Genomic DNA, 57,671 nt, shown 5'->3' with positions numbered 1-57,671 from the left:
TTCCGGCGGAGATGACAAGACGCTGCGCTTGTGGAATGTCAGCTCCGGCCAACCTTCCGGTGAAGTGTTGAAGGGGCACACGGAAGCGGTATATAGCGTCGCCTATAGCCCGAATGGCCTGCGTATCGTTTCAGGCAGCAGCGACGCCACCCTGCGTCTATGGGATGCCAGGACAGGAAAACCTATCGGCGACCCACTCAAGCGACATCGCAAGGCCATTCTCGGGGTCGCCTTCAGCCCGGATGGGCGCTACATCGTTTCAGGGAGTGGCGACTACACGGTTCGCCTGTGGGAAACCGAAACCCAGAAGCCGGCCGGCGACAGCCTGCGTGGACATACGGATGAAATCACCGGCGTTCTCTTCAGCCGCGATGGAGAACGGGTGGTCTCGGGCAGTTACGACAAGACCCTGCGCTTGTGGACGGTTGCCGCCGATGATCCGACGAGTGTCGTACTCAACGGCTCCGACAAGGCGCTCAAGAGCGTTGCCTTCAGTCCCGATGGCACTCGGCTCGTTTGGGCGGGGGAGGACCAGGACGTCCACGTCCTGGATTTGACGACCGGAAAGACCACTGGCAAGCCATTTTCCGGACATCGGGAGGCTGTCTACAGCGTGGCGGTCAGCCCGGATAGCAAGCGCATCGCCTCGGGCAGCAGCGACATGAGTGTGCGCTTGTGGGATGCTGCCACCGGCGCGCTCCTTGTTCCCCCGCTGCAGGGACACCTTGGCACCGTCTACGGTGTGGCTTTTAGTCCAGATGGCGCGCGCCTCGTATCCGGCAGCGCGGATGGCACGCTGCGCCAATGGAATGCCGGCAGCGGCGCCCCGATCGGCAGTCCAATGAGCGGAGAGGGCGGAAGCGTCAGCAGTGTCGCTTTTAGCCGGGATGGGCGACGTATCGTTTCGGCCAGCGAGGATGGCAAGTTGCGCCTGTGGGATACGGCCACCGGGAAGCCGATTGGCAAACCGCTCGTTGGGCACCTAAAAGCGGTCAACAGCGTCGCCTTCAGTCGGGACGGGCGGCTTATCGTTTCAGCCAGCGACGATATGAGCCTGCGCCTCTGGGATGCGAACAGCGGTGCGCCGATCGGCAAGCCGCTGACCGGGCACACTCATTACGTCAACAGCGTCGCCTTCAGTCCGGATGGCCGATACGTCGTTTCGGGAAGCAAGGACCAGACATTGCGCCTGTGGGATGTCCGGACCGGCACGCCGGTCGGTGCCCCGCTGGAGGGGCACAGTGATGTCATTTTTGGTGTGACCTTCAGCCCGGATGGCCGACAGGTGGCTTCGGTCAGTGGCGATTCGAGCCTGCGTCGCTGGCCAGTACTCGAGTCATGGGCTGAACGCCTGTGCGCCAAACTCGGCCGCAACATGAGCGATAGCGAATGGCAGCGTCTGGTGTCACCGGATATCCCGTATGCCAGGCAGTGTCCCGGACTGCCCAAGCCTGGTGATTGATTTGCCGTTAACTGTCCTGTTTTTTGCGTAAGGAGCCGATATGCAGAAGGTTTTTCCTCAATTGCTGGTTTGGTCGGCGCTGCTCGTCGCCACCAGCCCCGTCGGTGCCGCTGCCGACGACTGGGTCGCTCAGATCAAGGTTACGCAGGGCGATGTCGTTATTTATCGCGATAACCGAAGCCTCCCCGGGGAACTCGGCAAGCGCCTGAAGGAAAACGATATTATCGTTACCAGCGCTGACAGCGCCGTGGGCATGACCTTCAACGATAACTCCATGCTTGCGCTGGGCGCCAACAGTGAGGTCGTTCTTCGTCGCTATTCCTACGACCCGACCACCTACATCGGTGCCTTCGATGCCGTCGTCAATCGCGGCACCGTCTCGGTGACGACCGGCAATATCGTCAGCCAGTCCGCCGAGGCCATGCATTTGACGACGCCTGATGCCGAATTGCGGCCCGGCAAGCCTGGCAGCTTTGCCATCAGCGTGGACGGGAGATAAGCATGAAACTGCTCACCTTGCTTTTCAGTACTCTGTTCCTTGCCGCTTGCGCACAAGAGCGCTACGTCTTGCTGCCCGATGCGTCCGGGCAAAGCGGCAGGCTGCTGGTTAAGCCCAGGCAATCGCCGCCGCTCACCCTTGATCAACCCAATGCCTTGTCGACCTCCGGTTTCTGGGGGATTGGCCAGCGGCGGGCAGAGGCCGACGAGGTTAAGGCCATTTGGGGCGGCTCCCTGGCGGCGACTCCCCAGCCCCCAAAGAAATTCATGCTGTATTTCCTCGAAGGGACCAGCGAGTTGACCGCGGATTCGAAAAAAGAACTGGACGGTGTTTTCGACGAAATCAAGAAACGCAAGGTGACTGATATCGTGGTCATCGGTCATACCGACACGGTCGGTTCGCAGGAGTCCAATGATCGTCTGGCCGAGGCCAGAGCCAAGGCCATGCAGGCGGAACTGGAGCACCTCGGTGTCGATGCCGGGTCGATCAAGGTCAGTGGCCGTGGCGAACGCGAGCCCCTGGTCAAAACAGCCGATGAAGTCGCCGAGCCGCTCAATCGGCGTGTCGAGATTCAGGTGCGTTGATCGGTGCGCACCTGCAGACTCACCGCCGGATAGCCTCCGGCGGTAGTGCTGCGGTCAGCCGGAAAAGCCGGCTTATTTGACGATCTGGTTCAGCTCGCCCTTGGCGTAACGTTCGGCCATCTTGTCGAGGCCGATCGCCTTGATCTTGCTGGCGTTGCCGGCGGTACCGAAGGCTTCAAAGCGGGCCAGGCAGATTTTCTTGGCAGCTTCGCGGGCCGGCTTCAGGTAGTCGCGCGGGTCGAACTTGTCCGGATGCTCGGCCAGGTAACGGCGGATGGCGCCGGTCATGGCCAGGCGGATGTCGGTATCGATATTGACCTTGCGCACGCCGTGCTTGATGCCCTTGACGATTTCCTCGACCGGCACGCCGTAGGTTTCCTTCATGTCGCCGCCGAATTCGCGGATTTCAGCCAGCAGTTCCTGCGGCACGGAAGACGAACCGTGCATGACCAGGTGGGTGTTCGGGATACGGGCGTGGATTTCGGCGATGCGGTCGATGGCGAGGATGTCGCCGGTCGGCTTCTTGGTGAACTTGTAGGCGCCGTGGCTGGTACCGATGGCGATGGCCAGCGCGTCGCAGTTGGTCTGCTTGACGAAGTCGGCGGCCTGCTCGACGTCGGTCAGCAGGTCTTCGCGGGTCATGTGGCCTTCGGCGCCGTGGCCGTCTTCCTTGTCGGCCTTCATGGTTTCCAGCGAGCCGAGCACACCCAGTTCGCCCTCGACGGACACGCCGATGGCGTGGGCGAATTCGGTCACCTTGCGGGTCACTTCAACGTTGTATTCATAACTGGCGACGCTCTTGCCGTCGGCCAGCAGCGAACCGTCCATCATCACAGACGAGAAACCGGAACGGATGGCGCCCATGCAGACGGATGGGCTCTGGCCGTGGTCCTGGTGCATGACGATGGGAATGTTGGGGTAGGCTTCGAGCGCGGCCAGGATCTGGTGGCGCAGGAAGGGCTCGCCGGCGTATTTGCGGGCGCCAGCCGAAGCTTGCATGATGACCGGGGCGTCGACCTGGGCGGCCGCTTCCATGATGGCCCAGACCTGTTCCATGTTGTTGACGTTGAAAGCGGGCAGACCGTAGCCGTTTTCGGCGGCGTGGTCGAGCAGTTGGCGCATGGATACGAGCGGCATGGTGACTCCTGTTCGTTAACGTGTTTAGCTGATTTTTATATTTTACTCGCCTAGTCGAGTTGGTGCTCGCCCACCCGGACGATCTTAAGGGTATTGGTGCCGCCGGTGGTGCCGATTGGTTCACCGATGGTCAGGGCGATCAGGTCGCCCTTTTCTACGACACCGCGATCGATCAACAGTTGCTCGGCTTCAGCCAACAGGCGGTCGCGGTCGGTGTGCTGCTGCTTCATCGGCAGCGGGCAGACGCCGCGAAAGAGCACCATGCGGCCGACCGATTCGGCATCCGGGGTCAGTGCGTAGATGGGCACGCCGGAGTTCATCCGGCTCATCCACAAGGCCGTCGAGCCGGACTGGGTCAGTGCAGCGATGGCCTTCACCTTGAGGTGATGCGCCGTCCAGATGGCGGCCATGGCGATCGACTGGTCGATGCGGGTGAAGATGCGGTCGAGGAATTCGCGGTCGAGCGTGACTTCGGCCGAGCGTTCGGCTTCAACGCAGATGCGGGCCATCGATTCGACGGTTTCGACCGGATACTTGCCGCTCGCCGTTTCGGCCGACAGCATCACGGCGTCGGTGCCGTCGAGCACGGCATTGGCGACGTCGGAGACTTCGGCGCGGGTTGGCACCGGCGAGGTAATCATCGACTCCATCATCTGGGTGGCGGTGATGGTCAGCTTGTTCCTGTCCCGCGCCATGCGGATCATCTTCTTTTGCAGCGCCGGCACCGAGGCGTCACCGACTTCGACGGCGAGGTCGCCGCGGGCGACCATGATGCCGTCGGAGGCATCGAGGATTTCAGCCAGATTGGTGATCGCTTCGACGCGCTCGATCTTGGCGATCAGCACGGCGGTGCTGCCGGCAGCGCGCAGCAACTGGCGCGCCATATACATGTCGGCGGCGCTCTTCGGGAAGGAGACAGCGACGAAATCGACGCCGATGTCGGCGGCCGTCTTGATGTCGTCCATGTCCTTGCCGGTCAGTGCCGGTGCAGTCAGGCCGCCACCCTGGCGGTTGATGCCCTTGTTGTTCGACAGGTCGCCGCCGACGATGATGCGGGTGTAAATCTCATGACCGCGAACGCCGGTCACTTCGAGTTTCAGGCGGCCGTCGTCGAGCAGCAGAATGTCGCCATTGACCACATCCTTCGGCAGATCCTTGTAATCAAGGCCGACACGCTCCTGATTGCCGAGCGGGCACTGGGCATCGAGAATGAATTTTTCACCGGGAACGAGGGTGATCTTGCCTGCCTCGAACTTGCCGACGCGAATCTTCGGACCTTGCAGGTCACCCAGGATGCCGATAGTGCGACCGTGTCTGGCTGCTGCCGCACGGATGCCCTCGGCGCGCGCCCGGTGATCGTCGGCCGTGCCGTGCGAGAAATTCATGCGCACCACATCGATGCCCGCCAGCACCATGCGGTCGAGAACTTCCGGCGTTGAAGAGGCGGGGCCCAGCGTGGCAACGATCTTGGTATGGCGCAACATGTCTTCTCTATCCCTGATTGTTATTTGGTTTTTTTGGTTGTTTTTCAAGTCGACAGTTGGACTCTCACTGTCGACCTGAATTCCCAGCTTGTTATGCGGCGCGTTCTTCGAGGATGGCGATGGCCGGCAGGGTCTTGCCTTCGAGGAACTCCAGGAAGGCGCCGCCGCCCGTCGAGATATAGCCAACATCGTCGGCGATATGGAACTTGGCGATGGCAGCCAGCGTGTCACCGCCGCCGGCAATCGAGAAAGCCTCGGAGTGGGCGATGGCGGAGGCCATCATCTTGGTGCCGCCGGCAAATTGCGGCAATTCGAAAACGCCGACCGGGCCGTTCCAGACGATGGTGCCGGCATTGGCGATGATTTCGGCAAACTTGGCGGCGGTCTTCGGACCGACGTCGAGGATGCGGTCGTTGGCGTGTACGTCATCGACCGAAATCTTGTTGGCGCGGGCCAGGGCCGAGACTTCGTCGGCGACGACGACGTCGGTTGGCAGGGGGACTTCGGCGCCGCGTTCCTTCATGATGTCCATGATGGTGTGGGCTTCCTTGACCAGATCCGGCTCGGCCAGCGAGTGGCCAATCCGCTTGCCGTCGGCAAGCAGGAAAGTGTTGGCGATGCCGCCACCGACGATCAACTGGTCGACCTTGCTGGCCAGCGACTTGAGGATGGTCAGCTTGGACGACACCTTGGAGCCGCCGACGATGGCGACCAACGGACGTTTAGGCTCATGCAGTGCCTTGGACAGCGCATCGATTTCAGCGCCCATCAGCATGCCGGCACAGGCGACCGGGGCGTACTTGGCGATGCCGTGGGTGGTGGCTTCGGCACGGTGGGCGGTACCGAAGGCGTCATTGACGTAGATGTCGCACAGCTTGGCCATCTTCTGGGCCAGTTCGTCATTGTTCTTCTTCTCGCCCTTGTTGACGCGGCAGTTTTCGAGCAGGACGACTTCGCCCGGCTTGACTTCAAAGCCGCCATCGACCCAGTCGGTGATCAGGCGGACGGAGGTATGCAGCATCTGGCCGAGACGCACGGCGACCGGCATCAGGCTGTCTTCGTGATTCAGTTCGCCTTCGGTCGGCCGGCCGAGGTGGGAGGTGACCATGACGGCGGCGCCTTTTTCCAGGCAGTACTTGATCGACGGCAGCGAGGCGCGGATGCGGGTGTCCTCGGTGATGTTGCCGGCTTCGTCCTGCGGCACATTGAGGTCGGCGCGGATGAAAACACGCTTGCCGGAAACATCGAGGTCGGTCAGCTTGATAACGTTCATGTCTATCTCCTTGGTTTTGATTAAGTGCGATTCTGTGGCTACCGCGTTGGCCAAAGCCGCGACCAATGGTCGGCGACCTCGAGCATGCGGTTGGCGAAGCCCCATTCGTTGTCGAACCAGACGAACAGGTTGACCAGGTGCGTGCCGCTGGTCCGCGTCTGGCTGCCATCGACGATGGCCGAATGCGGGTCGTGATTGAAATCGATCGAGGCGTGGGCGGCCTCGGAATAGGCGACCAGTTTCTTCAGCGGGCCATGGGCAGCGTTGGCCAGCAGGGTATTGATACTGTGCGCCGACATCGGGCGCTGGGTATTGATCGTCAGGTCGATGGCCGAGACATTGGTCGTCGGCACGCGGATCGCCTTGGCCTGGACGCGGCCGGCCAGTTGCGGCAACAGGCGTTCGACGCCACGGGCCAGGCCGGTCGATACCGGGATGATCGACTGCATGGCGGAACGGGTGCGCCGCAGGTCATCGTGATGATAGCCGTCGATCAGCGGCTGGTCGTTCATGACCGAATGCAGCGTGGTCAGCATGGCCTGTTCGATGCCGATCTCGCGATCGATCAGGTCGAGCAGCGGCACGATGGCATTGGTCGTGCAGGAGGCGGCCGAAACCAGCCGCTCCTTGCCGGTCAGCGACTGCTGGTTGATGCCGGTGACAATGGTGGCATCGACATCGTCAGCGCTGAGACCCGGGTGGGACAGCAGCAGACGCGGGCAACCAGCATCGAGAAAACGGGTCAGTTCCGGGCGCCGGCCGTAGATGCCTGAGCACTCGACGACCAGATCGATGTTGCTCCAGTCCACTTCTTCCGGGGTCCGGGCGTGACTGACGCGAATGGGCTGGTCATCAATCAGCAGTTTGTCGCCGGTGATCTCGACATTGCCGGGAAAGCGGCCGTGCGTCGAATCGAAGCGGGTCAGGTAGGCCATGCTCTCCAGGTTGGCCGGCTCATTGATGGCGACGACCTGAAGCTTATGTGCGACCGAGGACTCCAGTAGTGCACGCAGGAAACAGCGACCGATACGGCCATAACCGTTGATGGCAAGACGCAGTGGGGCAGTATTGGGCACGTTGAAGGGCAAAGCTTTCCGCTAGGGTGAAACAAAAGGGGCCTTGCGGCCCCTTTTCATACCAGGCCAATTACTTGGCGGCCATCCAGGCGCGGGCAGCGTCCAGCATGCGGCAGGAGTAACCCCACTCGTTGTCATACCAAGCCAGGACCTTGACCAGCGTGCTGCCGTCTTCACCCTGGATGACGCGCGTCTGCGTCGCATCGAAGGTGGAAGAAACGGTGGTGTGGTTGAAGTCGGACGAGACCAGCGGCTCGTTGTTGACGTCCATCACACCCTTCAGCGGGCCGTTGGCGGCAGCGGTCATCAGGGCGTTGATTTCGTCCTTGGTGGTGGCGCGGCCGGCGGTGAAGGTCAGGTCGACCAGCGAGACGTTGATGGTCGGCACGCGCAGGGCGAAACCATCGACCTTGCCGACCAGTTGCGGCAATACCAGGCCGACGGCCTTGGCAGCACCGGTCTTGGTCGGGATGATGTTGGCCGCAGCGGCACGGGCGCGGCGCAGATCCTTGTGGCGAACGTCGACGGTGACCTGGTCGTTGGTGTAGGCGTGGATGGTGGTCATCAGGCCTTGCTTGATGCCGATGCTGTCGGACAGGATCTTGGCGACCGGTGCCAGGCAGTTGGTCGTGCACGAAGCGTTGGAAACGACGGTCATGCCGGACTTCAGGATGCCTTCGTTCACGCCATAGACGATGGTGGCATCGACGTCGTCGCCGCCCGGGGCGGAGATCAGTACGCGCTTGGCGCCCTGTTCGAGCAGCGGCAGGGCCTTGGCCTTGGAGGTGTAGGCGCCGGTGCATTCGAGAACGATATCAACGCCGTGGTCGGCCCAGTTGATGTCCTTCGGGTTCTTGGTCGAGTAGAAGGCGATCTTCTTGCCGTCGATGATGATGCAGTTTTCACCTTCGGTTTCGACGCTGGTACGGAAACGGCCGTGCGTGGTGTCGTACTTCAGCAGATGAGCGTTGGTCGCCAGATCGCCGGCGGCATTGATGGCGACGACGTCGAATTCATTCTGCAGACCCTGCTCGTAAATGGCGCGCAGCGTGCAGCGACCGATACGACCGAAACCGTTGATTGCAACCTTGATAGCCATGAACTTCTCCTCTTTAGATAATCAGGACAACAGTGCCTTGGCCGTCTTGACGACGTTGGCGACGGTGAAACCGAACAGGTCGAACAGCTGGCCGGCCGGTGCGGACTCGCCGAAGCGGTCGATACCGATCACGGCGCCATGCAGGCCGACGTACTTGCGCCAGAAGTCCGGGTGAGCGGCTTCGATGGCGATGCGTTTTTTGCAGGCGCCGAGCACCGAGGCTTTGTATTCGGCGCTCTGGCGGTCGAAAACATTGGAGCAGGGCATCGAGACGACGCGGGTCTTGATCCCTTCGCCGGCCAGTGCAGCCTGGGCGTCGAGCGCCAGCTTGATTTCGGAGCCGGTGGCAATGAAGGTGATCTGCGCTTCGCCATCCGCTTCGGCCAGTACATAGCCGCCCTTGGCGATGTCGGCATCGGCCGCCTGCTGGGTGACGGTCGGCAGGTTCTGGCGCGACAGGGCGAGGATGCTCGGGCCATCCTTGCGCTCGACCGCTGCGGTCCAGGCAATGGCCGTTTCGGTCGCGTCGGCCGGGCGCCAGACGTCGAGGTTCGGGATGATGCGCATCGACGGGATATGCTCGACCGGCTGGTGCGTCGGGCCATCTTCGCCGAGACCGATGGAGTCATGGGTATAGACCATGATCTGGCGCTGCTTCATCAACGCCGCCATACGGATGGCGTTGCGGGCGTAGTCGGAGAAGACCAGGAAAGTCGCGGTGTAGGGCACCAGGCCACCATGCAGCGCGATGCCGTTGGCGATGGCGGTCATGCCGAATTCGCGCACACCGTAGTAGCAATAGTTGCCGCCCTCGGTGCGGGTGACGCCCTTGCTGCCCTTGACGAAGGTCAGGTTGGAGCCGGCCAGGTCGGCTGAGCCGCCGAAGATTTCCGGCACGGCCGGGACCAGTGCGGCAATGGCGTTCTGCGAAGCCTTTCGGGTGGCGATGTTCTCGGCCTTGTCGCGGCAGGTGGCGATGTAGGCGGCCTTGGTCGCTGCCCAGTTGGTTGGCAGTTCGTTCTTGATGACGCGGCGCTCGAATTCGGCGGCTTCGGCCGGGAAGGCGGTGCGGTAGGCAGCGAAACGGGTGCTCCAGTTTTCCTCAAAAACAGCACCGGCCGGCTTGCGATTCCAGGCGGCGTAAATGTCGGCCGGGATTTCGAAGGCCGGGTGGTTCCAGCCGATGTAAGCGCGGGCGGCAGCGATTTCGTCCTTGCCGAGCGGGGCGCCGTGGCAGTCGTGCGATCCCTGCTTGTTCGGCGAGCCGGCGCCGATGGTCGTCTTGCAGCAGATCAGGCTGGGCTTGTCGGTGACTGCCTTGGCGGCGAGCAGGGCGCGTTCTATGGCGTCGGAATCATGGCCGTCGACGTGGGCGACGACATGCCAGCCGTAGGCTTCAAAGCGCTTCGGGGTGTCGTCGGTGAACCAGCCTTCGACGTGACCGTCGATCGAGATGCCGTTATCGTCCCAGAAGGCGATCAGCTTGCCGAGGCCGAGCGTGCCGGCCAGCGAGCAGGCTTCATGCGACACGCCTTCCATCAGGCAGCCGTCGCCCAGGAAGACATAGGTGTGGTGATTGACGATTTCGTGGCCGGGTTTGTTGAACTCGGCGGCCAGCACCTTTTCAGCCAGCGCGAAGCCGACGGCGTTGGTGATGCCCTGGCCGAGCGGGCCGGTGGTCGTTTCAATGCCCGGCGTGTAGCCGTATTCCGGATGGCCCGGGGTCTTGGCGTGCAACTGGCGGAAATTCTTCAGGTCATCGATCGACAGATCGTAGCCGGTCAGGTGCAGCAGCGCGTAGAGCAGCATCGAGCCGTGGCCGTTCGACAGCACAAAGCGGTCGCGGTCGGCCCAGTGCGGGTTGGCCGGGTTGTGACGCAGGTGGCGGCGCCAGAGGACTTCGGCGATTTCAGCCATGCCCATTGGGGCGCCGGGATGCCCGGAGTTGGCCTGCTGGACTGCATCCATGGCGAGGGCGCGGATGGCGCCGGTCAGGGGAGAAAACTTGGGGAGGTTGCTGACGCTCATGATCCGGAAATCCAGCCTGCTGAAAAGACTAAATTATCCGGGAAATGCCCCTTCTTGGGTAGGGCAATATGGCAAAACGGCAGGCCAAGTTGGCCTGCCGTTCTTGTGTTTTGCCATGCTTACTGAATTTTTGGGTCGTAATTGATCATCATCAGGATGCCTTGTCCGCCGCCCCAGCTGCCGCCGGTATAGGCAACGCTGCCCTGGCCGGCATAGACCGCTTCGTAGCGATGGCTGTCGCCACCGAAATAGAAGGGAATCCAGGCCTTGGCCGTGACGTAGGCGCGAATGTTCGACGTGACACCGAGGATGCGCTCGACTTCAGATTGATGCATGCCAATCTGCAGTTTTGCCCACTTGCTGCCCGGTGGAATGGTGCCGTAAACCTCGCCGTCGAAAGTGCCATCCTTCGATTTCATCGCGCAAGGGTTGCAGGCCTTGCCGGCCGTGCCGCCGGTGACGGCCGTGGCCGCCGCTTCCGGCTTGGCAGGTTCGGATGTCTTGGCTGTGCTGGCCGATTTTGGCTTGGCCGGTTCGCAATCGGCGGGTGGTGTGTCAGTCTTTTTCGCGGTCTTGGACTTGGTGCTGGTTTTCTTCTTCGTTGTTGGTTCCGGCGGACACTCCGGCTTGGCCGGTGTGGCGGCAGGCTGGGTTGCGCTGGCGGAGGCCGGCGCCGGGGCCGCTGCCGTGTCTTCCGGCTTGGAGTCGTTGCTCTTGCAACCGGCGAGAATGGTGCCGGCCGCGAGAAGCAGTGCGAAGCTGAGTTTTTTCATCACGTTGTCCTATGACATTGTTCGATGGGTAACTGTAGCAGGTCAGGCGCTGTGATAGCCAGTGACGCGCTCAACTTCGTTTTTCGAGCCGAGGATGACCGGCACCCGCTGGTGCAACTTTTCCGGCTGGATGTCGAGGATGCGCTGGCGGCCGGTGGTTGCGGCGCCGCCAGCCTGCTCGATCAGCATGGCCATCGGGTTGGCTTCGTACATCAGGCGCAGCTTGCCGCCCTGGCCCTTGATCTTGCTGTCCATCGGGTACATGAAAATGCCGCCGCGGGTCATGATGCGATGCACGTCGGCGACCATTGAAGCGACCCAGCGCATGTTGTAATCCTTGCCGAGCGGCCCTTCCTTGCCGACCTGCATTTCCGCGACGTAGCGCTGGACCGGGGCTTCCCAGAAGCGCTGGTTGGACATGTTGATGGCGAATTCCTTGGTGTCGGCCGGAATCTGCACATTTTCCAGGGTCAGGATGAACTGGCCCTGCTCGCGGTCGAGGGTAAAGACCGCGACGCCGTCACCAACCGTCAACACCAGCAGCGTCGTCGGGCCGTAAACGGCATAGCCGGCGGCCACCTGTGCAGTGCCCGGTTGCAGGAAGGCTTGTTCCGCAGCCTCCGGGGTGCTCAGGTCGGCGCCTTCGGGGCATTTGAGCACCGAGAAAATGGTGCCGATCGAGACATTGACGTCGATGTTCGAGGAGCCGTCGAGCGGGTCGAAGGTCAGCAGGTATTCGCCCTTCGGGAAGCGGTGCGGCACCAGGTGCGGCAGGTCCATTTCCTCGGAGGCCATGGCGGCGAGGTGACCGCCCCATTCGTTGGCGTCGAGCAGGATGTCGTTGGATAGCACGTCGAGCTTCTTCTGCGCTTCGCCCTGCACGTTGTCGCTGCCGGCTTCGCCGAGCACGCCGCCCAGCCCACCTTTGCCGATGGCAATGGAAATGGCCTGGCAGGCGCGGGAAACGACTTCAATCAGCAGCTTGAGGTCGCCAGTGATGACGCCCTTGTTGCGTTGTTCTTCGGTGAGATAGCGAGCCAGCGTGCGCTGCTGTGTCATGGGGACTCCTGCATCAATGACAAAAGCAGGATTTTACTCTGCTGTGTCCCGGGCGTGCAGGAAGGCGAATGCCGCGGCGCCGGTCAGCGGCTTGCTGAACAGGAAGCCCTGGACTTCATCGCAGCCGTTGGCGCGCAGCAGTTCGTGCTGGTCTTCGGTTTCGACCCCTTCGGCAATGACGTTCAGGCCGAGGGAGTGGGCCAGTGCGATGGTGCCGAAAGCGATGGCACGGTCGTTCAGGTCATGCTCGATATCGGCGACGAAGGAACGGTCGATTTTCAGATGGTCGATCGGGAAGAGTTTCAGGTAGGCCAACGAGGAATAGCCGGTGCCGAAATCGTCGATGGCCAGTGTGACGCCCATGCGGCCCAGTCGCTCCAGAATGTGGATGGCTTCCTGCGGATTCTCCATCACCGAGCTTTCGGTAATTTCGAGTTCCAGCAGTTCGGCCGGCAAGCCGGAGGTCGTCAGGGCGTTGGCGACGGTTTCGCAAAAATCGCGGCGGCGTAGCTGGCGGGCCGAGACATTGACGGCAATCCGCAGTGGCTTCAGGCCGGCGTTGATCCAGCGGGCCATCTCGTGGCAGGCGGTGGCCAGGACCCAGTCGCCGATTTCGACGATCATGCCGGTTTCCTCGGCCACCGGAATGAAACGGGCCGGGGAAATCATGCCGTCGGTCGGGTGGTGCCAGCGGAGCAGCGCCTCGACACCGGTCGGGGTGGTGTCCTCGGCACGGAACTGGGGCTGGAAGACTAGGCTCAATTCGTTGCGGGCGATGGCATGGCGCAGCTTGCGCTCGATGTTCAGGCGCTCGGCCGCCGTGCGGTTCATGTCCGCAGCGAAGAACTGGTAGTTGTTACGGCCGGCTGCCTTGGCATGGTACATCGCGGTGTCGGCGTTCTTGAGAACGATATCGCCATCGGGACCGTCGTCCGGAAAGATGCTGATACCGATCGACGGGCTGGTGTGCAATTCGTGGCCTTCGGCTTCGATGGCCGTGGAGAGCGCCGAGATGATCTTGCCGGAGACAATGGCCGCGTCGGCCGGGGAGCTGATGCTGGGTAGGATGATGACGAACTCGTCCCCCCCCAGGCGGGCAACAAAATCAGTTTCCCGGAGCAGGTTCGACAGGCGGCAGGCGACTTCGCGCAACATCTCGTCACCGACCTGGTGCCCCAGGGTGTCGTTGATGATCTTGAAACGGTCGAGGTCAATGAACATGACCGCCACCGTCCAGCCGTGTCGGCGCGCCTCCGGCAATAGCTGGGCAAGGCGCATCAGCAGCGCGAGGCGGTTCGGCAGCCCGGTCAGCGCATCATGCTGGGCGATATGCCGCATGCGGTCTTCCGCCTGCTTGCGCTCGGTAATGTCGGCCAGAATCCAGACGTAATGGGCGGGCAGGCCGCTTTGCGGGTCGTCGACGCGGTTGATTCGTGCGCCGGCAGGGAAGTTGCTGCCGTTTTTCTGGGTGACTTCGAGTTCGCTGCTCCATGAGCCGCGCATGGAGATCTGTTCCTGGAAGTCTTTCTGCGAGATGCCTTCGTCCAGACTGATCAGGCCGAACACGGTCTGGCCGATCAGTTCAAACGGCTCATAGCCCGTCATCTCGGTCGTGGCCGGGTTGATCGACAGGATACGGTGTTGGTCGTCGGTGAAGATGATGCCGGCCGGCGTATGGCTGTAGACTTTTTGTGCCAGTTGCTCGCGTTCGGCGCTGGCGCGCCGTTCGGATATGTCGGTGTAAACAGTGACAAATCCCCCTTCGGCCAGCGGAACGCCGCGGACTTCGAGGGTCTTTCCGTTTGGTCGGGTGCGTTCAAAATAGTGATGGCTCGGGTTCTTGGCTCGCTCCATCAGGGTGGCCACGATCTTTTCCGGATCACCGGGGCCGTATTCCCCACGCATGGCGTTGAAGCGGAACAGGGTCTCCATCGAAACGCCCGGCTTCGCGAGTTCGGCCGGGACATCCAGCAGGCGCGGAAATGCGGTATTGAACAGCACGAGATTGCCAGCGCTATCAAACAGGCTGACCGCACTGGGAATGCTTTCGATCACTGTCTGCAATTGATTGTGCTGCGTCCGGAGTGCTGTTTCAGCGGCTTTTCGGTCGGTAATGTCGGTGTAGGTTGTAATGAAGCCGACCAGTTGTTGGTCAATGAATAGCGGTTCACCCTGAACCAGGTGAGTGTTTCCGTTTGGTCGAGTCCGCTCGAAGCTGTGTGCTTCAAATTTGTTGGCCAGCGCCGTGATGCGCTCGACGTGGGCCTCGGGCTCGCCCGGGCCATATTCGCCCCGTTGAGCCGGTACCCGGACCAGTTCTGAAAAGTGAACGCCTTCGTAAACGATTTCCGGCGGCAGGTTCAATACATTGATGAAACCCTGGTTCCAGACACGCAGGCGTAACTGCTCGTCAAAGACGCTGATGCCTTGCGGCATGTTCGAGACGACTGCCTGCAAATAGGCTAGCTGGCGGCCGATATCGCCAGAGGGTAGCGCGGATGCGTCTGCTGATGTCAATGGGATGGTAAATCAATCGTGCGATGTTTAATGATAGCTCAGGGAGCGCCTATCGCTTGGGTGGTTTTTTCCAGTTCTGGTGATTGTTTGTTATAAATCCCACTTTATTGAGCAGCCGATTGAGGCGGTTTGCTGGCTTGGTCCCCGCCCGCTGCGGGCAATGTCGCTCATGGCCTCAAACAGTTCCCGGCGGGCATCGGCTGGCGCGGCGGCGCGCCCGGAGGCGTCGAGCCGGCCACGGTACTGCAGTTCGAGTTGGCTGTTGTAGCCGAAGAAATCGGGCGTACAGACGGCGCCATAGGCGCGGGCTACCGACTGGGTTTCGTCGTAGAGGTAGGGAAACGGAAACGCCAGTTCCTCGGCCCAGCGTTTCATGTTTTCCGGTGCGTCATCCGGGTAGGCGGTGACGTCGTTGCTCATGATCGCGACGCAGCCGATGCCGTGGCTGGCAAGTTCCCGGCAGTCTCGGATCAGGCGGTCGATGATTGCCTTGACGTAGGGACAGTGGTTGCAGATGAACATGACCAGCAAACCCTTTGGGCCCCGGCAGTTGGCTAGCGTGTGGCGTCGGCCATCGGTACCGGGCAGGTCGAAATCGACGGCCGGTTGACCGAAATCGCACACAGGAGGGTTCAAAGCGACCATGTTTCTCCACTCCAAAAGGCATTTCGCCCATAATAGCACTGATGAATTCACCCCGTTTTTACTGCCGAGAAGCCCTTTCGCCGGGGGCGCATATTGAACTTCCCGAGCCGGTGGCTCGTCATGCGGTGCGCGTATTGCGCCTGCCACCCGGGGCGCCGATGGTGCTCTTCGACGGACGTGGCGGCGAGTATCCGGCACATATCGAACGTATCGAGCGTGATCGGGTGTTTGCAGTGCTCGGTGCCTGGTGCGAAATAGAGTGCGAATCCCGCTTGGCGATCACGCTGGTGCAGGCCTTGCAGGCTGGCGACAAGATGGATTTCACCATTCAGAAGGCCGTCGAGCTGGGCGTGCGCGACATTGTGCCGGTCGAAAGTCGGCGCAGTGTCATCCGTCTGGCCGGGGAGCGGGCCGCCAAGCGGGTGGCTCATTGGCAGGGCGTTGCCGCTTCGGCCTGCGAGCAGTGCGGGCGCAATCAGGTGCCGCTGGTGGCGCCCCTGGAAAAACTGGAACACTGGCTGGCCAGACCAAGCCATGGTGAGTTGCGCCTGATGCTGGCGCCGGACGCCGAGGATACCTTGGCCTCAATCCGGCCGGTTGGTCAGGTTCAGTTGCTGATCGGGGCCGAAGGGGGGCTCGATCCGCAGGAGGTGATGGCGGCCAGGCAGGCAGGATTTCAGGCGGTCCGCCTGGGGCCGCGTGTCTTGCGCACGGAAACGGCGGGTCTGGCAGCGCTGGCGGCGCTGCAGGCCTTATGGGGCGATTTCAGGGAGGGTTAGGCGATGTTTGAATCTGCAGAACTGGGCCACAAGGTCGACAAGGCAACCTTTAAGCGCGAAGTACCGAAACTGCGCGCCGAGTTGCTCGATGTGCAGTACGACATGCTGGAAAAGAAGGAATTTCCGGTCGTCATCCTGATCAGCGGCGTCGACGGTAGCGGCAAGGGCGAGACGATCAACCTGCTCTACTCGTGGATGGACCCGCGCCATATTTCGACGCTGGCCTTTGCGACGCCGAGCGACGAAGAGGCATCGCGACCCTACATGTGGCGCTACTGGCGCGCCTTGCCACCCAAGGGCAAGGTCGGCATTTTCGCCGGTTCCTGGTATTCGCAGCCGATCACCGATCGCATCAACGGCGACATGCGGCGTTCCGACCTTGATGAGCGTCTCGACGACATCAACCGCTTCGAGACCATGCTGGTCAACGAAGGGGCGCTGGTCCTGAAGTTCTGGTTCCACCTGTCGAAGGAGGGGCAGAAGACCCGCCTCAAGGCGCTGGAGAAAGATCCGCGCACGGCCTGGCGGGTGACCAGGGAAAGCTACGATCGCCTGAAGACCTATGGCCGCCTGCAACAGGTGGCCGGCCACGTGCTGCGCGTGACCAACACGGCGCATGCGCCGTGGATCATCGTCGAAGGCACCGACGACGAATACCGTTCGCTGACTGTCGGTCGCATCGTGCTCGACGCGATGAAACGCCGCCTGAGCCAGGAAGGCCTGCAGCGTGTGCCGGTGGCGCCGCCGATCGTTCATCCGATCGACGAGAAAAATGTGTTGAGCGAACTGGACCTGACCCAGACGCTGACCAAGAAGGATTACGAGTCACAGCTGGCCAAATATCAGGCGCGGTTGTCGGAGCTGGTGCGTGATCCGCGTTTTGTCGGCAAGCGTTCGCTGGTGCTGGTCTTCGAAGGTTCGGATGCGGCCGGCAAGGGGGGCAGCATTCGTCGGGTCGCCGCCTCGATGGACGCCCGGCAGTACCAGATCATCCCGATTGCCGCACCGACCGAAGAGGAACGGGCGCAGCCATACCTGTGGCGCTTCTGGCGGCATCTGCCGCGGACCGGCCGGGCAGCGATCTTCGACCGTTCGTGGTACGGCCGCGTGCTTGTTGAGCGGGTCGAAGGCTTCTGCGCCGAGGCTGACTGGCTGCGCGCCTATGCCGAGATCAACGATTTCGAGCACCAGTTATCCGACTCCGGCGCCATTGTCGTCAAGTTCTGGCTGCAGATCAGCGCCGATGAGCAATTGCGCCGTTTCAAGGAGCGTCAGGATACCGAGTTCAAGCGCTTCAAGATTACCGACGAAGACTGGCGCAACCGTGAAAAATGGGATGACTATGTGTCGGCGGTCTGTGACATGGTCGATCGCACCTCGACCGGTCTGGCGCCGTGGACGCTGGTTGAGGCCAACGACAAGAACTTTGCCCGGGTTAAAGTGCTGAAAACCCTGTGCGAACGGATCGAACTGGCCCTGAAAGACGAAGGAAAATACACCGAAAAATGAGCGATACCCCTTACGACGAGCATTTCGTTTCCTGGTTTCGGGCGGTGACGCCCTATATCAATGCCTTTCGCGGCAAGACCTTCGTCATCGCCTTCGGTGGCAAGGCGGTGGCCAGCGAGTTTGCCAAGACGCTGGCCTATGACGTCAACCTGCTGGTCAGCCTGGGCATCCGCCTGGTCCTGGTCCATGGTGCCCGGCCGCAGATCGAGGAAGAGCTTGCCGAGAAAAACCTCGAGTCGAAGTACCACCGCGGCTACCGGGTGACCGATGCGGCGGCGCTCGACTGCGTGCTCGATGCGGTCGGCAGCGTCTATCTCGAAATCGAGGCCATGCTGTCGCAGGGCTTGCCCAATACACCGATGGCCAACAGCCGCATTCGCGTGATCGGTGGCAACTTCATCACCGGCCAGCCGATCGGCGTGCTTGACGGTATCGACATGCATTACGCCGGCAAGGTGCGCAAGGTGGACGCCGAGGGTATCAATGCCCAGCTTGGACTCGGCAACATCGTGCTGCTCAACTGCGAAGGGCCGTCGCCGACCGGCGAGATCTTCAACCTGCAGATGGAAGAAGCGGCCGAGGCCGTGGCCGCGGCAATCAAGGCCGACAAGCTGGTCTATCTGACGGACAGCAAAGGGGTCACCGACAAGGCGGGCGAATTGCTCGACGCGATGACGGCCGATGAAGCATCACAGTTGCTGCAGGATGCCGACTGGCTGACGACCGATATCAAACGCTATCTGCCTTGTGCCGTACGGGCCAGTCGGGTCGGCGTCGGCCGGGTGCATCTGATCGGCTTCGAGCAGGATGGCGCCTTGCTGCGCGAATTGTTTACCCACGATGGCGTCGGCACGGTGGTCACGCGCGAATCGCTGGAGAATATCCGCGAAGCCAAGCCGGACGACATTGCCGCGCTGATCGCACTGATCGAACCGATGGAGCAGGAAGGCATTCTCGTCCATCGGCCGCGCGAACTGCTCGAGCGCGAAATCGACCGCTTCTCGATCATGTTGCACGACGGCATCATCGTCGGCTGCGCGGCGCTCTATCAGCATTCGGAAGAGGAAGCCGAACTGGCCTGCCTGGCGGTCAATCCCGATCATCGCGAATGGGGTTATGGCGAGCAGTTGATGAAGCGCATCGAAAAGCGGGCGCGTAAATCCGGCATCAAGCGACTGTTCGTTCTGACGACCCGCACCGAGCACTGGTTCGTCGAGCGTGGCTTCAAGCTGGGCACGGTCGATGATCTGCCGGCAGGCAAGCGCGACATGTACAACTATCAACGGCGCTCCAAGGTGCTGTTCAAGCCCTTATAATTTCGCCAAACCTATTTTCTACGGAGTTTCACATGGCACGTACCGTCAACTGCATCAAGCTCGGCCGCGAAGCCGAAGGCCTCGATTTTCCTCCCTACCCGGGCCCGCTGGGTCAGCGCATCTTTGAACACGTTTCCAAGGAAGCCTGGCAGCAGTGGATCAAGATGCAGACCATGATCATCAACGAAAACCGCCTGAACCTGGTCGATGCCAAGCACCGCAAGTACCTGGCCGAGCAGGTCGAAAAGCACTTCTTCGGCGAAGGCGCCGATCAGATTCAGGGCTACGTCCCGCCGGCCGCCTGATTTTTGCCGGATCAAGCAAAACCTCGCTGCGGCGGGGTTTTGTTTTTTCAGGGTGACTTCGGCGCTTCGATCTGGATGTATTGGCGTGACCCTCAGGCCTTTGGCCAAAGAATCATCTGGGTGCATCGGAAAAGGGCGATTTTTTTTCCGTTGGTCTCGTCCGTCACTACGGCATCCCAGACTTGCGTGTTGCGGCCCAGGTGCTGAGCTGTCGCGTGACAGGCGATACTGCCTTCCTTCACCGTTCCCAGATGGTTGCTCTTCAATTCAATGGTGGTGAACGACTGGGCGCCTTCCGGCAGATGCGCGATGGTGGCATAGCCGCAGGTCGTATCAGCCAGCGCGACGATGCTGGCAGCGTGCAGGAAATCGTTCGGGGCGAAGTGTAATTTCTTCACCGGCATCCGGCTCTTCAGGGAGCCTTCGGTCAACGCCAGCATTTCCAGTCCGAGAAATCCGGGCAGGTACTCATCGCCCATCTCGTTAAGCCGCTCGATCGAAACGTCAGCCCGTAATTTGTTCATTTGCTGCTCCTCGCTTCCGGTGGGTTCAACTCAGGCGGGTGTGGCAACTGGTGCGGCCATGGGGGCTTCGCGAATCGGCAGGTTCACCAGGGCCGCGAGGCTGGCCAGAACCATGTCGGCGTACCACATCCAGCTAAAGTCACCGAATTGGCTGATCGCGATGCCGCCCAGCCACGCACCGAGAAATCCGCCAATCTGGTGGGACAACAAGGTCAGCCCGAACAAGGTGGCCAGAAACCTTGTGCCAAACAATTTTCCGACGATGGCCGCGGTGGGTGGCACGGTCGCCAGCCAGGTAAAGCCAAGCCCGGCCGCAAACAGGTAGTAATTCCATTCCGTGCGCGGCACCAGCAAATACCAGGCGATGAGAAGTGCCCGCGAGGCGTACATGACTGCCAGTACGTATTTGCTGCGATAGCGCGCCACGCACGAGCCGGCAAACAGGCTGCCGAAGACGTTGGCCAGGCCAATAATGGCCAGGGACCAGCTGGCAACGCTCGGCGGCAATCCGCACAAATTGACTTCGCCTGGCAGGTGCGTCACCAGGAATGCGATATGAAATCCACAGGTAAAGAAGCCGGCGTGCAGTAGCCAATAGCTCGGACTCTTCAACGCAGTCCGGATGGCATCGCCAAGCCGTTGCTCGCTTTCGGCATGGTGCGGCGTCGTGGAGCCTGGGCCCGTCAGCTTGCCGATGAGCGGAAGGGTGGCCAGCGCGGCGATGGCCATCGCCCACATGGCGCCCATCCAGCCAATGGATTGAATCAGTTTCTGCAGCAGTGGAGCAAAGATGAACTGGCCGAATGAACCGCCGGCGTTGATGACCCCCGAGGCCGAACCGCGTGATTCGAAGGGCAGTCGCTGGGCAGCGGCGCCAATGAGCACGGAAAAGCTGCCGGCGCCTGAGCCGATGGAGGCCAGCACGCCGAGGGCGATGGTCAGGCCAAAGCCGCTTTGAACAAACGGCGTAATGGCGCAACCCAGGGCCAGGGTGATCAACCCGGCGACCAAAACGGCGCGCGGACCATAGCGGTCAGCGACGGCTCCGGCGATGGGCTGGATAGCTCCCCAGGTGAACTGGCCGATGGCCAGTGCCAGACTGATGGTGGCCACGCCCATCCCCGTCGTGCTGTTCAGCGGGCTGACAAAAAGCCCGAACGACTGGCGAATCCCCATCGTGACCATGAGAATGCCGGCAGCGGCCAGGGTGACGACCAGTACATCGGGACGGCGGAGGGAATGGAACATGATTCCGGTGGCCAGTGAAAGTGGTGACCAAATTGTGTCCTTCAGGCCAGGTCCCAGCAAATCATTTAATATGGACGATATTATAGAATTTCTATCTTATGAGCCGATTTCCACCACTCAGGGCGCTGGTTGTCTTTGATGCCGCGATGCGAAGCGGGAGTTTTTCTGTTGCCGCAGACGAGCTGTGCGTGACCCCCGGTGCCGTTGGTCAGCAGATCCAGAAACTTGAAGATTGGCTGGGCATCCCATTGTTTATCCGCCAGGTCCGGCAGGTGCAAGCCACCGAGGATGCCAGGGCGTACTGGCAGCGGATTCAACCGGCGCTCGCCCAGATTGCCGATGCGAGTCATAAATTCCGGGATAGTCGAAGCATGGCGGTCACGCTATCGATGCCGCCCAGCTTTGCCGCCAAGTGGTTCACGCGTCGAATGGCTCGTTTGCTGACCCAGCATCCGGAAATCGAGTTGCATTTGAATGCCACTACTGCCTTGGTCGACTTCGAGCGTGAATCCGTCGACTTGTCCATCCGTTATTTCAACGGGCAAGCCCCCAGTCTTGATGCAAGCTTGCTGTTCAAGGACGAGGCTCGCGTGTATTGCAGTCCGGAATACGCGAGAGCGCTTAATCTGGACGTTCCCGAGGATTTGGGGCACGCCACCTTGCTGCTGACCACCATCCATCCCCTTTGGCCGCAATGGTTGAGCCAGTTCAGCTTGCTTGATGAGCGCAAAATCGCAGCCATTCCCCGCATCCACTTCGATCAGTCCATGATGGCCATTGAAGCAGCCAAACTGGGGCAAGGCGTAGTCATGGCCAGCCCGCTGCTCGCCGCGGGAGAACTGGCCGATGGGACCTTGATCGAGCCTTTTGGGCATTACCTGCCACTGAGCAATGCGTATTACGTTGTTCATCACAGCAAGTTGCCGCTGCGCCCCGCGGCCATGCTGGTCAAGCAGTGGCTGATTGACGAGGCTCGTCAATAAACCAAGGTGCCAGGCATCCGCCTGGGCATGGAATCGAAATCATTTTCGGCTAAGGCCTAGTGGGGTTTTAGGCGCTGAAGCCTTGCATCTCGATGCCTTTGCTTGCGTCGCTCCTTCCATGCGGTACGCAAGCGGTCGCCCGATATTGATACTGGCGGTGGTGATCTGACGAGGGTTGGTAAAGAGGCTGAAACAATCCGGAGATAGACTGATTTTACTTTTGGTAATTTCAGTATATTTACTCATGAAAATGCTTGATTCGCTATCGATTCGTACCCGCCTTTTGCTGATGGTTGGCATCAGTACTGGTTTCGGGGTGTTGTTGTTGCTGACGGCCCTGATCTCTTTTAACGCGTTTCGTGGCGATATTCGTCAGGTCTCAACCGAAGTGGCAGAGGCTTCGCAGGCCTTGACGCTGGTGAGCGGCGTCCAGAGTTCGCTGCAGGCGCAGCAGCGGGGGCTGAACAACATGTTGCTGCGCAATTTCATGGCAGCAGAGTTTGACAAGGGGCGGGCCGAGTTTTTGGCCGGCCGGGGCGCGTTCTGGCAGCAGCTTGAAGAATTGGAGCGCATCCAGAAGACCGGCAAGCTCAACGCTGGGGAGAAAGTTGGCGAGATTCGCAAGCTGGCCAGCGAATTGAATCAGCTCTATGACCAGGTGCTGGCTGAAAACGAACCCGGCATGCCCAAATACACGCTGATGGTCGATGCCGCGATCCGCGATGCGGATACGCCGCTGGTCACCATGCTGGCTGAAACCTTCGCGGCGATCAGTCAGGCAACCACGCAGACGGTGGGCAATGCATCGGAAATCGCCGATCGTCGCTATCAGGAAAATGTCCTGCTGGTGCTGGTCGTCGGCATTGCCGGGGCCGTTGTCTCCGTGGGGCTGGCAACTTACGTGTCTCAGAACATCCTGCGCCGGCTCGGTGGTGAACTGGAACCCTTGGTCATGGCAACCGGCCGGGTTGCCGAGGGCGATTTGACACAGAGCCTGCATACCGGAAAAGCAGCGGCCAATTCGCTGCTGGTTTCCATCGAAAGAATGCAAAGCCGGCTGCGCAGGCTGATCGGAGAGGTCAAACTCGGTGCCGAACAAACGTCCGGCAATGCCCTGGCGCTCCGCCAGTCGGCGCATGAAGTCGCCAACGCGACCAGTATGCAGAGCGAGGCGGCAGCGATGATTACGGCGGCGATCGAAGAGCTGACCACGGCAATTTCAGTGATGGCCGAAAGTGCCGGCAGCGCGGCCGATGCAGCCAAAGTGACCCGCGATACCGCGAGCCAGAGCGGCAAGGTCATCCATCAGGCGATCAGTGAAATTGGGGCCATTTCCGATCAGGCCAATGCCTCTTCGAGCTTGATGCTCGATCTCAAGCAGCACACCCAGGAAATCTCCCAGTTTGCCAAGGAGATCAAGGAAATTTCCGAGCAGACCAACTTGCTCTCCCTGAATGCCGCCATTGAAGCAGCCCGGGCCGGAGAAGCCGGGCGCGGGTTTGCCGTGGTTGCCGACGAGGTGCGAAAACTGGCTAACCACACGTCGGAAACAACCCGCAAAATAGAAAGCCTGGTGACCAAGCTTGGCGATGCGGCTACTCAAACAACGCAGGCGGTTGCGGCAACCGCCGAACGGGCGCAGCGCGGAACGCGACTGGCCTCCGATACCGAGCGGGCCATCGTGCAGATCGAGCAATTCTGCGAGCGTTCGGCCGTCGCGGCCAGCGAGATTGTCGATGTCCTTGGCGAGCAGCGCATCGCCGCAGAACAGATCGCCCAGAATACCGAACGCATGGCGCAGATGATCGAACGTGGCGCCAAGGCAGCTTCCGAATCTTCCGTCTCGGCCAATGAGGTCGCGACGCTGGCCGATCGCCTCCGCGATTCCACGTTGCAGTTCAGCGTCTAGCCCAGGGGGGCGGTCATCCCTCTGTAACATCGGCCGGCTAGTGTGCCGGCCAACTGATTCGTGACGGCGGAATTAAATTGCACCTACTGATGCGCAGGGCCGGGCCGGCAATCTCTGTTGTTCTTCTCGCCCTGCAACTCGGGGCTTGTTCGCCACGCCAGATGATCGTTGGCAGCCTGGCCGACGAGTTGGCCGCCCAGGAGCAAGGCAGCGAGACGGATCTCGAATTGCTGCGTGATGCCGCACCCTTCCACCTGAAGCTTTCGGAATCGATCCTGCGTCAGGATCCGGGGCATCTGGGGCTGGCCGAGTCGGTGGCTGCCGGCTTTACGCAGTACGCCTATGCCTTCGTCGCCTTCGAGGGCGAGCAGATCGAGGCCAAGGATGCCAAGGCAGCCGAGCGCCTGCGCCAGCGTGCTGCCAAACTTTACGAACGGGCGCATCGCCACGCCATGCGCGGGTTGGAAACGGCCGCGGCGGGTTTTACCGGGGCCTTGGTCAGTACGCAGGAAAAGGACTGGCCGGCAATCCGCCCGGAACAAGTTGGCCTTGCTTACTGGGCCGCAGCATCCTGGGGCGGCTGGATTTCGCTATCGAAAGATAATCCTGATGTCGTCGCCGATCTGCCGCTCGCCGTGCGTCTGGCGCAGCGCGCCTGGGCGGTCGATCCGGACTGGGGGCAGGGCACACTGACCGGCTTGCTCGGCACTTTCGAGGCAGCACGGCCGGGCGGCAACCAGCAGCAGGCGCTGGTCTATTTTGACCGGGCCATCGAGCAGTCTGCCGGCAAGAGCGCCGGGGCGCTGCTCGCCAAGGCTGAGGGCCATGCCCAGCCAGCCGGCGACCGCGAACAGTTTGAAAGCCTGCTCAAGCAAGCGCTGGCCATCAAGGATGAAGCCGGCAGCCCGCAGGCCCTGCAAAACGAAGTGATGCGCCGGCGGGCGCGCTGGCTGCTGGAAAAAGCCGATGACCTGTTCTGAACCGCCGATCAAGGCAAGGGAGAGAATCATGAAAAGACTGGGCAAACTGGCCGCGCTGCTCCTCGGCGGGGTGCTGGCATTGAACGTACTGGCCGCCGACAAGCAACTGCGCATCGGCACGCTGGCGCCGAAAAACTCGCTCTACCATCGGCAGTTGATGGAGCTGGGCGAGGCGTGGCGCACCGCGCAGGGCGGCACTGCCAAGTACCTCGTTTATCCGGATGGCAGTCAGGGCGGGGAAACCGACATGGTGCGCCGCATGCGCATCGGCCAGCTGCAGGGTGGCTTGCTTTCGGTGGTCGGCCTGCGTGAGATCGAACCGTCGATTGCCGCGCTGCAGAACATGCCCCTGATGTTCAAGAACTGGGAAGAGGTCGATTACGTCCGCGAAAAGATGCGGCCGGGCATGGAAAAGAAGTTCCTCGACAAGGGCTTTGTCGTGCTCGCTTGGGGCGACGCCGGCTGGGTGCGTTTCTTTTCGAAGGAGCCGGCTGTTCGTCCGGACGATTTCAAGAAAATGAAGTTCTTTGCCTGGGGCAGCGAGGTCGAGCAACAGGAAATCATGAAGAGCCTCGGCTACACGCCGGTGCCGCTGGAAACCGGCGACATCCTGCCGGCGATCCAGACCGGCATGATCAATGCCGTGCCATCGACGCCGTATTTCGCGCTGGCGACGCAGATCTACACCACGGCCAGCAACATGCTCGACCTCAACTGGGCGCCGATTGTCGGTGCGCTGGTCATCACCAAGAAGGCCTGGGATGACCTGACGCCGGAAGGCCAGGTTGCCGTGCGCGAAGCTGGTGCCAAGGCTGGCGTGCAACTGCGCGCCAAGGCCCGCCAGGAAGTCGATGAAGCGGTCGAGGCCATGAAGAAGCGCGGCCTCAAGGTCAACAAGCCGAACGCCGAGCAGATGCAGGAGTGGATTACGTTGGCTGACAATCTCTATCCGCGCATCCGCGGCAAGATGGTCCAGGCCGATACCTTCGATGAGGTGGTTGGCCACCTGAAGGCCTACCGCGCCGGCAAGAAGTAAGCGATGGCTGCGCTGCGCCGGCTGGGCGCCATAATTGGTCAGTTCGATGCGCTGATCGCCGGCGGGGCGTTGGCCTTGATGCTGCTGATCCCGCTGCTCGAAATCGGGCTGCGGCCGCTGTTCGGCCGGGGCATCGAGAATGCGCCGGTACTGGTCCAGCATCTCGGGCTGGTGCTGGCCATGTTTGGCGCGCTGGTCGCCGAGCGCGGCCAGCATCTGAGTTCGCTCGGCGCCGGTTTTGCCGCCGCTGGCAATCCGCTGGTTCGCGCCGCGGCCCAGAGCTTCGCCCGGGTCAGCGCCGCCGTGCTGTGCGGCATGCTGACCCAGACCAGCTGGACCTTCGTGGCCAGCGAGATGGATATGCCACGCGACATCGCCTACGGCATCGCCGGCTGGATGGTCGAGATTGCCATGCCAATCGGCTTTGCGGTGCTTGGTTTCAAGCTCGCCGGGCGGATTACGGATAATCCAGCCGGTCGCGTTGTTCTCGGCCTGCTGCTGCCGGTGGCAGGCTTCCTGTTTGCCGGCCATTTCGATGGCAGCACGCTGCCGTTCTGGCCTTTTGCCCTTTGGCTGATCGCCGTGCTGCTTTGCGGGGCGCCGATCTTCGCCGTACTTGGCGGGCTGGCGTTGGCCTTGTTCTGGAGCGAGGGCCAGCCGCTGGCCTCGGTGCCGCTCAGCCACTACCAGATCACCGTCAATCCTTCGCTGCCGGCCTTGCCCTTATTTACGCTGGCCGGCCTGCTCTTTGCCCGGACCGGGGCGGCGGCGCGGCTAGGGGCATTGTTCACCGCCCTGTTCGGCAACGGCGTCAGCGGAACTGCCATCGCGGCGGCCGTGCTCTGTTCCTTCTTTACCGCTTTCACAGGCGGTAGTGGCGTCACCATCCTGGCACTCGGTGGTCTGTTGCTGCCGTTGCTGACCAAGGCCGGCTTTCCCGAACAGCGCGGCATCAGCCTGGTGACCAGCGCCAGTGCGCTGGGCGTTTTGCTGGCGCCGTCGGTGCCGCTGATCATGTACGCCATCATCGCCCGCGTGCCGATCAACACCATGTTTCTGGCCGGGGTGCTGCCGGCGGTGGTGATGGTTGGCTTTTTGCTGCTGCTTGGCGGCTATCTGCGCCGCGGCGCAACGGCAGCGACCGTCGCTGCCGAACCGCACAATTTCAGCGCTGTTCGCCCGGCCCTGTGGGCGGCCAAGTGGGAGCTGCTGGCACCCATGGTCGCCATCGGATCGCTGGTCAGCGGTATCGCCACGCCGACCGAAAGTGCCGCACTGACGGCCGCCTATGCCTTGCTGACCCAGGCGCTGGCCCACCGCGAACTGGACTGGTTGCACATCCGCCGAGCCCTGGCCGATTGCGCCGAAGTGATCGGCGGCATCATGGTCATCCTCGGCATGGCGCTGGGCCTGACCAACTACCTGGTCGATGCCGGCATTCCCGATGCCGCCATCGAATGGGTGCAGTCGGTGCTGCCCAACAGGTTCGCCTTCCTGATCGCCCTCAACCTCTTCCTGCTGCTGGCCGGGGCGCTGATGGAAATCTACGCTGCCATCGTCGTGCTGGTGCCTTTACTGCTGCCGGTGGCGATCAGCTATGGCATCGACCCGGTGCACTTCGGCGTGATCTTCCTGGCCAATATAGAGATGGGCTTCCTCTGCCCGCCGGCCGGGATGAACATCTATTTCGCCTCGGCGATGTTTGGCAAGTCCATTCGCTATGTAGCCGTCTCGGTGCTGCCGGCCGTGCTGGCCATGCTGCTTGGCGCTTTGACGATTTCGGCGCTGCCTTTCCTCGCCACCTGGCTGCCTGGTCTGTTCAGCTTGCTGGCGACTTAGCGAGTCTCCACCGGTGCCGCCAGCGGTGGCGGCGTGCGGGCGCCGAGGAGGCTGTTGTCGATGCGGCGCGTTTCCTCTTCCGGGATGATTTCCATTACGTTGACCACCTTGCGGACGCCGTCGGTGGTGCGGGCGATGGCGACGGCGACTTTGGCCTCGCGCTCATTGACCAGGCCCATCAGGAACAGCGTGCCGCTTTCGGTGATGGCCTTGATGTGATTGGCCGATAACTGGTTCGATTCGAGCAGTCGGGCCTTGAACTTGGATGAAACAAAGGCGTCGTTGCTGCGCGATGAAAAGGTGGCCGGCGGGGCAACGACCAGTTCGTTATGGACCAGGCGAATGCCTTCGATCTTTTCGGCCATCGCACCGATGGCTTGCCGGGCCTCATCGCTCGGCACTTCGCCGGTCAGCAGCAGGTTCCGGTTGAAAGCCGTGAAATTGACGTGGGCGTGATTTTTGTACTCGGCCGGTAGCCGGTTGCTGCCTTTCCATTCCGACGTTTCGTCGTCGGCCTGGTTGCCGGTTGAGCGGCGGTCATGGACGCTGATCATGGTGGCGGCGGTACCGGTGACGAGCAGGGCTGGTACGCAGGCATCGAGCGCGGGCAGCAGCGCCAGGATCAGCAGTGTCGCGCGAAAGGAGATGGGGGCTTGCATGGTCGACCTTTGCGGCAGGGGGTTGAACTTTCTTGCCAGGATCACCAAGGCCCCGCGTTTGCCGGAGCCGGCTGGTCATTCCTGCTCCAGATTCCGGGGGCGGGGCTGACGGGGTTCAGGCGACCCGGTTCAGCCACCATGCGATCAACATGCCGCAGGGCAGGGCGAGCATGGCGACGATGGCGCTGGTTTTCTTGATACCCCGGGCCTGTTCCTCAATGAATTGCTCCATGCCGTCGAACAGTTCCGGGAAGGTGGCGATGTCGTTGCGGTCTTGTTTTTCCATATGAAACTCCGTGGGCTGTTCCTGTGAGGCTCAGACGTCACTATCGCCAGTCATTGTTGCAGGGGCGTTAAAGTATTTCGCGTGCGCTCACCCTGTGGCGGACAGCGGAAAATGAGTGCCTGATTTTCAAAAGCGGCGCAGCAGCAGGTGTCGCCCATCGAGACTGCTGTTGCGGATTTCGACAAAGCCGAGGTCGCGAAAACGTCGCGTTTTGGCAGCCGAGACGAGAATTCGCCCGGATTTGAAGGTTTTCTCCAGCCACTCGATACGCGCCTTGATCAGCGCGCGGCCAATCCCCTTGCCGCGTCGCTCCGGGGTAACCGCCGACAGGTAGAGGATATGGGTCTTCGAGGCCCAGTCCGCTGCCTTGACCCCGCCAACGGCGAGGATTTCGCCGGCTTCCATGGCGACGAAAAATTGCCGGTAAAAGACCGGGTCGTCGCTTTGTAATTCTCTGGCGACTCGCGTCGCGCTGTATCGCTCAGGATCACCGAAGGCATTGACGATCAGGGTGACGCTCGCGTCGACCAGGGGCGCGCTGCTGGGGTCGAGCGTGTCGAAGCGGATTTTTGCCATGGCGAGTCAGGTCACCAGGGCGAGCGCCCGGCGTAGACGATCCGCACTTTCAGCCGCCCGCTGTGCTTCCTGGCGGTTGATTTCGGTTTGCTGGCGACCGAAGGAGTCGCGTTCTCGTCGGCTGCGGAATGCCGCTTCGATGCTGCGCACGCAGCGCCAGCGATAGCCTTGTCGGGTGGGGAACAGGCGCATCTGGTCCTTCTGGTGATGCACCCGGCAGCAGTAGCAGAACAGTGTTTCCGTCATCACGACCTCGCAGAAAAAATTCAGCTCTGTGGGCAGGATGCGGCTGCTTTGTTACCGCAGCGTGACTGGATGAAATCCAGGTCGTTTTGCCTGCCAAATCTTGAGGCTAAGCAGGAGCGGTGGCGTGGCTGCGCCATTGATAATTACCAAAATTGCTAACGTCAACTTTTTCGTCATCGTGCTGCAATCTTCGCCTTCTAAACTCGCCATCCCGTTCCCTGAATGTTTGCGTAATGATTTTGATGATTGACGAAGAAGTAATCGAGTTGCAACGAATTATGGCCGAGGGGCTTTTGTTCCCGGTTTTTCAGCCAATTCTCGATTTTCGCGTGCGAGCCATTCTCGGGTATGAATCACTGATGCGCGGTCCGGTTGATAGTCCTTTGCATTGGCCGGATCAGCTTTTTGGCGCGGCCGCCCGGCATGGATTGACGCTCGATCTGGAGCATGCCTGCCGGGAAGCCAGCTTGCGAGCCTTTGCGGCGCAACGGCTGGCGGGGCGGCTTTTTCTCAACGTGACACCGAGCTGTCTGCTCGATCCCCGGCTGATGAATGGCCATACCCGGGCTTTGCTCAATGAACTCGGGATTGCACCGAATCGTATTGTGATCGAATTGACTGAAAACCAGCAGATCACCGATATGCCGGGCATCCTTGAGGCCTTGCAGCATTATCGCGGGCGCGGCTTCCAGATTGCCATCGACGACCTCGGGGAGGGCTTTGCCAACCTGCGCATGTGGTCCGAATTGAGGCCGGAGTTCGTCAAGATCGACAAGCATTTCATCGGCGGGATTGCCGACGACCGGATCAAGTTCCACTTTGTGCGCGCGATGCAGGATCTGGCTGAAATCTGCAATGCCTCGCTGGTCGCCGAAGGGATCGAGCGTTCCGAGGATTTCATCTGCATTCGCGACATGGGGATTGCTTGTGGCCAGGGCTATTTCATCTCCCGACCGTCAAGCCATCCGTTACGCCACGTTGCCGGGCCGGTGATGTCCGCGCTCGATCAGCAGTCGCTTTCCCTGTCGCCGATGACTGGCGGTCCCGGCAAGTTGCCAACCGCGCGAACGCTGCTCAAGCCGATCGAGGCCGTGCCGATGAATGCCAGCAATGCCATGGTGATTGCCCGTTTCGAGGCCGATCCGGAACTCGATGTCCTGCCTGTCGTGCAGGGTACCCAACCGGTCGGGATGATCAACCGGAACAGCATGGTCGACCTCTTTGCCCGGCCTTTTCGCCGGGAGTTGTTCGGCCGCAAGAGCTGTGAGCTGTTCATGGATCAGGCGCCGCTGGTGGTCGATCAGCATGCCACCATCCAGGAGCTGGCGATGATGTTGTCAATGGCGCCAACACGTTATCTGTCCGACGGATTCATCGTCACCGGCGATGGCAAATATCTCGGCGTCGGGAGCAGTCGCGACCTGATGGCGACGATTACCGAAATGCAGCTCAGTGCGGCCCGCTATGCCAATCCGCTGACCCAGTTGCCCGGTAACGTGCCGATCAACGAACACGTCGACCGGATGCTGTCGGCCGGCAACCCGTTTGTTGCGGCCTATATCGATATTGACGACTTCAAGCCCTTCAACGATACCTTCGGCTATCGACGCGGCGACGACGTGATCCAGACTCTGGCCCGCCTGATGTGTGAAGCCGCTGACGAACGGATTGACTTCATCGGCCATATCGGGGGCGATGACTTCTTCGTGATATTCCGTAGCGTGGATTGGGAAATTCGCTGCTGGCAGATCATCAGCCGCTTTGCCGAGGCCATGGGCAGCATGCTGGGCGTTGAGGAGCGTCTGCGAGGTGGTTACATGGCGGAAAATCGACGGGGAGAACTGAGCTTTCAGCCTTTGCCGACGCTCTCGATCGGGGCGGTCCGGATTGGCCCGGGCGACTGCGAATCGCACCGCGAAGTAGCGGCGGCCGCCTCGGTCGCCAAGAAACAGGCGAAGAAAAAAGCCAAGCAGACGGCTAACGAACCCTTGGGCGGTAGTCTGTTCATCGAGCGCCGCCGCTTGGGGGCGGGCGATGCCGTATTGTCCGTGGCGCGAACTTTGAACTGACTTGGCCTGCCTGGTGCCCAGGTTTTCGGGCAGGTATGGTGGGCGCCAATCTCTACTTTTGCTTTGTGCCCAAAGCGACCGTCGCCTGCGCGGGTTGATCGCCGCAAAGTGGTCACTGGCTTCACTTTCCGAAAGCGGCCATTCCCCATAGGCAGTAGCGTGCCCAAAGCGGAAGTAGAAAATTAGAAAAGCGGTCTTTGGTCAGAGCTTTAAGGTTGATGCGCACCGTGCTCTTTCAGCAAATCTGTAATAGCAATGGAATTTCGTGCTGCGGCAAGAGCTTTATTGCCGACAATTCCCATTATATTTAAATCTGCGCCATTTGATATTAGTAGTTTTACTATATCAACATCATTTCGATTTATCGCTTCTGTTAGCGGCGTCATCCCGCTGCGAATGTTTAATGTATTAACATTTGCGCCGTTCTTTAATAAAAGCGCAACGACATCTTTTCTATTATCATTTTTTCCAAGAGTGATACCCAGATGAAGCGGCGTTGTGCCATCGCTAGTGGCAATATTTATCTCCGCCTTGTGATCTAGTAATACTTCAACAGTCTTTATTGCACCTTCGGATGTCGCCATATGAAGTGGAACTAAGCTATTGGCAATCCTGATGTTTGGGTTGGCCCCGCTTTTTAACAAAGACTCTACGACCTTCGCGTGATAATCACTTCCTGATGCCACATAAAGAGCAGTGTATTTATCCCTGTTTGTGGTTGTGGCATTCGGGTCTGCTCCGTGTGCCAGTAAATAATTAGTTACATTAATATTTCCTCTCCCCGCAGCAGAATGAAGTGGATACCAACCTCCTATTGAAGGGGTGTTTACTCCAGCGCCATGCTCTACAAGTAGTTGAGCCATCTCGACATAATCACCATTTCCCCCTGCAGAACTTAATGGTGAAGAACCGCCACCATCAACGTCTGCACCGTGAGCGATAAGGATCTTAGCAACAGGCAGATTGTTTGACTCTGCCGCATAATTGAGCGGTGTTTTATTTGACCTACCTTCACCTGTTTTTTTGTTTACGTCGGCTCCATTTGCAATTAAAACCTCAGCAAACTCAACCAAATCGACTTGTTTTCCGAATCCATTCACCCCACTTGCTGCCCAGTGCAGTGGTGTTTCTCCGTAATTGGTAGGTGTATCTACAATCGCGCGGTGCGCCAGAAGGGTTTTGGCCATGCCTTTCTTGTTTGCGTAATGAAGCGCCACCCGGTCAAATTGACCTTTTGCATTTACGTCTGCACCTTTGGAGATCAATAATTCGACTATCTCTAGATTTCCTTCTGCTACAGCATGGTGAATTATTGGGTTACCGTAAGCATTTTTTTGATTGACATTTGCACCAAAAGAAATGAGTGTTTTAGCTTTATCGACGTCATTTTTCGAAACTGCATCCCACAGGAAACTTTCAGCTTTTGCGGGCGATAACAGCGCAATGACTAGTAAAGTACTCAGGATATAGATTGAGCGATACAGTCGATTCGATGAATAACTCATGATTCCCGAAAACCATTGATTGGTTGAGCCATTTGGCATATTCATCCAAGATACACTGGTATGGTGGACGAGTAAACGAGGAACTGTTCATAATTCGTCAGTGTCTGCTATTAGCAATAATTTCGACAGGCCGCTTATGGCTCGACTTGAGCCAAAGAGGATGTCAATTTACTCGCCGAATACCGGTCATTTAATTGATTCTGAATTCGTCTTGCCTATTGAATTGGATAGCTACCCTGATCGGCGGTCCAAAAATGAATAAATTCCAAAAAGCATCGAATAAGGTGAGCAAGATCGATCCACGTGTTCCAGATAAGCCGATCTTGGGTAAGAATGCCGCGCTCCTTGAGCGCGGCATTGCTCATTTCTTCTTGGGGACCAGATCGACGACCCAAATTTCAGCCGCTTCCGAGCTGTGTGGGTTTTGGAACCAGTGCACCGTGTCTGCATTCTCATACCAGGTGTCACCGATTTCCAGCGTACGCTTGGTCTCGCCGCGGTACTCGACGACAGTGCCCTTGGTGACGCGGACGATACCTGGACGTCCTGCATGGGGGTGGTTGGGAATTGCGCCACCGGGGGCGATGCCAATGACCCGTGCGCGCAGCTCATAGTCGCCGATTGCACCGGGCAGGTTGTGCGGGGCCAAGTCCACTGAACCGACGCCCACTGCCGCACCCGTCAGGCCCGATGCTTTTTCTGGTGCTATATCGGCAGCGTTGGCTGAGATGGGCAGCAAACATGCCAAGCCTAATAAGGATGCGCAGAGTGGCGCGCAAAACTGTATGGAATTACGGATCATCAGGGAGTCTCCTTTGTTCTTGAATGAAAGCGTCTCGCAAAATTCAGGTTCACAAGCCCAAGCAGTACAGGAACAGTAAGGTAAGCCTGGAATACGTTGTAGCCATGAATTCGCCAAGCGCATTGGCAATTGCCTGCCAATTCATTGTGCATGTGGCATGGTGATTATTCAAGCGCAGTGGCTGGCGACTTGCCGACACTGCCCTTCTCAGCTAATGAGATAAGTTTCTGTCGGCTTTTTGTGTCTGGCCCGCATGTCTGCTTTGGGAAAAACCGATCAGTGACCGCTCGTGGCTGCGGTCACAGCATCCTGCTCATCGCAGAAAGAATTTACTGGCCTGCCGGTATGCCGAGGTTCTACAGGCCGGCGACGCGACTGGCCGGGAATTTTGCGGCAAAGCGGCTGCCGGTGCCCGGCGTGCTCTTGACCTCGAGTTGGGCCTGGTGGCGGTTCAGCGAGTGCTTGACGATGGCCAGACCCAGCCCGGTGCCACCCGCATCGCGAGAGCGACCCCGATCGACGCGGTAGAAGCGCTCGGTCAGGCGGGGGATGTGTTTGGGGTCGATGCCGATGCCGGTATCCTGAACCGCGAATTCGGCGCCTTGCGGCGTGGCATGCCAGCTGATCCGGATGGTGCCGCCGGCCGGCGTATAGCGCACCGCGTTGGCGACCAGGTTGCCGAAGGCGCTGATCAGTTCGGGTTCCGAGCCCCGCAGATCGCCCTGGCCATCGGTTTCGACGATGATGGTGTGACGCCCTGCCGACAGCGCTTCCGCATCCCGGCGCAGCTTGTCGAGCAGGTTGACCATATCGACCGGGTCGTTCTCCGGCGGTGGCGCTGATTCGATTGAGGAAAGCGTCAGCAGGTCCTGGACGATGGACTGCATGCGCTTTGACTGCTCGCTCATCATGTTGATGTAGCGGTTTCTTTCCTCGCGGTCGACGTCGAATTCCTCAAGTGTTTCGAGGAAGCCGGCGAGCACGGTCAGTGGCGTACGTAGTTCGTGCGATACATTGGCGACGAAATCGCGGCGCATGCGGTCGAGGCGGTCGGTCTGCGTGACATCCTTGATCTGCATGAGGCGCCGGTTGCCGGCATAGGGAATGATGTGGATCGAGAAGACTCGGTCCTCACGGCGCTCGGTACGCATGGTCAGCGGGCGGCTGAAATCACCCTCTTCAAGATAGGCGACGAATTCCGGCTGGCGGACGATGTTGGCGACGGATTGCCCGCGGTCCGTGCGAATGACCAGACCAAGCTGCGTTTCGGCGGTGGTATTGCAGAAGATAATCTGGTCGTGCAGATCGAGCAGGACGACGCCGTCGGTCAGCGCCTGGCCGGCGGCGATCAGCATCGCAATTTCGTGGTCGCGCTGGGCGATCTGTTCACGTAGATCTTTTTCGTGACGATAGAGGCGGCCAAAAATGCCATCCCAGGCGCCTTCGCCTTCCAGGCTGGCATCGACCACCGGATTGTGTGACCAGCGGTCGAGACGGGCGAAGTTGCGGAAATGGAAGACCATCTGCAGGGCCAGGCCCAGGCAGAACACCGTCCATCCCGCCCAGTGGGCCACGAAATAACCGATGGGCAGCGCAACGACGGAGGACAACAAGGCCAGCAGCAGCGCCCGGATCAGTTGCGATGACACGTCGCTCAGGCTCCCCGGAAGCGGTAGCCAGTGCCGCGCACGGTTTCGACCCGCTCGTGATTGCCTGAGTTTTCAAGGGCGGCGCGCAGGCGGCGGATGTGCACATCGACCGTGCGTTCCTCGATGAAGACATGGTCGCCCCACACTTCGTCGAGCAACTGGGCGCGGGTGTAGACGCGCTCGGCATGGGTCATGAAGAAGAAGAGCAGGCGGAACTCGGTGGGTCCCAGTTCGATCGGCTGACCACTGGCCAGCACGCGATGGGTTGCCGGGTTCAGCGCCAGGGTGCCGATCTCGACTGCTTCGCCAGCAAGGTGTGGGGCGCGGCGACGCAGCACGGCGCGGACGCGGGCAACCATTTCCTTGGGCGAGAATGGCTTGGTGATGTAGTCGTCGGCGCCGGCTTCGAGGCCCTGCACCTTGTCTTCTTCATGGACTCGGGCGGTAAGCATGATGATCGGCAATTCGCGGGTCCGCTCGTCGGCGCGGATTTTCTTGGCCAATGCCACGCCGGACTGGCCGGGCAGCATCCAGTCGAGGATCACCAGGTCAGGCAGGGCGGCGCGGATGGCCGATTCGGCCTCCTCGGCGCTGCCGGCGCGAACGACCAGAAAGCCGGCGTGCTTGAGGTTGATCGTGACGAGTTCCTGAATGGCCGGTTCGTCTTCAACGACCAGGATCGTCGGAGTCACTGGACCTTCTCCTTGGTATGACGTATGTCGCGGCCTTCAACGACATAGACCACCTGCTCGGAAATGTTCTTGGCGTGGTCGCCGATACGCTCGATGGCGCGGGCGATCCAGATGATGTCGATGGACGTGGTGATGGTGCGCGGATCTTCCATCATGTGCGTGATCAGCTGGCGGATGATCGACTTGAATTCAGCATCGACATCGGTATCGGCACGAATGACATCGGCCGCTTGCGGCGTATCGAGGCGGGCAAAGGCGTCCAGTGCCCGGCGCACCATGGCCAGCGCAGCTTCGGCCAGGTGGCGGATGCCGACACCGTATTGGCCGGGCAGATGGCCATTTTCATAGATGCGGCGAACGCCCTTGGCGATTTTCTTGGCTTCGTCGCCAGCCCGCTCCAGATCGGTGACGATCTTGCTGATGCCGAGGATCAGGCGCAGGTCGGAGGCCGTCGGCTGGCGCTTGGCAATGATGTGGGCGCAGTCGTCGTCGATCGCTTTTTCGAGTTCATTGACCTTGCGGTCGGTCTCGACAATGCTCTTGACGCTGGCGATTTCGCCGGTGGAATAGGCTTCGATGGCTGCGGAAACCTGGGTTTCGACCAGGCCGCCCATTTGCAGCACGTGGGTGCGCAAACGGTTGAGTTCTTCGTCAAACTGGCTGGAAAGGTGTTGGCTCTCGTTCATGTCTATCCCCTTTTTAGCCCATGCGGCCGGTAATGTAGTCTTCGGTACGCTTGTCCTGCGGCTTGATGAAGATTTCGTCGGTTTTGCCGAACTCGATCAGTTCGCCCAGGTACATGTAAGCAGTGTAGTCGGAGACCCGCGCTGCCTGCTGCATGTTGTGGGTGACGATCAGGATGGTGACGCGCTTCTTCAGTTCATGCACCAGTTCCTCGATGGCACCGGTGGCGATCGGGTCGAGTGCGGAAGTCGGCTCGTCGAACAGCAGCAGTTCGGGGTCGGTGGCCAGGGCGCGGGCAATGCACAGACGCTGTTGCTGGCCGCCGGAAAGATTCGGGGCCATATCCTGCAGGCGGTCCTTCACTTCGTCCCAGATTGCGGCGCCGCGCAGGGCGTGTTCGACCTTGTCGTCGAGCGCCCGCTTGTTGTTCTCGCCACGGACCCGCAGGCCGTAGGCGACGTTTTCGTAGATGGTCTTGGGGAACGGGTTCGGCTTCTGGAACACCATGCCGACGCGCATGCGCACTTCGATCGGATCGACTTCCGGCGACAGCAGGTTGGTGTTGTCCGGGAAGAAGCGGATCTCGCCTTCGTAGCGGTTGCCCGGGTAAAGGTCGTGCATGCGGTTGAAGCTGCGCAGGTAGGTCGATTTGCCACAGCCGGAAGGGCCGATCAGGGCGGTGACCTTCTTGTCGTAGATGGGCATGTTGATGCCCTTCAGTGCCTTGGCTTCACCGTAGTAAAAGTTCAGGTTGCGGGCTTCGGCCTTGAGGGTCGGTTTGTCGTGAATCTGCATTTGCGACTCCATTTCGATATTCGGTATTGGTAATTTGTTCGCGTTGAACGCGGGGATTACCACTTGATGTTCTTGCGCATTTTGTAGCGCAGCCAGATGGCGATGCCGTTCATGCTCAGCACCATGACCATCAGCACGAAGCCGGCGGCGGCGGCGTTGACTTCGAAGGCCGGATCGGGACGCGAGGTCCAGTTGAAGATCTGGATCGGCATCACGGTGAAGGGCGACATCACCCAGTCGAACAGGCCGGCGGTGACACCGTCAGCGCCGGTGGTGTAAGGCACCGGCGGCAGGAAGGCGATGAAGGTCAGGGCGCCGATGGTGATGATCGGTGCCGTTTCGCCGATGGCGCGGGCCAGGCCGATGATCACACCGGTCAGGATGCCGGGCATGGCATACGGAATGATGTGGTAGCGGCAGGTCTGCCAGCGCGTCGCACCGACCGCCATCGAGCCTTCGCGGATCATCGCCGGAATGGCGCGGATCGCTTCGCGGGTGGAGACGATGACGATAGGCAGGATCAGCAGGGCCAGCGTCAGGCCGGCCGACAGGATGCTCTGGCCGAAGCCGAACTGATAGACGAAGATGCCAAGCGCCAGCAGGCCGTAGACGATCGACGGGACAGCAGCCAGGTTGGTGATGTTGATCTCGATGATCTCGGTGATCCAGTTACGCTTGGCGTATTCCTCAAGATAGACACCGGCAGCGACGCCAATCGGCACGGCGGCCAGCGCGGTGACCAGCATGACCAGCAGCGAGCCGACCCAGGCCGACAGGATGCCGGCCTGACCGGCATGCCGCGAGGCAAAGTTGGTGAAGAAATCAAGCGTCAGCCGTTCCGAGCCCTTGGCGATCATGTCGGAGACCAGCATCACGATGACGAGTAGGGCCAGAGCCAGGCAGGCGATGCCCATGGCCTTGAAGATGCTGTCCTTGAGCTTGCCCTTGGCGATCAGGGCACGGATTTGTTCGGTGGTCAGTGAATTGGCTTGCATTAGTAGTTCTCCCGGAATTTGCGGCGCAGCCACTGGCCGAGAATGTTGAAGCAGAGGGTGATCAGGATCAGCGTCAGGCCGGCCGCGAAGATGGTCTGGTAACCAATCGAGCCGTGCGGCAGGTCGCCGAGCGCGACCTGAACGATGTAGGAAGTGATCGTGGCAGCCGGTTCGGCCGGATTCCAGGTCAGGTTCGGCTGCATGCCGGCGGCGACGGCGAGAATCATCGTTTCGCCAACCGCGCGCGAAATGGCCAGGATGTAGGAGGCGGCAAGACCGGAGAAGGCGGCCGGCACGACGACATGGAGCGCCGTGTAGAGACGGGTGCCGCCCATGGCGTAGGAGCCTTCGCGCAGGCTCATCGGCACGGCACGCATGGCATCTTCGGACAGTGAGGCGATGTAGGGCACGATCATGATGCCCATGACCAGGCCGGCGGAAAGCAGCGAGAAGCCCGGCAGTTCCGGGAAAAACTTTTGCAGCAGTGGGGTGACCATCAGCAGCGCAAAGTAGCCGAAAACGATGGTCGGGATGCCGCCGAGCAGTTCGAGAATTGGCTTGGCCACTTCACGCACCTTGCCGTTGGCGAATTCGGACAGGTAGATGGCAATGATCGTCCCCATCGGAATGGCCACAGCCAGTGCGACAAGAGAGGAAACGACGGTGCCGGACACCAGCACCATGATGCCGAAGTGGGCATCATCGAACAGCGGCGTCCATTGGGTGTCGGTCAGGAAGTCGACGATGCTGACATTCTGGAAAAAATGGATGGACTCGGAAACGAGTACATAGACGATGCCGATGGTGGTCAGCACCGAAACAGCAGCAGCCGCGAAGAGCAGCGACTCGATCAGCCGTTCGCTGACGTGGCGCATGGCGTTCTTCGAGAGGCGATCGCTGACCACGGGCAGGTCGGAAGCGTTATTTGCAGTCATGGTTTGCGAATTCACTTTTGGAATTCCCTATGATAAAAGCCCGACCCGCGAGGGATCGGGCTTTTTTTACGACAGGTGTGAAAATCAGTTCTTGGCTTCGCGCTTCATCAGATCTTCGATGGTGATACCGATTTCGTTGTGGCCACCGAACACCGTGCCCAGCTTCTTCTTGTTCATGTGCTCGATGTTGCCGGTGTAGGCCGAGGCTGGCAGCGGCACGTACTTCACTTCCTTGGTCAGCTTGGCGCCGTTCTTCATGTAGAACTCGACAAATTCCTTGATTTCCGGCTTCTCCAGCGATTTGGCCTTGACGTAGATGAAGATCGGGCGCGACAGCGGCTGGTAGGTTGCCTTGATCACGGACTCTTCAGACGGCTCGACGGCGACGTTGGTCTTCGGATTGACGATCGGCAGCGCCTTCAGGCGGGCCTTGTTCTCGGCGTAGTAAGCGTAGCCGAAGTAGCCGATGGCATTGACATCACGCGACACGCCCTGGACCAGCACATTGTCGTCTTCGGAGGCGGTGTAGTCGCCGCGCGAGGACTTGGCTTTGCCGACCGTCGCTTCGGTGAAGTATTCGAAGGTGCCGGAGTCAGCGCCAGCGCCGAACAGCTTGATCGGGGCGTCAGGCCAGGCCGGGTTGATCTGGTTCCACTTGGTGATCTTGCCCTGGGCAGCCGGTTCCCACATGGTCTTCAATTCGGCCACGGTGGCCTGCTTGAGGAAGGTGTTCTTCGGGTTGACGACGACAGTCAGCGCGTCGAAGGCGACTGGCATTTCAATGTACTCAACACCAGCGGCTTTACAGATATCCATTTCGCTCTTGGTGATCGGGCGCGATGCGTCGGAAATGTCGGTCTCGTCGCGGCAGAACTTCTTGAAGCCGCCGCCCGTGCCGGAGATGCCGACCGTAACCTTGACGACATTCTTCTTGGCTTTCTGGAATTCTTCGGCCACGGCTTCGGTGATCGGGTAAACGGTGGAAGAGCCGTCGATCTTGATGACCTGGGCCTGGGCGGCCTGGGCGCCAAACAGGGCGACACCGGCAACGGCCAGAGCGGAAACGAGCTTGGAATGCTTGAACATTAGGTAACTCCTGCACAGGGTTGGGGATTAACGCTGTGCAGGTTACTGGCCGTTTGTTACAGCCAGATGACAGGCTGTAACAAACGGGAGAAACACTTACTTTTTGCCTACTTGGCAGGCCGTCCGGTCTTGATGCGTTCGATGCGAGCCATCACGGCTTTCAGCTCGGCATCGTTGAGCGCGGCCAGTACGGCGATGCCGCCGCGCAGCAATTCGCTTTTCTTGGCTTCGCTGCCAAGGGCGCTCATTCGCTTCTTCAGTTCGGCGATTTTTGCGTATTCCGCTTCCGGCATCGCGTAGCTGTCACGGACCAGCTTGATCTTCTTCGTCTTGGCTGGCTTGTCTGATTTTTTGGCCGGCGCCGCGTCCTGCTTCATCACCGTTGGCTGGTCATACTTGATGGCCTGCGCCTTGACCAGCGCATCGGCTAAAACCTTCTGGTGCTTGGCAACAGTGACCTCGACCTGGGTCGGTTTGCGCGCCGGCTTGGCCTTGACGGGGGCCGGCGTTGGCGCCGCTGCCGCTGCGCCAGGCGTGGCAGCAGGTGAGTCAGTGCTTGCTGCGATCGCTTCTGGCTTGATCTCGACCTTCGGCGCGGTGCGCGGCACCAGTTTTTTCGGCGGCTTCGGTGTGGCAGCCGGCTTGGCTGCAAGGTCTTTCTTGTTTTGTACGCTCATCTTGTTCTCCCTGAAAAAACAGCATGATGAGTTTAGCGAGTTATGCACAGTGCAAAGTTAAACTTTTATGAACATTTGGGCAAAGACGCCACGGGTTTAAAATGCGCAGCAAACCATTCAGGAGCATCACCATGACCCAGGACGAACTCAAGCAGGCCGTTGCCCAGGCCGCCGCCGATTACGTGGCGCAGACCGCCCCGGCCGGCAGCATTATCGGCGTTGGCACCGGCTCGACGGCCAATTTCTTCATCGATGCGCTGGCGCCGCTCAAGGACAAGTACAAGGGCGCCGTCGCCAGTTCGGAAGCGACCCGCAAGCGCCTCGAAGGCCATGGCATCGCAGTCTACGACCTCAATGATGTTGAAGATATTCCCGTCTATGTTGATGGCGCTGACGAAATCGACGCCGGCCTGAACATGATCAAGGGTGGTGGCGGTGCGCTGACTCGCGAAAAGATCGTCGCGGCCGTGGCTCGTGAGTTCGTCTGCATCTGTGACGGCTCCAAGCTGGTCGACACCATGGGCAAGTTTCCACTGCCGGTTGAGGTCATCCCGATGGCCCGCGCCCATGTTGCCCGCGAACTGGCCAAGCTGGGTGGTACGCCGGTGCTGCGCGAGGGTTTTGTGACCGATAACGGCAATATCATTCTCGACGTCAAAGGCCTGTCGATTACCGACCCGAAGGGGCTGGAAGCGCAAATCAACCAGATCACCGGCGTCGTCACCAATGGGCTGTTTGCCGTTCGCCCGGCCAACCTGTTGCTGCTCGGCACGGCTGACGGCGTCAGGACCATTCGCTGATTCATCTTTCTGTCATCCCGGGGCGCTAAACTGCCTCTGAAAAATTTGCCCGGAGACCCTCATGTTTCTCTCTGCCCACGAAATCGCCCGGAGCCGCGAGCACGCCCTGAGCAACTTCATCGGCTTGTCGGCGGCCTGTATCGAAGCGACTCGGCGCTTCTCCGAGTTGTTTTCGTCTTCCAGTCGCGAAGCGATTCAGCATGGTAGCAAGCATTTCGCCCTGTTCGGCCACGGCCAGCTTGAATCGATCACCCAGTTTCCGGCGTCGGCCTGGCTGGAGCACAGCGCCCGAGCCAGTCGTTTGCTCGACAGTTCGCTGGAAATTCTCGGCGAAACGCAAAAGGCAATGATCCGTAGCGCCGAAGCGCAGGTCCAGGTATTTGACGAAATGGTTTTCGCGGTGATCAACCGTACTTCGAGAACCAGTCCATGGGAGGCTGCAATCGCCCTGAGCGCAATGAAAACCACGCTCCAGGGGGCCGAACAGACATTGCACAGCATGAGCGAGGCCGCCATCGAAACCGTCGAACTGGCCGAGCACGAAGCGCATCAGGTGGTCGAAACCCTGGCGGAAAGCAAGCCGGCCCCCCGCAAGCGCGCTGTCGTTCGCAGCGCCAGCAAATGATTTTTACAGACGAATAAATAGAAACTCCGCTCTTCATTGAAGCCCGGCTCTGTGCCGGGCTTTTTTTCGCCTGTCGGGAATGCTTGAGCGGCAAATTCAGACTTGGAGCTGGCACTCAGGAATGCCACCCCGTCGCAGGGGATCGAGTTTGGGCTCCTGTCTTCACTGTGCGGCAGACTGAATCTTTACGACATTTTTATGTGTCGCCAGCCAGAATGGTCAGCGTTTTTACACGGGCCAGCCTAATCTTTAGCTATCCCGTCATCGGTAGAGCGACATGGAAAACAATGCCTCATTGCTGGACGAAAGTCCGGAAAGAATCACCCCGAAACAGGGCTGGGTTCTCACCATTCTGGCCTGTGTCGGCACGACGATCATCGCCACGCCGCTGCTGGGTTATCTCGACTTGGCCAATATCGTCATGCTCTTCCTGCTGACCGTTCTGCTGGTCGCGGTGAAGCTGGGCCGCAATGCGGCCATCCTGGCCTCCATTCTGAGCGTTCTTCTGTTCGATATTTTCTTTGTCCCACCGCGCTTTTCACTGGCGGTCAGCAATATCCAGTATCTGGTCACCTTCGCCGTGATGCTGGTCACTGCGCTGATTACGGCCCACCTTGCGGCGGGATTGAGGCAGCGGGCACGGGAATCTCAGTCGCGCGAAAAACGAACCCAGGCCCTGTACCAATTTGCGCGTGAACTGGCCGGTACCCTGACGACCGAGCAAGTCGTGGAAATTTCCCGCTCGTTCATCAAGACGCAACTGAATGCCCAGTCCGCCGTCCTGATGCCGCATCCGGAAAATGAACGTCTGATGGTTGTTTCATCATCGGAATCCCCGCTTCTTGAGATGCATCTTGCCCAAGTCGCCTTGAAAAGCGGCCAACTGGTGCGTAGCGACGAAGTGGGTGGCATGGGGTATGCGCCGCTTTATCTGCCGCTGCGCGCCTCGATGCGGATTCGCGGCGTGCTCGCCATCCGGTTCGCCGACGATGTGGCTGAGCCTTCCTCCGAAACCACCTCGCTACTGGAAACCCTGGCCTCCCTGATCGCGGTGGCCGTGGAGCGACTCCACTACGTTGATGTGGCGCAGGCCTCTGAAGTCAAAATGCTGACCGAGCGCTTGCGTAGCTCCATCCTGTCGGCGCTTTCGCACGACCTGCGCACACCACTGACTGCCATGGTCGGCTTGGCTGACTCCCTGTTCCTGATCAAGCCGGCATTACCTGCCACGGCACTTGAAACGGCACAGGCATTGCATGAGCAGGCCGACCGGCTGGCCGGTCTGGTGGGCAATCTTCTCGACATGGCCCGCCTGAATGCCGGCGAAGTGACGTTGCGCCGTGAGTGGCAACCGCTCGAAGAAGTTGTCGGGGCAGGCATCAAGTTATTGGGCAGTGCCTTGGCCTCGCACCCGGTCAAAGTCGAACTCCCCAGGGATTTGCCTCTCCTCGAGTTTGACGCCGTCCTGATCGAACGTGTGTTGTGCAATCTCCTTGAGAATGCCGCCAAATATTCCCCCGATGGCACCCCCCTTCTGCTGGCAGCCGAACAGGAGATGGATGTGGTTCGGGTGAGTATCAGCGACCATGGCCCGGGGTTTCCGGCAAAACGGCGTGACGACCTGTTCAAGATGTTTGTCCGGGGCGAAAGTGAATCCGGCAAGCCGGGAACCGGGCTCGGCCTCGCCATCTGCAAAGCCATCGTCGAAGCGCATGGCGGAACAATCACTGCCGATAACCGGCCCGACGGCGGGGCCTGTGTCAGCTTTACTTTGCCGAAGGGTGTGCCGCCGGTAGTCGAGGAGGAGTTGGCATGAATACGACACCCGCCAAAGTTCTGATCATCGAGGACGAGAAGCAGATTCGCCGGTTCGTGCGGGTCGCAGTCGAAGAAGAGGGCTGCCTGGTCAGCGAGGCCGAAACGATGAGCCAGGGTCTGCTGGAAGCCGGGTCCCGGAAGCCAGACCTGTTGATTCTCGACCTCGGTCTGCCTGACGGGAATGGCATCGACCTGATCCGCGATTTACGCAGCTGGTCGGATGTGCCGGTGCTTATTCTGTCCGCCCGTTCGCAAGAGAACGACAAGATCGATGCACTGGATGCCGGGGCTGACGATTACCTGACCAAGCCCTTCAGTGTCGGCGAACTGCGGGCAAGGGTTCGGGCCTTGCTGCGTCGACGCAGTCGGAGTGGCGAGGCAGCATCCCCCGTCATTGAGTTCGGGAATGTCTTGGTGGATATGTCGCGTCGCCTGGTAACGCGTGACGGCGAGCCAGTACATCTGACGCCCATTGAATACCGCTTGCTCTCAGCCCTGTTGGCACACCCCGGCAAGGTGCTGACCCAGCGCAATCTGCTGCGGGAAATCTGGGGACCATCCTTCATCGAGAGCAGCCACTACCTGCGTGTCTATGTCGGGCACTTGCGGCAAAAACTCGAAGACGACCCGACCCAGCCGACACACCTTTTGACCGAAACCGGCGTCGGTTACCGCTTCCAGCCTTAACGGGGATTTCATGCACAAAGAACAAGACAAGAAGCGTCTGGCGACGCTCACACTGGCTGCCTTGGGGGTCGTTTATGGCGACATTGGCACCAGCCCCCTGTACTCCATCAAGGAGGTGTTCGGCGGCGCCCACCATCCGGTACCCATTACCCCGGATAACGTTCTGGGCATTCTGTCGCTTTTCTTCTGGTCGCTCATCATCGTGGTGACGCTGAAGTACGTCTCCTTCATCATGCGGGCCAATAACCGCGGTGAGGGCGGCATCATCGCACTGATGACGCTGGCGATGCACAAGGGGGTTGCCGGTTCCTGGCAGCAAAAGATGCTGGTGTTGCTTGGCCTGTTTGGTGCCGCCCTGTTCTATGGAGACGGTATCATTACGCCCGCCATTTCCGTTCTTTCAGCCGTCGAGGGCCTGGAAATCCTGACTCCGGCCTTCAAGCCCTACATTCTGCCTATCACGCTGATCACCCTGATCGGACTGTTCATTTTTCAGCGCCGCGGGACAGCCAGTGTTGGTGCGTTGTTCGGGCCGGTCATGGTCATCTGGTTTGCAGTCATAGCGGTCCTCGGGGCGGCTGCCATTGTCGAGAACCCGGCGGTGCTTGCCGCAGTCAATCCTGTCCATGCTTTCCATTTTCTGACTGGCAATTCGCTGCTCGGCTTCTTTGCGCTGGGGGCGGTTGTGCTGTGCATCACCGGTGGCGAAGCCCTGTATGCCGACATGGGCCACTTCGGCGCCAAACCGATTCAGTACGCCTGGCTGGGTTATGTCCTGCCGGCCCTGCTCCTCAATTATTTCGGTCAGGGCGCGCTGCTGCTGGCCGACCCGAGCAGCGTCGAGAATCCCTTTTACCTGCTTGCCCCGGAGTGGGGCAGGTATCCCCTGGTTGCCCTGGCGACAGTGGCGACGGTGATTGCATCGCAAGCAGTGATCTCCGGTGCGTTCTCAATCACGCAGCAGGCCATTCAACTCGGCTACACGCCACGGCTTGAAATCCAGCACACTTCCGACGAGGAAATCGGTCAGATTTATCTGCCGGCGATCAACTGGATGATGCTCATTGCGATCATTGCGCTGGTCATCGAATTTGGTTCATCTTCCAATCTGGCGGCTGCCTACGGGATTGCGGTCACCGGCACGATGCTGATTACCAATATCCTGGCCATTGCCGTTGCTGTTCGCCTCTGGAACTGGAGTCCGGCCAGGGCGATGCTGGGGGCCTTGCCTTTCATCTGCATTGACCTGGGGTTCTTTCTGGCCAATTCCGTCAAGATCGCCGACGGTGGATGGTTTCCGCTCGCCTTTGGTCTGGCCGTCTTTATTTTGCTGACCACCTGGAAACGGGGGCGTGAGTTGCTTGGGCTGCGCCTGGCGGCCGACGCCATGCAACTGAAATCGTTTGTGGTCGATATCGCGGGCAGCGGGATTGGGCGAGTTCCCGGGACGGCCATCTTCATGACCCCCGACCCGGAACTGGTTCCCCACGCCATGCTGCACAGCCTGAAACATTACAAGGCCTTGCACGAGCAGGTTGTCGTGATGAGCGTGAAGGTCTTCGATGTGCCCTATGTGCCGGATGTCGACCGCGTCGAGGTGCATCGCCTGAGCAACAATTTCAGCCAGGTTGTCGTCCAGTATGGTTTCAAGGACGATCCGGATATTCCCGCTGCGCTGGCGCTGTGCGGGGAGGCCGGGCTGGCAATCGAACCAATGGATACCTCCTTCTTCCTTGGTCGAGAAACCTTGATTCCGAAACTGGGTTCCGAGATGGCTTACTGGCGGGAGCTGTTATTCGTGGCGATGTTCCGTAACGCCGGCAGCGCGACGGCGTTCTTCAAGATTCCATCGAATCGTGTGGTCGAGCTTGGCTCCCAAGTGGTGCTTTAACGGCAGAAAGTCTCGGTTGAGAAAGTGCGAGGTTTCAAAGCAGCGTCTTGATCAGAAGGCCGGCTATCGCGCAGGCAGCAATGACATGGATGACGTTCTGTTTGAAGCGGAAAAGTGCGATGGCAGCCGCCAGGGCAATAAACGCTGAAATCCAGTCGAAGCTGCCGGCGAATCCCTTCGCCCACAGGACGTGGTAGCCGAAGAACATCGCCAGGTTCAGGATGACGCCGACCACGGCCGCGGTAATTGCCGTCAGTGGCGCGGTGAATTTCAGGTCGTTGTGCGTGGTTTCAATCAGCGGGCCGCCGGTCAGGATGAAGATGAATGACGGCAGGAAGGTGAACCAGGTGACCAGGCTGGCCGCCACGGCGCCGGCCAGGAACAGGCTTTCCGGGCCGAACACGGCTTTGGCGTAGGCGCCGACAAAACCGACAAAGGCGACGACCATGATCAGCGGCCCCGGCGTGGTTTCGCCCAGGGCCAAGCCATCAATCATCTGCAGCGGGGTCAGCCAGTGGTAGTTGTCGACCGCGCCCTGATAGACATAGGGCAGCACGGCATAGGCGCCACCAAAGGTCAGCAATGCCGCCTTGGTGAAGAACCAGCCCATCTGTGTCAGCGTGTAATCCCATCCGTGGCTCGCGGTGAGCAGTACCATCGGGATGAGCCAGAGCAGGCTGCCAATGACGGCTATCTTCAGCAGGTGACGCCACTTGAAGAGGGCGTGTTCCGGTGTCGGCGTGTCGTCGTCAATCAAGGCCGGGCCAAATGACTTGTCGGCCTTGCCGTGGCCGCCGCCGGCCTTGAAATATTCCGGCGCAAGGCGGCCGCCGAGATAACCGATCAGCGCGGCGACCCCGACGATGGCCGGGAAGGGGGCGTTCAGCGCGAAGATGGCGACGAAGGATGCGGCGGCAATCGCCCACAGCACGTTGTTCTTCAGTGCACGGGAACCGATGCGGTGGGCTGCCTGAACCACGATGGCCGTCACGGCCGGCTTGATGCCGTAGAACAAGCCGGCGACCAGCGGCATTTCGCCAAACGCGATATAGATCCAGGACAGGCCAATCAGGATCGCCAGCGAAGGTAGAACGAACAAGGCGCCGGCAACGATGCCGCCCCAGCTGCGGTGCATCAGCCAGCCAATGTAGGTGGCCAGTTGCTGCGCTTCCGGCCCGGGCAGGACCATGCAGTAGTTCAGCGCATGCAGGAAACGCCGCTCTGAAATCCAGCGCCGGTTTTCGACCAGTTCCTGGTGCATGATGGAAATCTGCCCGGCCGGTCCGCCAAAGCTGATGAAGCCCAGCTTGAGCCAAAAGACGAAGGCTTCCCAGAAGCTCACCTGAGCCGGCGGAGTATCGGGGTTTTCTGCGCTGGCAGATGCGGGCTTTTTGGTCATTTCCGGACTCTACATAGGCCCGGAATAAATCACAAACAAGGCTTCGGGCCAGGCAACAGGCCTTTGCGGGCGAGGTGGTTTCGGCTGCAGCCTCCGGAGCCATTCTGGCCGGGCTTCTGCATAAGGATTGACGCCGTGCCGCACCATCGCCCAGACTCATCAAGTTGAATCAATCTGCGGACTTTCGAACATGCCCACCAGCAACTGGCATATCTACGATCACTACGGCTACGCCTTCCTCGCCGTGGCCGGTACTTTTGCCGCCGTCGCTGCGGTTCAGTGGGCGCTGCGCCGCCCACGCTGGGCGGGCTGGATCGCTTCGCTGCAAGGCGTGGCACCGCCTTTCATCAATATTATCGGGGTGCTGTTCGGTCTGACCCTGGCCTTCCTGGCCAATGACACCTGGAGTGCCCATGACCGGGCGATGAATGCCGTGTTCAAGGAGGCCGATTCGCTGCGCAGCATTCGTGTGCTGTCGGAACAGCTGGCCGAGCCGCTGCGGGGTGAAGTGCGCCTGGCGCTTTCCCGCTACGGTCAGGCCAGCGCCGGTGAATGGCCGATGCTGGCGGCCCGCCAGTCGAGTACCGAAGTGACTTCGCTGGCCGATGCGCTGCTGACCCTGCTTGCCAGCCAAAAGGTTGCTGCCGGTGCCGGCGAGAACGTGCAGGCGCTGATGCTGCGCAAGGCGGTCGAAATTCGTGACGAGCGTGACTTGCGCATCGGCCTCAGCCAGACCCACGTCAATCCGCTCAAGTGGCTAGGCATGGCTTTCCTTGGCTTCCTGACCCTGCTGTCGGTCTCGGTCGTTCATGTCGACAAGCCGCGGGCAGCGATGGTTGCGGTGATCCTGTTCGCCTTGGCGGCGGCGCCGACGGCTGCGATTGTGCTGATCCAGGGCAATCCCTTCCAGCAGCCTACTTCGGTCAATCCGGCGCCGATTATCGAGGCAGTTAGCGGTCAGCATTAAAGCGTAAGTTACTCCCACACTTTCGGTGTCGGAGAGCGTGGCAAAATCAATATCCGAAGGCAGGGCCGTGGGTTTTAAATATTGACAAAAATATAGTATTTGCTATATTTTGCAGCCTTGGGCGGATAATACTTGGCAGGGATTCGCAATGCAGAACCTGATCAATCAGCAGCATGAAATGACCATTCTGGTCGTTGATGACACGCCGTTCAATTTGACGTTGATGTCAGCCGTTCTCAAGAAGCATTACAACGTCAAGGAGGCGTCTTCTGGGATTGATGCGCTGACGATGATTCGCTCGGGGCCGCTGCCTGATCTCATCCTGCTCGACATCATGATGCCCAAAATGGATGGCTACGAGGTCTGTCGCCAGATCAAGGCCGATCCGGCCACGGCCAATGTGCCGGTGATTTTCCTGACCGCGAACGTGTCCAGCGACGATGAAGAAAAGGGCTTTGCACTGGGGGCGGTTGACTACATCACCAAGCCGATCAGGCAGCGCGTGGTGCTTGCCCGGATCAAGACCCATCTTCAACTCAAGGCTTCGGCGGATTTCCTCGAGGACAAGGCGGCTTTCCTCGAAAACGAGGTGGCCCGGCGTTCCCGGGAGATCGAGGCGATCCAGGATGTGACCATCCTCGCCATGGCTTCGATGGCCGAAACGCGGGATAACGAAACCGGCAATCACATTCGACGTACCCAGTTCTACGTGCGCGCCCTGGCCGACAAGTTGAAAAAGCATCCGCGGTTTTCGTCCTTCCTGACCGAACGGTGCATCAACATGCTGTTCAAGTCGGCTCCCTTGCACGATATCGGCAAGGTGGGCATCCCCGATCACATCCTGCTCAAGCCCGGTCGCTTCACGCCGGAAGAGTTCGAGCTCATGAAGGCGCATACCACCCTGGGACGCGATGCGATTATCAATGCCGAGCGGAGACTCGGAATCAGCGTCGATTTCTTGAACCACGCCAAGGAGATCGCCTACAGCCACCAGGAAAAATGGGACGGCAGCGGCTATCCGGAGGGCTTGGCCGGTGATGCGATCCCGATATCGGCGCGCATCATGGCCGTGGCCGATGTCTATGACGCACTGATCAGCCGCCGCCCGTATAAGAATCCTTTTCCGCACGACAAGGCGGTACAGATGATCATCGACGGGCGAGGCAGCCACTTCGACCCCGATATGGTTGATGCCTTTGTCGAATTGCAGGATGAATTCCTCGCCATCAGCCAGCGTTATGCCGACAGCGAGGAAGAAATCGAGGAAAAAACCCGCCAGATCGAGCGGATGCGCGGCGCCTGAAACGGGAACGAGGACGCGTAGTCAGCGGCGCTGTCCAGCCGCCGACAGCATGTTCCGAATTTCAGGTTCTGGTCGGACGAACCTTGCTCGCCGCCAGCTTGGCCCGTTCGCGGGCCTGGTCGGTGCTCTCGCCATTGGCGACGGCCACGCCCATGCGGCGTTTCTTGAAGGACTCCGGCTTGCCGAACAGGCGCAGGTCGCTGCGCGGTACGGCCAGGGCCTCTTCCAGCCCCGCGAAGGCAATGCCTTTTTCTTCCATGCCGCCGTAAATGACGGCCGAAGCACCCGCTTCGCGCAGCGCGGTATCGACCGGCAAACCGAGGATGGCGCGGGCGTGCAGTTCGAATTCCGAGAAGCGCTGCGAGCACAGCGTGACCAGCCCGGTGTCGTGCGGCCGGGGGCTGACTTCGGAGAACCAGACCATGTCGCCCTTGACGAACAGTTCGACGCCGAACAGGCCACGACCGCCGAGGTTGCCGGTCACGGCGGCGGCAATTTCCTGCGCCCGTTGCAGCGCAGCCGGGCTCATCGCCTGCGGCTGCCAAGATTCGACATAGTCGCCGCCGACCTGCACGTGGCCGATCGGCTCGCAGAAGTGAGTCACCACTTCGCCGGCTGTATCGCGGGCGCGGACGGTGAGCAGGGTGATTTCATAATCGAAGTCGATGAAGCCTTCGACGATGACCCGGCCCTGATTGACGCGGCCACCGCTGGCCGCGTAATCCCAGGCCTTCTGGACATCGTCCGGGCCGCGCAGCAGCGACTGACCTTTGCCGGACGACGACATGGTCGGCTTGACGATGCAGGGATAGCCAATGCCGCCATCGATGGCAGCCTGCAATTCAGCCAGGGAATCCGCAAATTTGTAGGGCGAGGTCGGCAGGCCAAGTTCCTCGGCGGCCAGCCGGCGGATGCCTTCGCGGTTCATGGTCAGCTTGGCGGCGCGGGCGGTCGGGATTACTTCGGCCAAGCCGGCCGCTTCGATCTCGACCAGCATGTCGGTGGCGATGGCTTCGATTTCCGGCACGATCAGGTGCGGCTTTTCCTGTTCGACCAACTGGCGCAGCGCGGCACCATCGGTCATCGAGATGACGTGGGCGCGGTGAGCCACCTGATGGCCAGGGGCGTTCTCGTAGCGGTCGACAGCGATCACTTCGACGCCCAGGCGTTGCAAGGCAATGATCACTTCCTTGCCGAGTTCGCCGGCACCGAGCAGCATGACGCGCAGGGCAGAGGGGGAAAGCGGGGTGCCGATTTTCATGGGGTTGCCTCGAAGGTCGATGGAGAAAGTCGGGCGAATTTAGGCGTCGTCCGCAGCAACGTCAAGTCGCCATCATGCCGGCGGTCGGGGAAGCTGGCTGCCCTGCCTTATAATGCCGCGATGCAAGCCAGACCAATCCTTCGTTCCATCGAGCGCTTCCTGCTGTCGCCGTTCAGCCTGGTGCTGGCGATCGTCATCGCTTTCGTGCTCAATGCCTACAGCCTGCCGCTGACCGATGTCGACGAAGGGGCGTTTTCCGAAGCGACGCGCGAAATGATGGCGCGTGGCAACCTGATCTCGCCGACCCTGAACGATGCGCCGCGCCACGACAAGCCGATCCTGATCTACTGGGCGCAGGCTGTTTCAGTCAGTGTGCTCGGGGTCAGTGAAATCGGCTTCAGGTTGCCGTCGATCATCGCCAGCATCCTTTGGTTGCTCTTCCTCTACCGCTTCTGTCTGCACCATGCCGACCGGCGGACGGCGCAGGTCGCTGCGCTGGTCATGGCCTTGTCGCTGGCCGTTGGCTTCATCGCCAAGGCCGCGATTTCGGATGCGCTGCTCAACCTGTTCATCGCCCTGTCGATGTTCGGCATCTACGACTTCTTTTGCTCCAGCCGGGATGGCAAGAGCCCGCAACAAATCCGCCGGCTCCTGTTCTTCGTCTATGCCATGCTCGGCCTCGGCTTCCTGACCAAGGGGCCGGTCGCGGTGATGTTCCCGCTGTTGATCAGCGGTATTTTCTTCGTCTCGGCCGGCGCCTGGCGTGACTGGCTGAAAGCGGCCTTTTTCTGGCCGGGCTGGCTGCTTTTCCTGGCCATCGTCGTGCCCTGGCATGTGCTGGTTTATCTGGATCAGGGCGACGCCTTCTTCCGCGGTTTCTACCTGAAGCACAACCTGAATCGCTACTCCAATACCTTCGAGGGGCATGGCGGCAAGTGGTACTACTACCTCGTCGTCCTGCCCTTCGTGCTGATGCCGTTCACCGGCTGGCTGCTCGCCATCGTCGGCCAGCTGCTCAGGAAGCTGTGCTCGGTGCCGCTCGGCCTGGCTTACGGCGAGGGACTGTTCGAACGCTACCTGATCCTGTGGTTCGTCGTCGTCTTCGGCTTCTTCTCCTTCTCCGGGACGCAGTTGCCGCACTACCTGCTCTACGGCTGCACGCCGCTCTTCATCCTGCTCGCCCGCTATCGTCCGGAGTTCGAGCGGCGCTGGCTGGCCTATCTGCCGCTGATCGCCTTTACCCTGTTGCTGGCTGCCTTGCCGGAAATTCTGGTCTTTGCTGCCGCCAAGGCGGGCAAACCTTTTGAGAAGACGCTGCTCGACGGCCTGGTTGCGGCCTTCTCCGACGAAGCGCGCTGGTTGCTCCCCTTGCTCGCCGTTGCCGTCATTGCATTGACCTTGTGGCGCAACTTGCCGGTCTGGCAAGGGCTGATCATTGCCGGGCTACTGCAGGCACTGGTCGTTGGCGCGGTCATCGCGCCGCGAGTGATCGGTGTCACCCAGGGGCCGATCCGCGAGGCGGCCATGGTCGCCAAACAAAGTGGCGGCACGGTGGTGGCCTGGCGCATCATCATGCCCAGCTTCAGCGTCTATCGGCAGTCGGCGACGCCAACCAGGGTGCCCGTTGAGGGAGAGCTGGTGATCACCCGTACCGACCGCCGGCATGAGGTGCAGGCGCTGCTGGCTTCCGGTCTGACGATGCGCGATATCTACGTGAAGAGTTTCGTGACCCTGGCTCGCGTCGAACGCGAGGCGGCGCGGTGATGGATTGCGGGCTGTACGCCCGGCATCGCTGGTTCGACAGGATGGTATGGGTGTCCTGCCTGTTGCTGGCAATGGCGCTGTTCGGCATTTGGTTCACTGGCAAGTGGCAGGCTGGTTTCATCCCGGCGCAGGCGGCCAGCGCCGTGCTTCCTCCGGTGCTCTGGGAGTCACTGACGACTTTGGGCGACGCCCGCGTGCAGTTGGCGCTGATGTTGCCTTTCTGTCTGCGTTATCCCCGGGTGTTCTGGGCGCTCTTTCTCGGTGCCCTGCTTGCCGGGGCAATCAGCCGTGGCTTCAAGACGGCCGTGCCTTTGCCTCGCCCCGCAGCGGTGCTCGATGCTGCGCAGATCAATGTCATTGGTGCCAAGCTGACGGCGCACAGCTTTCCGTCCGGACATACCGTCTCTGCCTTCTCCTTTGTCGTCCCCTGGCTGGCCTTGCTCGGCTGGCGGGCGGCCCCGATTGTGCTGATCGCTGCCTTGGCCGGTTTCTCGCGGATTGCCGTTGGCGCCCACTGGCCGGTCGATGTGCTGGCCGGTGCCATGATCGGCCTCGCCGGCAGTTGGCTAGGCTTGCGTTTGAGCCGCCGCTTCCCCTGGGGGCTGGGGGTGCGCGCTCACTGGTTCCTGGTGGCGATTTCGCTGGTGGCCGTCGCCACCTTGCCTTTCGATGGTCAGGGCTACCCCGGTTCTTTGCCCTGGCGCGTCGCCGCTTGCTTGTGGGGGCTTGGCGGTTTCGTGCTGGTCTATCTGCTGCCCTTGTTCCGCCTGGGGTGGCAGGGGGTGAATCGTGAACTGGCCAGTGTCGCCGTGCCGGGCGGCGAAATCTCCCGCTGACCTGGGCGCCGGTGCTTTTGGGGGCCGGCCTACTGCTGCCGGGCTGAGTCGCCCCGGGGCTACCGATGATCGCAACGATGATCGGCATCGCCACGGCCAACCGCGAACGACTCGTCGCCACGTGCCTGAAGTTCCGTAAAGATTAAAAATACACAATTCACTAAATGCTGTGTCTCGTTGTTGTGTTTGCTATATCCTTGGCATGCCGCTTAAATAATTTGCTGGGTTCGCGTTCCATGACAGCTGCGAGAATTCGTGTGAATGCCCGTTTCAGGTGCCCTGTTCCGACGCTAGGGAATTAATTCTGGCTGGCAGCTAAACCAAGCGTGATTTTTCGAGTCCTAGAGCCAAAGGAGAGGATCGAGAAGATGGGCGTCGTATTCAATACCCTGTCGGTTGCCGAAGCCTTGGTATTCCGTCGAACGCTGCTGGCAATCGTCGTGGCGATCAATTGCCTGGCGATTTGCGTCGGCGCCTACACCTTGTACGACAGTCGGCAGCTCTACGATCGCCAAGCCGAAGCGGAAAGCCGGAATCTGGCGCGTGCCCTCGATGAAAACCTTGCCGTCAGCCTGGGGCGTGTCGAGGTGACACTGGGTAGCGTGGTCGATCGTCTCGAAGAAGAGTTGAACCGACATGCCACGCTCCAGGAGGTGTCTCTGGCGTCGTTCATCAAACGTGCGGAGAGCCATCTTGGCGCCCACGTCAGGGTTCGGGTGTCGGATGAGAGCGGCATGGTGATTCTGGGCGGGGATGTGGTGCCGGGAACCACCACATGGGGAGGGCGGAGTTTTTTCAGGCAACTCAAGGAGCATCCGGAAACCGGTACCCTGATCAACGACCCGGTGCTCGGCTACGTCACCAAGGTCCACCTGGTTCCGGTCGCGGCACGCTATCGCTATCCGGATGGCCGATTTGCCGGCATCGTCTCGGTCGCGGTTCCCGTTTCCTACTTGTCCGATCAGCTGGCCAAGCTCGACTATGGCCCCCATGGCCTGGCTGTCCTGCGCGATGCCAAACTCAACCTGATCACCCGCTATCCTGCATTGAACAAGCCGGAAGGTGAGTTGGGGGCGCCAATTTACAACAAGACCCTGATTGCCGGAATTGAGGACGGCAAGCGCAGTTTCTTCTATCACACCCAGACGACACCGGATGGCGTTTCGCGGCTGATTACCTATCAACGGCTGTCGTCGATGCCATTCCACCTGATCGTCGGCCTGGCGCATGACGACTATCTGCTGCCCTGGTATGAGCGATTGCAGCAAACCGTCATCGCCCTTGTCATTTTTGCGTTCGCCACCTTTGCCCTGAGCTTGTTGCTCCTGGGCATGCTGTCCAGCTTGCGGCGGCAAGGCGAGCATGCCGTTGCGCTACTCAAGAATGCGAGTGACGGTGTCCATATTCTCGACCGGCATGGCGTCATCGTCGAAGCCAACGACGCTTTCTGCGCCCTGCTGGGTTATTCCCGGCAGGAGGTCATCGGCATGGCCATCGGGCAATGGGATTCGTCAGTCAAGGATGTGGATGTCGAGGCGATGCTGGCCCAGCGCTTTCAGTCGCCCGTGCCCGATCAGTTTGAAACACGCCACCGCCGGAAGGACGGCAGCGAGTTTCCGGCAGAGGTCAGTTTCCAGCCGATGGTCATCGAGGGCGTCGAGTTGCTCTACGCCTCATCGCGGGATATCAGTGACCGGAAGCGCGCAGAATTGGTGCTGGCCCGTGAACGTTCGATGTACCGGACCTTGATCGACACGCTTCCCGACCTGATCTGGCTGAAGGATGCCGATGGTGTCTATCTCAGCTGCAACCGCCGCTTCGAGCAGTTCTTCGGGACCAGCGAACAGGAAATTGTCGGCAAGACGGACTATGATTTCGTCAGCAAGGAATTGGCTGATTTCTTCCGGGAACATGATCGCAAGGCCATGGAAAAGGATGGACCATCAATTAACGAGGAGGAGGTGCCCTTCGCCTCGGATGGTCACCGGGAGCTGCTCGAAACGACGAAGATGTCGATGCGCGATGCCAGCGGGAAGCTGATCGGTGTGCTGGGGATCGGGCATGACATCACGGCCAAGCGACGTTCGGAGCTGGAACTGGATGGACACCGCCAGCACCTGCAGGAACTGGTCGACTCGCAGACCGCCGATCTGATGGTGGCCAAGGAGGTCGCCGAAACAGCCAGTGTGGCCAAGAGCGCCTTCCTGGCCAACATGAGCCACGAAATTCGCACGCCGATGAATGCCATCACCGGCATGGTGCATATCCTGCGCAACATGGGGGTGACCCCTCCGCAGTCTGAAAAGCTCGATATCATCGAAAACGCCAGCAAGCACCTGCTGGGAATCATCAACGATGTGCTCGACCTGTCGAAGATCGAGGCCGGAAAATTTACGCTGGAGGATGTGCCGCTCAGTATCCGCGCCCTGTTCGGCAATGTAGCCTCGATGCTCGGCCCGAAAGTGCGGGAAAAGGGGCTGGTTTTGAACATCGAAGCCGATGATGTGCCACGCAACTTGCGCGGTGATCCGACGCGACTCCAACAGGCGCTGCTCAATTTCGCCGGCAACGCGCTGAAATTCACCGAGCGGGGGCATATC

At 60.3% G+C, this 57,671-nt stretch carries 51 protein-coding genes and 1 pseudogene (2 of these 52 cut by a window edge); 24 read left to right on the top strand and 28 right to left on the bottom strand.

The annotated features are described in order from the left end of the window. The 3 genes in view from DARO_RS21980 to DARO_RS18350 are tightly spaced (at most 40 nt apart) and all read left to right on the top strand, a layout consistent with a single transcriptional unit that may run on beyond the window. Positions 1–1,462 carry the end of a WD40 repeat domain-containing protein gene (locus tag DARO_RS21980; protein ID WP_011289324.1) on the top strand. It extends 2,174 nt beyond the left edge of the window, so only the last 1,462 of its 3,636 coding nucleotides appear in the window; its start codon lies beyond the left edge, outside the window; the stop codon is at positions 1,460–1,462. A gap of 40 nt (positions 1,463–1,502) precedes the next feature. Beyond that, complete coding sequence (locus tag DARO_RS21975; protein ID WP_011289323.1) at positions 1,503–1,961, top strand: hypothetical protein; 459 nt, start codon at positions 1,503–1,505, stop codon at positions 1,959–1,961. Positions 1,962–1,963: 2 nt separating this feature from the next. Then, positions 1,964–2,545 carry an OmpA family protein gene (locus tag DARO_RS18350; protein WP_011289322.1) on the top strand — a complete coding sequence of 194 codons (582 nt, stop codon included), beginning with the start codon at positions 1,964–1,966 and terminating at the stop codon, positions 2,543–2,545. Between the two features lie 72 nt (positions 2,546–2,617). Here the strand turns inward: DARO_RS18350 and fba are convergent, their stop codons facing one another. The 10 genes from fba to DARO_RS18300 form a co-directional block, all read right to left on the bottom strand. Next, positions 2,618–3,682 (bottom strand): class II fructose-bisphosphate aldolase, encoded by a 1,065-nt coding sequence (fba, locus tag DARO_RS18345; protein ID WP_011289321.1) that lies wholly within the window; start codon positions 3,680–3,682, stop codon positions 2,618–2,620. A gap of 50 nt (positions 3,683–3,732) precedes the next feature. Beyond that, positions 3,733–5,166 carry a pyruvate kinase gene (pyk, locus tag DARO_RS18340; RefSeq protein ID WP_011289320.1) on the bottom strand — a complete coding sequence of 478 codons (1,434 nt, stop codon included), beginning with the start codon at positions 5,164–5,166 and terminating at the stop codon, positions 3,733–3,735. Between the two features lie 91 nt (positions 5,167–5,257). Next, the gene (locus DARO_RS18335) at positions 5,258–6,439 is read right to left on the bottom strand and encodes a phosphoglycerate kinase (RefSeq protein ID WP_011289319.1); all 1,182 of its coding nucleotides are present in this window, start codon (positions 6,437–6,439) and stop codon (positions 5,258–5,260) included. 38 nt (positions 6,440–6,477) lie between these two features. After that, complete coding sequence (locus tag DARO_RS18330; RefSeq protein ID WP_497462998.1) at positions 6,478–7,515, bottom strand: type I glyceraldehyde-3-phosphate dehydrogenase; 1,038 nt, start codon at positions 7,513–7,515, stop codon at positions 6,478–6,480. 70 nt (positions 7,516–7,585) lie between these two features. After that, the gene (gene gap / locus DARO_RS18325; RefSeq protein WP_011289317.1) at positions 7,586–8,614 is read right to left on the bottom strand and encodes a type I glyceraldehyde-3-phosphate dehydrogenase; all 1,029 of its coding nucleotides are present in this window, start codon (positions 8,612–8,614) and stop codon (positions 7,586–7,588) included. 21 nt (positions 8,615–8,635) lie between these two features. Then, positions 8,636–10,642: a transketolase gene (gene tkt, locus DARO_RS18320; RefSeq protein WP_011289316.1), complete on the bottom strand. Its 2,007-nt coding sequence runs from the start codon at positions 10,640–10,642 to the stop codon at positions 8,636–8,638. Between the two features lie 119 nt (positions 10,643–10,761). Next, positions 10,762–11,415 carry a hypothetical protein gene (locus DARO_RS21970; RefSeq protein WP_011289315.1) on the bottom strand — a complete coding sequence of 218 codons (654 nt, stop codon included), beginning with the start codon at positions 11,413–11,415 and terminating at the stop codon, positions 10,762–10,764. Positions 11,416–11,457: 42 nt separating this feature from the next. After that, positions 11,458–12,474 (bottom strand): class 1 fructose-bisphosphatase, encoded by a 1,017-nt coding sequence (locus DARO_RS18310; protein WP_011289314.1) that lies wholly within the window; start codon positions 12,472–12,474, stop codon positions 11,458–11,460. Between the two features lie 33 nt (positions 12,475–12,507). Then, complete coding sequence (locus tag DARO_RS18305; protein ID WP_011289313.1) at positions 12,508–14,991, bottom strand: EAL domain-containing protein; 2,484 nt, start codon at positions 14,989–14,991, stop codon at positions 12,508–12,510. 90 nt (positions 14,992–15,081) lie between these two features. Then, positions 15,082–15,636 carry a thioredoxin family protein gene (locus tag DARO_RS18300; protein WP_011289312.1) on the bottom strand — a complete coding sequence of 185 codons (555 nt, stop codon included), beginning with the start codon at positions 15,634–15,636 and terminating at the stop codon, positions 15,082–15,084. A 41-nt stretch (positions 15,637–15,677) separates the two neighbouring features. On the opposite strand from DARO_RS18300, the gene DARO_RS18295 reads away from it, so the two are divergent. The 4 genes from DARO_RS18295 to DARO_RS18280 are packed head-to-tail and all read left to right on the top strand — an operon-like array spanning position 15,678 to position 19,545. Then, the gene (locus tag DARO_RS18295; protein ID WP_011289311.1) at positions 15,678–16,415 is read left to right on the top strand and encodes a 16S rRNA (uracil(1498)-N(3))-methyltransferase; all 738 of its coding nucleotides are present in this window, start codon (positions 15,678–15,680) and stop codon (positions 16,413–16,415) included. Positions 16,416–16,418: 3 nt separating this feature from the next. Continuing rightward, entirely contained in the window at positions 16,419–17,924 is a 1,506-nt protein-coding gene (pap, locus tag DARO_RS18290) for a polyphosphate:AMP phosphotransferase (RefSeq protein WP_011289310.1), read from the top strand. Then, entirely contained in the window at positions 17,921–19,240 is a 1,320-nt protein-coding gene (argA, locus tag DARO_RS18285; RefSeq protein ID WP_011289309.1) for an amino-acid N-acetyltransferase, read from the top strand. The genes pap and argA overlap by 4 nt, the downstream gene beginning before the upstream one ends. A 32-nt stretch (positions 19,241–19,272) precedes the next feature. After that, on the top strand, positions 19,273–19,545 hold the full coding sequence (locus tag DARO_RS18280) for an oxidative damage protection protein (RefSeq protein WP_011289308.1): 273 nt from the start codon (positions 19,273–19,275) through the stop codon (positions 19,543–19,545). A gap of 92 nt (positions 19,546–19,637) precedes the next feature. On the opposite strand, the gene DARO_RS18275 is transcribed toward DARO_RS18280, so the two are convergent. Together DARO_RS18275 and DARO_RS18270 are read right to left on the bottom strand one after the other, a co-directional pair. After that, a complete protein-coding gene (locus DARO_RS18275; RefSeq protein ID WP_011289307.1) occupies positions 19,638–20,069 on the bottom strand; it encodes a PaaI family thioesterase in 432 nt (143 codons plus the stop codon). A gap of 30 nt (positions 20,070–20,099) precedes the next feature. Then, a complete protein-coding gene (locus DARO_RS18270) occupies positions 20,100–21,317 on the bottom strand; it encodes an MFS transporter (protein WP_011289306.1) in 1,218 nt (405 codons plus the stop codon). A 98-nt stretch (positions 21,318–21,415) separates the two neighbouring features. On the opposite strand from DARO_RS18270, the pseudogene DARO_RS23375 reads away from it, so the two are divergent. From DARO_RS23375 to DARO_RS18245, 6 genes and pseudogenes are all read left to right on the top strand, one after another. Further along, positions 21,416–21,553: pseudogene (locus DARO_RS23375) on the top strand (LysR family transcriptional regulator); the annotation flags it as partial. 135 nt (positions 21,554–21,688) lie between these two features. Further along, complete coding sequence (locus tag DARO_RS18265) at positions 21,689–22,300, top strand: LysR substrate-binding domain-containing protein (protein ID WP_497463069.1); 612 nt, start codon at positions 21,689–21,691, stop codon at positions 22,298–22,300. 244 nt (positions 22,301–22,544) lie between these two features. Then, on the top strand, positions 22,545–24,209 hold the full coding sequence (locus tag DARO_RS18260) for a methyl-accepting chemotaxis protein (RefSeq protein ID WP_011289304.1): 1,665 nt from the start codon (positions 22,545–22,547) through the stop codon (positions 24,207–24,209). A gap of 77 nt (positions 24,210–24,286) precedes the next feature. Then, the gene (locus DARO_RS18255) at positions 24,287–25,189 is read left to right on the top strand and encodes a TRAP transporter TatT component family protein (protein WP_198134069.1); all 903 of its coding nucleotides are present in this window, start codon (positions 24,287–24,289) and stop codon (positions 25,187–25,189) included. A 28-nt stretch (positions 25,190–25,217) separates the two neighbouring features. Then, positions 25,218–26,225: a TRAP transporter substrate-binding protein gene (locus DARO_RS18250; protein WP_011289302.1), complete on the top strand. Its 1,008-nt coding sequence runs from the start codon at positions 25,218–25,220 to the stop codon at positions 26,223–26,225. Between the two features lie 3 nt (positions 26,226–26,228). Further along, positions 26,229–28,064, top strand: a complete 1,836-nt coding sequence (locus DARO_RS18245; protein WP_011289301.1) for a TRAP transporter large permease subunit — start codon at positions 26,229–26,231, stop codon at positions 28,062–28,064. Here the strand turns inward: DARO_RS18245 and DARO_RS18240 are convergent. The 4 genes from DARO_RS18240 to DARO_RS18230 form a co-directional block, all read right to left on the bottom strand. Beyond that, entirely contained in the window at positions 28,061–28,723 is a 663-nt protein-coding gene (locus DARO_RS18240) for a BON domain-containing protein (RefSeq protein ID WP_011289300.1), read from the bottom strand. The genes DARO_RS18245 and DARO_RS18240 overlap by 4 nt on opposite strands. Before the next feature lie 115 nt (positions 28,724–28,838). Beyond that, a complete protein-coding gene (locus DARO_RS22950; RefSeq protein ID WP_011289299.1) occupies positions 28,839–29,009 on the bottom strand; it encodes a hypothetical protein in 171 nt (56 codons plus the stop codon). A 126-nt stretch (positions 29,010–29,135) separates the two neighbouring features. After that, complete coding sequence (locus tag DARO_RS18235) at positions 29,136–29,585, bottom strand: GNAT family N-acetyltransferase (protein ID WP_011289298.1); 450 nt, start codon at positions 29,583–29,585, stop codon at positions 29,136–29,138. 6 nt (positions 29,586–29,591) lie between these two features. Next, the gene (locus DARO_RS18230; protein ID WP_011289297.1) at positions 29,592–29,831 is read right to left on the bottom strand and encodes a hypothetical protein; all 240 of its coding nucleotides are present in this window, start codon (positions 29,829–29,831) and stop codon (positions 29,592–29,594) included. 233 nt (positions 29,832–30,064) lie between these two features. Between DARO_RS18230 and DARO_RS18225 the strand changes: the two genes are divergently transcribed. Further along, positions 30,065–31,900 carry a GGDEF domain-containing protein gene (locus DARO_RS18225; protein WP_011289296.1) on the top strand — a complete coding sequence of 612 codons (1,836 nt, stop codon included), beginning with the start codon at positions 30,065–30,067 and terminating at the stop codon, positions 31,898–31,900. Between the two features lie 209 nt (positions 31,901–32,109). Here DARO_RS18225 and DARO_RS22560 read toward each other — a convergent pair whose 3' ends face one another. From DARO_RS22560 to DARO_RS18180, 10 genes are all read right to left on the bottom strand, one after another. Beyond that, positions 32,110–33,450, bottom strand: a complete 1,341-nt coding sequence (locus tag DARO_RS22560) for an ankyrin repeat domain-containing protein (RefSeq protein WP_083761555.1) — start codon at positions 33,448–33,450, stop codon at positions 32,110–32,112. A gap of 316 nt (positions 33,451–33,766) precedes the next feature. Beyond that, the gene (locus DARO_RS21965; protein ID WP_011289294.1) at positions 33,767–34,207 is read right to left on the bottom strand and encodes a cupin domain-containing protein; all 441 of its coding nucleotides are present in this window, start codon (positions 34,205–34,207) and stop codon (positions 33,767–33,769) included. 356 nt (positions 34,208–34,563) lie between these two features. Then, positions 34,564–35,856: a phosphate regulon sensor histidine kinase PhoR gene (phoR, locus tag DARO_RS18215; RefSeq protein WP_011289293.1), complete on the bottom strand. Its 1,293-nt coding sequence runs from the start codon at positions 35,854–35,856 to the stop codon at positions 34,564–34,566. Between the two features lie 5 nt (positions 35,857–35,861). Next, a complete protein-coding gene (phoB, locus tag DARO_RS18210) occupies positions 35,862–36,548 on the bottom strand; it encodes a phosphate regulon transcriptional regulator PhoB (protein ID WP_011289292.1) in 687 nt (228 codons plus the stop codon). Continuing rightward, entirely contained in the window at positions 36,545–37,234 is a 690-nt protein-coding gene (phoU, locus tag DARO_RS18205) for a phosphate signaling complex protein PhoU (RefSeq protein ID WP_011289291.1), read from the bottom strand. The genes phoB and phoU overlap by 4 nt, the downstream gene beginning before the upstream one ends. Before the next feature lie 13 nt (positions 37,235–37,247). After that, a complete protein-coding gene (pstB, locus tag DARO_RS18200) occupies positions 37,248–38,027 on the bottom strand; it encodes a phosphate ABC transporter ATP-binding protein PstB (RefSeq protein WP_011289290.1) in 780 nt (259 codons plus the stop codon). A gap of 56 nt (positions 38,028–38,083) precedes the next feature. Further along, on the bottom strand, positions 38,084–39,022 hold the full coding sequence (gene pstA / locus DARO_RS18195; protein WP_011289289.1) for a phosphate ABC transporter permease PstA: 939 nt from the start codon (positions 39,020–39,022) through the stop codon (positions 38,084–38,086). After that, complete coding sequence (pstC, locus tag DARO_RS18190) at positions 39,022–39,957, bottom strand: phosphate ABC transporter permease subunit PstC (protein ID WP_011289288.1); 936 nt, start codon at positions 39,955–39,957, stop codon at positions 39,022–39,024. Before pstC ends, pstA begins: the two co-directional genes overlap by 1 nt. 84 nt (positions 39,958–40,041) lie before the next feature. Beyond that, a complete protein-coding gene (locus DARO_RS18185) occupies positions 40,042–41,043 on the bottom strand; it encodes a PstS family phosphate ABC transporter substrate-binding protein (protein ID WP_011289287.1) in 1,002 nt (333 codons plus the stop codon). A 107-nt stretch (positions 41,044–41,150) separates the two neighbouring features. Next, positions 41,151–41,720: a hypothetical protein gene (locus DARO_RS18180; protein ID WP_011289286.1), complete on the bottom strand. Its 570-nt coding sequence runs from the start codon at positions 41,718–41,720 to the stop codon at positions 41,151–41,153. Between the two features lie 131 nt (positions 41,721–41,851). On the opposite strand from DARO_RS18180, the gene rpiA reads away from it, so the two are divergent. The 5 genes from rpiA (at position 41,852) to DARO_RS18155 (ending at position 47,541) form a co-directional block, all read left to right on the top strand. Further along, entirely contained in the window at positions 41,852–42,520 is a 669-nt protein-coding gene (gene rpiA, locus DARO_RS18175) for a ribose-5-phosphate isomerase RpiA (RefSeq protein ID WP_041224499.1), read from the top strand. A gap of 61 nt (positions 42,521–42,581) precedes the next feature. Further along, on the top strand, positions 42,582–43,145 hold the full coding sequence (locus DARO_RS18170) for a hypothetical protein (protein ID WP_011289284.1): 564 nt from the start codon (positions 42,582–42,584) through the stop codon (positions 43,143–43,145). A gap of 277 nt (positions 43,146–43,422) precedes the next feature. Continuing rightward, positions 43,423–44,961, top strand: coding sequence for a DUF4118 domain-containing protein (locus DARO_RS18165; RefSeq protein WP_011289283.1), 1,539 nt, complete (start codon positions 43,423–43,425; stop codon positions 44,959–44,961). After that, a complete protein-coding gene (gene kdpE / locus DARO_RS18160; protein WP_011289282.1) occupies positions 44,958–45,650 on the top strand; it encodes a two-component system response regulator KdpE in 693 nt (230 codons plus the stop codon). Before DARO_RS18165 ends, kdpE begins: the two co-directional genes overlap by 4 nt. A gap of 10 nt (positions 45,651–45,660) precedes the next feature. Then, positions 45,661–47,541, top strand: a complete 1,881-nt coding sequence (locus DARO_RS18155) for a potassium transporter Kup (RefSeq protein ID WP_011289281.1) — start codon at positions 45,661–45,663, stop codon at positions 47,539–47,541. 34 nt (positions 47,542–47,575) lie between these two features. Here DARO_RS18155 and chrA read toward each other — a convergent pair whose 3' ends face one another. Then, on the bottom strand, positions 47,576–48,940 hold the full coding sequence (gene chrA / locus DARO_RS18150) for a chromate efflux transporter (RefSeq protein ID WP_011289280.1): 1,365 nt from the start codon (positions 48,938–48,940) through the stop codon (positions 47,576–47,578). Between the two features lie 190 nt (positions 48,941–49,130). Between chrA and DARO_RS18145 the strand changes: the two genes are divergently transcribed. Continuing rightward, the gene (locus DARO_RS18145; RefSeq protein WP_011289279.1) at positions 49,131–49,907 is read left to right on the top strand and encodes a bestrophin-like domain; all 777 of its coding nucleotides are present in this window, start codon (positions 49,131–49,133) and stop codon (positions 49,905–49,907) included. Between the two features lie 148 nt (positions 49,908–50,055). Beyond that, entirely contained in the window at positions 50,056–51,210 is a 1,155-nt protein-coding gene (locus DARO_RS18140) for a response regulator (protein WP_011289278.1), read from the top strand. 61 nt (positions 51,211–51,271) lie between these two features. Here DARO_RS18140 and purT read toward each other — a convergent pair whose 3' ends face one another. Continuing rightward, a complete protein-coding gene (gene purT, locus DARO_RS18135) occupies positions 51,272–52,471 on the bottom strand; it encodes a formate-dependent phosphoribosylglycinamide formyltransferase (RefSeq protein WP_011289277.1) in 1,200 nt (399 codons plus the stop codon). Between the two features lie 120 nt (positions 52,472–52,591). Between purT and DARO_RS18130 the strand changes: the two genes are divergently transcribed. From DARO_RS18130 to DARO_RS21955, 3 genes are all read left to right on the top strand, one after another. Next, on the top strand, positions 52,592–54,235 hold the full coding sequence (locus tag DARO_RS18130; protein WP_011289276.1) for an ArnT family glycosyltransferase: 1,644 nt from the start codon (positions 52,592–52,594) through the stop codon (positions 54,233–54,235). Positions 54,236–54,285: 50 nt separating this feature from the next. Continuing rightward, positions 54,286–55,071, top strand: coding sequence for a phosphatase PAP2 family protein (locus DARO_RS21960; RefSeq protein ID WP_198134068.1), 786 nt, complete (start codon positions 54,286–54,288; stop codon positions 55,069–55,071). Between the two features lie 368 nt (positions 55,072–55,439). Beyond that, on the top strand, positions 55,440–57,671 hold the 5' portion of the coding sequence (locus tag DARO_RS21955) for a PAS domain S-box protein (protein ID WP_011289274.1). The gene runs 717 nt beyond the window's last position; the window shows 2,232 of its 2,949 coding nt (coding positions 1–2,232); the start codon lies at positions 55,440–55,442; its stop codon lies off the right edge, out of view.

The sequence above is a fragment of the Dechloromonas aromatica RCB genome (assembly GCF_000012425.1).
The sequence above is the reverse complement of the archived record's forward strand: the minus strand, read 5'-3'. Positions and strand labels throughout refer to the sequence as shown.

What these genes read in the sequence shown, in the direction of transcription:
- DARO_RS18265 (WP_497463069.1), top strand. Translation starts at nt 21,689, where the DNA reads ATGGCGGTCACGCTATCGATGCCGCCCAGCTTTGCCGCCAAGTGGTTC.
- chrA (WP_011289280.1), bottom strand. Translation starts at nt 48,940, where the DNA reads ATGACCAAAAAGCCCGCATCTGCCAGCGCAGAAAACCCCGATACTCCG.
- purT (WP_011289277.1), bottom strand. Translation starts at nt 52,471, where the DNA reads ATGAAAATCGGCACCCCGCTTTCCCCCTCTGCCCTGCGCGTCATGCTG.
- tkt (WP_011289316.1), bottom strand. Translation starts at nt 10,642, where the DNA reads ATGAGCGTCAGCAACCTCCCCAAGTTTTCTCCCCTGACCGGCGCCATC.
- rpiA (WP_041224499.1), top strand. Translation starts at nt 41,852, where the DNA reads ATGACCCAGGACGAACTCAAGCAGGCCGTTGCCCAGGCCGCCGCCGAT.
- DARO_RS18295 (WP_011289311.1), top strand. Translation starts at nt 15,678, where the DNA reads ATGAATTCACCCCGTTTTTACTGCCGAGAAGCCCTTTCGCCGGGGGCG.
- DARO_RS18310 (WP_011289314.1), bottom strand. Translation starts at nt 12,474, where the DNA reads ATGACACAGCAGCGCACGCTGGCTCGCTATCTCACCGAAGAACAACGC.
- phoU (WP_011289291.1), bottom strand. Translation starts at nt 37,234, where the DNA reads ATGAACGAGAGCCAACACCTTTCCAGCCAGTTTGACGAAGAACTCAAC.
- DARO_RS21975 (WP_011289323.1), top strand. Translation starts at nt 1,503, where the DNA reads ATGCAGAAGGTTTTTCCTCAATTGCTGGTTTGGTCGGCGCTGCTCGTC.
- DARO_RS18165 (WP_011289283.1), top strand. Translation starts at nt 43,423, where the DNA reads ATGGAAAACAATGCCTCATTGCTGGACGAAAGTCCGGAAAGAATCACC.
- pap (WP_011289310.1), top strand. Translation starts at nt 16,419, where the DNA reads ATGTTTGAATCTGCAGAACTGGGCCACAAGGTCGACAAGGCAACCTTT.
- pstB (WP_011289290.1), bottom strand. Translation starts at nt 38,027, where the DNA reads ATGCAGATTCACGACAAACCGACCCTCAAGGCCGAAGCCCGCAACCTG.
- DARO_RS18140 (WP_011289278.1), top strand. Translation starts at nt 50,056, where the DNA reads ATGCAGAACCTGATCAATCAGCAGCATGAAATGACCATTCTGGTCGTT.
- DARO_RS18145 (WP_011289279.1), top strand. Translation starts at nt 49,131, where the DNA reads ATGCCCACCAGCAACTGGCATATCTACGATCACTACGGCTACGCCTTC.
- DARO_RS18245 (WP_011289301.1), top strand. Translation starts at nt 26,229, where the DNA reads ATGGCTGCGCTGCGCCGGCTGGGCGCCATAATTGGTCAGTTCGATGCG.
- DARO_RS18180 (WP_011289286.1), bottom strand. Translation starts at nt 41,720, where the DNA reads ATGAGCGTACAAAACAAGAAAGACCTTGCAGCCAAGCCGGCTGCCACA.
- DARO_RS18235 (WP_011289298.1), bottom strand. Translation starts at nt 29,585, where the DNA reads ATGGCAAAAATCCGCTTCGACACGCTCGACCCCAGCAGCGCGCCCCTG.
- gap (WP_011289317.1), bottom strand. Translation starts at nt 8,614, where the DNA reads ATGGCTATCAAGGTTGCAATCAACGGTTTCGGTCGTATCGGTCGCTGC.
- DARO_RS18275 (WP_011289307.1), bottom strand. Translation starts at nt 20,069, where the DNA reads ATGAACAAATTACGGGCTGACGTTTCGATCGAGCGGCTTAACGAGATG.
- pyk (WP_011289320.1), bottom strand. Translation starts at nt 5,166, where the DNA reads ATGTTGCGCCATACCAAGATCGTTGCCACGCTGGGCCCCGCCTCTTCA.
- DARO_RS18155 (WP_011289281.1), top strand. Translation starts at nt 45,661, where the DNA reads ATGCACAAAGAACAAGACAAGAAGCGTCTGGCGACGCTCACACTGGCT.
- DARO_RS18250 (WP_011289302.1), top strand. Translation starts at nt 25,218, where the DNA reads ATGAAAAGACTGGGCAAACTGGCCGCGCTGCTCCTCGGCGGGGTGCTG.
- kdpE (WP_011289282.1), top strand. Translation starts at nt 44,958, where the DNA reads ATGAATACGACACCCGCCAAAGTTCTGATCATCGAGGACGAGAAGCAG.
- DARO_RS21970 (WP_011289315.1), bottom strand. Translation starts at nt 11,415, where the DNA reads ATGAAAAAACTCAGCTTCGCACTGCTTCTCGCGGCCGGCACCATTCTC.
- DARO_RS18260 (WP_011289304.1), top strand. Translation starts at nt 22,545, where the DNA reads ATGAAAATGCTTGATTCGCTATCGATTCGTACCCGCCTTTTGCTGATG.
- DARO_RS18240 (WP_011289300.1), bottom strand. Translation starts at nt 28,723, where the DNA reads ATGCAAGCCCCCATCTCCTTTCGCGCGACACTGCTGATCCTGGCGCTG.
- DARO_RS18225 (WP_011289296.1), top strand. Translation starts at nt 30,065, where the DNA reads ATGATTTTGATGATTGACGAAGAAGTAATCGAGTTGCAACGAATTATG.
- DARO_RS18230 (WP_011289297.1), bottom strand. Translation starts at nt 29,831, where the DNA reads ATGACGGAAACACTGTTCTGCTACTGCTGCCGGGTGCATCACCAGAAG.
- fba (WP_011289321.1), bottom strand. Translation starts at nt 3,682, where the DNA reads ATGCCGCTCGTATCCATGCGCCAACTGCTCGACCACGCCGCCGAAAAC.
- DARO_RS22950 (WP_011289299.1), bottom strand. Translation starts at nt 29,009, where the DNA reads ATGGAAAAACAAGACCGCAACGACATCGCCACCTTCCCGGAACTGTTC.
- pstA (WP_011289289.1), bottom strand. Translation starts at nt 39,022, where the DNA reads ATGCAAGCCAATTCACTGACCACCGAACAAATCCGTGCCCTGATCGCC.
- argA (WP_011289309.1), top strand. Translation starts at nt 17,921, where the DNA reads ATGAGCGATACCCCTTACGACGAGCATTTCGTTTCCTGGTTTCGGGCG.
- DARO_RS18270 (WP_011289306.1), bottom strand. Translation starts at nt 21,317, where the DNA reads ATGTTCCATTCCCTCCGCCGTCCCGATGTACTGGTCGTCACCCTGGCC.
- DARO_RS18335 (WP_011289319.1), bottom strand. Translation starts at nt 6,439, where the DNA reads ATGAACGTTATCAAGCTGACCGACCTCGATGTTTCCGGCAAGCGTGTT.
- DARO_RS18350 (WP_011289322.1), top strand. Translation starts at nt 1,964, where the DNA reads ATGAAACTGCTCACCTTGCTTTTCAGTACTCTGTTCCTTGCCGCTTGC.
- DARO_RS21965 (WP_011289294.1), bottom strand. Translation starts at nt 34,207, where the DNA reads ATGATCCGTAATTCCATACAGTTTTGCGCGCCACTCTGCGCATCCTTA.
- DARO_RS22560 (WP_083761555.1), bottom strand. Translation starts at nt 33,450, where the DNA reads ATGAATATGCCAAATGGCTCAACCAATCAATGGTTTTCGGGAATCATG.
- DARO_RS18185 (WP_011289287.1), bottom strand. Translation starts at nt 41,043, where the DNA reads ATGTTCAAGCATTCCAAGCTCGTTTCCGCTCTGGCCGTTGCCGGTGTC.
- pstC (WP_011289288.1), bottom strand. Translation starts at nt 39,957, where the DNA reads ATGACTGCAAATAACGCTTCCGACCTGCCCGTGGTCAGCGATCGCCTC.
- DARO_RS18130 (WP_011289276.1), top strand. Translation starts at nt 52,592, where the DNA reads ATGCAAGCCAGACCAATCCTTCGTTCCATCGAGCGCTTCCTGCTGTCG.
- DARO_RS18300 (WP_011289312.1), bottom strand. Translation starts at nt 15,636, where the DNA reads ATGGTCGCTTTGAACCCTCCTGTGTGCGATTTCGGTCAACCGGCCGTC.
- DARO_RS18170 (WP_011289284.1), top strand. Translation starts at nt 42,582, where the DNA reads ATGTTTCTCTCTGCCCACGAAATCGCCCGGAGCCGCGAGCACGCCCTG.
- DARO_RS18280 (WP_011289308.1), top strand. Translation starts at nt 19,273, where the DNA reads ATGGCACGTACCGTCAACTGCATCAAGCTCGGCCGCGAAGCCGAAGGC.